This is a genomic window from Tenacibaculum skagerrakense (assembly GCF_004345825.1).
Lineage (GTDB): Bacteria > Bacteroidota > Bacteroidia > Flavobacteriales > Flavobacteriaceae > Polaribacter > Polaribacter skagerrakensis.
Genome location: NZ_SLXM01000003.1, coordinates 115,344 through 173,014, shown reverse-complemented (window position 1 = coordinate 173,014; position 57,671 = coordinate 115,344). Strand labels below are relative to the sequence as shown.

Below are 57,671 nucleotides of genomic sequence, written 5' to 3'. Positions count from 1 at the left end.
AAGCTGATTTTAAAGGCATTTCTCTTTCTACATCTATTAAAGAACATGTAGTAGTTGAATTTAAAGAAGATGAAATTATTGCTTATTTACAATAAGTGATTTTTTAATTTCATCAACTACTTCTTCTGCTTTGTAGTTATCTGAATAGATTTTAAGTGTTGCCTTTTCATAGAAATAACTTCTTTCAAAAAGATGCTTCGCTATAAATTCATGAAGTTCCTCTAGTGCAATTTTGGCTACTAACGGTCTTTGTTCTTTTTCAATTAATAACCTATTGTATATAGTATTAATAGATACTTTAATATATATGGATATAGTATTTTCAAATGTGCTTATTAAATCCATATTATTAGCATAGCAAGGAGTTCCTCCTCCTAAAGACAAAATGAAAGACTCAGTGTTCTTGAAAATTTCTTTGATTGCTTCATGTTCTTGCAATCTGAAAAAAATCTCACCTTCCTCTTTAAATATAGTACTTATTGTTTTTTCAAATTTTGCTTCAATGTAATTATCTAAGTCTATAAATGGTAATTTCAGTTCTTTTGCTAAAATTTTACCAATTGTTGACTTTCCACTGGCCATATATCCTAATAAAACTATCCTCATATTCAGAAATAAAGCAAATATCTGTAAAAAAATATTAAAAAAGATTTTTTCATTTAAATAGTCCATGTATATTTGCACTCGCTTTGAAAAAAGTTTAAGACCGGGTAGCTCAGTTGGTAGAGCATCTCCCTTTTAAGGAGAGGGTCCTGGGTTCGAGCCCCAGCCCGGTCACCAAAAAGTTAAGCAATCGCTTAACTTTTTTAGTTTAAGCGCATATGGCGGAATTGGTAGACGCGCTGCCTTGAGGGGGCAGTATTCTTTATGAATGTGGAAGTTCGAATCTTCTTATGCGCACGAAATCCCAAAAAAACAACAAACCATTAATAGTCAATCTATTAATGGTTTTTTAATTTTTAAAAATTATTTTTTCTTAAAGTAATCCTTAAAAACCTTGTTTATTCACAAGTTTATTTTGTACTTTTAGTGTAACAATTATCCTCCTTCCCTCGAGATCTCAACAGGAGATCAATAAGGCCTTTCATTTCTGAAAGGTCTTATGTTTTTATGGAATATTTTTTGAAATTACTTTTGCATATTATTAACTATAATCATAGTAAATATCCGTATTATTGCATATGCTTAAACGTATTTTTATAATCTCATTTATCTTTTGTTCCGTAACTATTTTAGCTCAAAATACATTAAAAGGACAAATTATCAACTCTACAAATAAGAAAGCATTGAGTGCGGCTCATATTCTTAATCTTAATTCTGTAGAGGGAACCATAACTAATGAAAATGGTCTTTTTGAATTAACTGCTAAAACAAATGATACGGTATTAGTTTCCTATTTAGGATTTGAATCTATTAAATTAAAAGTTACTAACGACTTATTAAAAGGTAATGAATTAGTTATTGCTTTAAATGAAAAACCTGAAGAAGTAAGAGAAGTTATTATCAATTCTACTAAACTTATTGGAATTTTAGAAGTTGATGTAAAACAAGTTCCGAAAGATCGATTTACAAGAATTCATCTAAATGGTTTACCTCAAACCTATGAAGTTGGTCGACCACAAAAAATCTCCTCTCCTATTGCAAAAATTCTAAATCCTGTTGATATGGTTTATGGACTCTTTGGTAAGAAACCTAAACAACTAAAAAAGTTGCAAAAACTTAAAAAAGAGGATGATTTACGAAAAATGCTAGCGGGTAAGTTTGATCGTGAAGTAATGATGGAGTACCTAGAAATGGATAAGCAACAATTGGCTAAATTACTTGGTGATTGTAATTACTCTGAATACTTCATAAAAAAAGCAAGTGACCTACAAATGATTGAGGCTGTTTTAAACTGCTATGAAAAGTATAAAGCTATTAAAAAAGGAAAAATTGACAGGGACAGGATTCCTGATAAAAATTAAGTCTAACAAGACATAACTCAATTTCTTTTATACAATCATTATACTTATATGATGAAAAAATTACTTTTTATTTTCATTAGCTATGTTGCTATAACATCAGCTATTGCGCAAGAAACTTATTACAACGATGTAAACTTAAATCTAACAGGTGTTGCTTTAAAAGATGCATTAGCTACAAAGATTATAAATACACACACAAATGCATTAGATTATACTCCGGGTATTTGGGAGGCTTCTAGAGCAACTGATGTGAATCCGGATAACAGTTCTGAAGTGCTCTTAATATATGGATACAGTGCTACAGGAACAACTTCTAGAACAAGAGGGATAAATGATAACGGAGGAAATAATGGCGATTGGAATCGTGAGCATGTATTTGCCAATTCATTAGGAAATCCTGACTTAGATGCAGGTGGAACCAATGGACCTCCTTATGCAGATGCACACAATTTAAGACCTTCAGATACTCAAATAAATTCTTCAAGAGGAAATAAAAGATTTGCGACTGGATCTGGAAATTCTGGATCAGTAACAGATGGTTGGTATCCAGGTGATGAATGGAAAGGTGATGTTGCTAGAATTGTAATGTATATGTATTTGAGGTACGGTGATCAATGTAAACCTACATTTGTTGGTGTTGGAGATTCTTCTCAAACGCCAGATGATATGATTGATTTATTCCTTCAATGGAATGCAGAAGACCCAGTTTCGGATGTTGAGAAACAACGAAATCCATTTCATGAAAACACAACAAATACTTATGCTCAAGGAAATAGAAATCCGTTTATCGACAATCCAAGATTAGCTACTAGAATTTGGGGTGGTCCTGATGCTGAAGATCTTTGGGGAATTTATTCCAATACAGATACAGAAGCTCCAACAGCACCTACAAATTTAATAGCTTCTAATATAACTACGTCTTCTATTGATCTTTCTTGGACAGCTGCTACAGATAATATTGCAGTTACAAATTATGATGTTTTTGTTGATGGAAATCTTACAAGTAACACAACTAATACAAGTGTTTCATTACTAAATTTAAATTCTAACACAACCTATTCAATAACTGTTTTAGCAAAAGATGCTGCAGATAATGAATCGCCATTAAGTAATGCTATAACACCTACTACTTTAGAAGATACTCAGGCGCCTTCTACTCCAACAAATATTGTGATTAGTAATGAAACCGACACTACTTTTGTAGTCACTTGGAATGCCTCTACTGATGATACAGCAGTTACAGAATATGAAATTTATATTGATAATGTTGTTAATGGTACGTCTACCACTACAACTTATACAGCAACTGGACTTAGTGCTTCTACAACATATAGTGTTCAAGTTTTAGCAAAAGATGCAGTCAATAATACTTCTGCTTTGAGTTCAGCTGTTAATGCAACCACAACCGATGGAGGTACAAGCAGTGCTAACGAATTATTTTTCTCGGAATACGTTGAAGGATCAAGTAATAACAAAGTACTTGAAATAGCCAATGTAACTTCCAATCCTATAGATTTAAGTGTTTACAGTATCAAAAGAAATGGAAATGGAGGGGCAACTTGGTCTGCTCCATTGAATTTATCTGGAACTATTGCTGCTGGTGATGTTTATGTAATTATTAACGGAAGTGCCTCTATTCAAAAATTAATTGATGAAGCTGATTATGTACATCCAAATACTACTAGTACAAATAATGGAGAACCAATAAATTTTAATGGTAATGATCCTGTTGGCTTATTTAAAAATGATGTATTAATTGACATTATTGGTGTTTTTAACGGTGGAACAGCCAATTTTGCAAAAGATGTTACATTAAGAAGAAAAAGTTCAGTTGTTAATCCAAATACAAACTTTGACCTTGTTAATGAATGGGATCAATTTTCAATTGATACTGTTGATAATATTGGAATTCATGATGCTGCTACAGCAAGTGTTTCTGATGAATTATTAGAAAAAATCAACATATATCCTAACCCTATTGCAAATAATACTATTTATATAACTAACAATTCTACTATTTTAATTGAAGAAATTGTTATTTATACCATTAATGGTAAAGAAGTGTATAGAACTTCTAAAGAAATTACTAATGAAGGACTAAAAGTCAAGAGTTTAAGTACCGGAACTTACTTTATTAAAATGAAGAGTAACCTCGGAAATATCACAAAAAAAATACTAGTTAATTAGAAATATAAAGCAGCAAATTTTGCTGCTTTTTTTACGTTCTTAATTCAACTTAAAAAAGTAAATTTGTAGCTTTTAACAACACAACCTAAATAACATATAATGATTCATTTCTTTGGAAACACAAACAGTAAAGTTTTTGCTGTTCAAACATCAAAAGAATTAACAACAGAAGATATTTCAAAACTTACTTGGTTATTTGCGAATAAACCTAAACTTGATATGGCGTCTATTGACGCCTTTTTTGTTGGGCCAAGAGCAGCTATGATTACTCCTTGGAGTACTAACGCTGTGGAGATTACGCAAAACATGGGAATTGAAGGAATCTTAAGAATTGAAGAGTTTGAAGCTGTAAACGATGATTTTACAGATTTTGACCCAATGATTTCTCAAAAATTCAACGGGCTTGACCAAGAAGTTTTTACCATTAATATTACTCCGGAACCAATTTTAGAAATTGAAGATATTAAGTCTTACAATGAACAAGAAGGATTGGCTTTAAGTGATGAAGAAATTGATTATTTAAATGAAGTTTCTGAAAGAATAGGAAGAAAATTAACTGATTCTGAAGTTTTTGGATTTTCTCAAGTAAACTCAGAACACTGTCGTCATAAAATATTTAACGGAACTTTTGTCATTGATGGTGAAGAGCAACCTACTTCCCTATTCAAAATGATTAAAGAAACGTCTAAGCAAAACCCTAATGATATTGTTTCTGCTTATAAAGATAATGTAGCGTTTATAAAAGGACCTAAAGTTGAGCAGTTTGCTCCAAAATCTGCTGATAAACCAGATTTTTATGAGACTAAAGAATTTGAATCTGTAATTTCATTAAAAGCAGAAACACATAACTTTCCTACTACAGTTGAGCCTTTTAACGGAGCGGCTACTGGTTCTGGTGGAGAAATTAGAGATCGTTTAGCAGGAGGAAAAGGTTCTATTCCTTTAGCTGGAACTGCTGTTTACATGACATCGTATTCTCGCTTAGAAGAAAATCGTCCATGGGAAAAAGGAATGAATGAGCGTGATTGGTTGTACCAAACTCCAATTGATATTTTAATCAAAGCTTCTAACGGAGCTTCTGATTTTGGGAATAAATTTGGACAACCATTAATTTGTGGTTCTGTACTAACTTTTGAACATGAAGAAGAAGCACGCAAATTAGGATTCGATAAAGTAATTATGCAAGCTGGCGGAATCGGGTATGGAAAAGCTGAACAAGCTTTAAAAGATACTCCGAAAGAAGGTGATAAAATTGTAATTCTTGGTGGAGAAAATTATAGAATTGGTATGGGAGGAGCTGCTGTTTCTTCTGCTGATACTGGTGAATTTTCTTCTGGAATTGAGTTAAATGCAGTGCAACGTTCAAATCCTGAAATGCAAAAACGTGCGGCTAATGCAGTTCGTGGAATGGTAGAAAGTGATGAAAACATGATTGTTTCAATTCATGATCATGGAGCTGGTGGGCATTTAAACTGTTTGTCTGAATTAGTTGAAGATACTGGAGGAAAAATCGATTTAGATAAATTACCAGTTGGGGATCCTACGTTATCTGACAAAGAAATTATCGGAAATGAATCTCAAGAAAGAATGGGATTAGTTATTTCAGAAAAAAATATTAATACATTAGAGAGAATCGCTGAAAGAGAACGATCTCCTATGTATACTGTTGGTGATGTAACGAACGATCATCGTTTCACATTTGAATCTCAAACCAAAGGAAACAAACCGATGGATTTGGCTTTAAATGATATGTTTGGTAGTTCACCAAAAACCATAATGAACGATGTTACAGTTTCTAGAAACTATAACGAAGTAACTTATACTAAAGAAAACTTCTACGACTACTTAAATCAAGTTCTTCAATTAGAAGCAGTTGCTTGTAAAGATTGGTTAACTAATAAGGTAGATCGTTGTGTTGGTGGAAAAGTTGCTAAACAACAATGTGTTGGTCAATTACAAATTCCGTTAAATAATCTTGGTGTAATGGCTTTAGATTTTAAAGGAAAAGAAGGAATTGCAACTTCTATTGGCCACTCTCCTATTTCTGGTTTAATTGATCCTACTGCAGGAAGTTTAAACTCTATAGGTGAAGCATTAACAAACATTATTTGGGCACCGTTAAAAGACGGTTTACAATCAGTTTCATTATCGGCAAACTGGATGTGGCCTTGTAAAAATGAAGGTGAAGATGCTAGATTATATAAAGCAGTAAAAGCAGTATCTGAATTTTCTATTGATTTAGGAATAAACGTTCCAACTGGAAAAGATTCTTTATCAATGAAACAAAAATATCCAAATGAAGATGTAATTTCTCCAGGTACTGTTGTTATTTCTGCTGCTGCAAATTGTAATGATATTACGAAAGTTGTAGAACCAGTTTTCCAACAAAACGCTGGAAGTATCTACTATATTAACTTATCTCAAGACAACTTCAAATTAGGAGGAAGTTCTTTCGGACAGGTAATTAATAAAATTGGGAATGAAGCCCCTACTATAAAAGATGCTTCATTCTTTAAGAAAGCATTCAATGTAATTCAACAATTAATCAAAGATGAGCAAATTGTTGCTGGTCATGATATTGCTTCTGGTGGTTTCATTACTACATTACTTGAATTATGCTTTGCTAATACAAATACTGGGGCGAATATTGACTTATCTGAATTAAATGAAAAAGATTCAATTAAATTATTATTCTCTGAAAATAATGGTATTATCATTCAATCTAAAGATGATACAATCGAATCTGTTTTAAATGAAAATTCAGTTGAGTTCTTTAAAATTGGTTCCGTTGTAGAAGCAGATAGACTTAACATAAAGAACAATAATGATTTATATTCATTGTCTGTTAGTGAATTAAGAGATACTTGGTATAAAACTTCTTATTTATTAGATCAAAAGCAAACTGCAAATAATTTAGCTACAGACAGATATAATAATTATAAGAATCAACCATTACAATATACGTTCCCTCAAAATTTTACTGGGAAACTACCTAAAATTGATAATTCGAAACCAAGACCAAAAGCTGCCATCATTAGAGAAAAAGGTTCTAATTCAGAAAGAGAAATGGCAAACGCTATGTATTTAGCAGGTTTTGATGTGAAGGATGTTCACATGACAGATTTAATTTCTGGAAGAGAAACTCTTGAAGATATTCAATTTATAGGAGCAGTTGGAGGATTTTCGAATTCAGACGTTTTAGGTTCTGCTAAAGGATGGGCTGGTGCATTTTTGTATAACGAAAAAGCAAATACTGCATTAAAGAACTTTTTCAACAGAGAGGATACTTTATCAGTTGGAATTTGTAATGGATGTCAATTATGGATGGAATTAGAATTGATTAATCCTGATCATGATGTACATGGAAAAATGGTACATAACAATTCACAAAAGCACGAGAGCTCATTTACATCTGTAAAAATTCAAAAGAACAATTCAATAATGTTATCTACTTTAGAAGGTAGTACATTAGGAGTTTGGATTTCTCATGGTGAAGGTAAATTTAGTTTACCTAAACCAGAATCAGAATATGACATTGTCGCTAAGTATGCTTATGAAGGATATCCACATAATCCAAATGGATCAGATTATAACACTGCCATGATGTGTGATAAGACAGGAAGACATTTAGTAACGATGCCACATATCGAAAGATCTACATTCCAATGGAACTGGCCATACTATCCAGAAAATAGAAAAGATGAAGTTTCTCCATGGTTAGAGGCATTTGTAAATGCTCGATTATGGATAGAAGATAAAAACATGTAATTTTAATAAGTTTACATTGTTAAACAAAAAGCACTCACCACAATGAGTGCTTTTTTATTTACATATAACTATTACAATTGTAAACATAGTTGGCTTTTATATTTAATATTCTGATTATAAGTGAAATACTGTTGACGGACATAATAGTTTATAAGTAATAGTAGTTAATGAAGTTTAATTATCTCTTGATACGGATTTAAGCAAATATATACCTTACATATAGTATTAAAAGCGATGATTTGAACTTAATCACGGTAAATAACATTGAATAATAGTTGTTTATATGTCATAATAGATTTTTATTTGTTATCTAACCTACTACCTGTTTACATTTGTAACCAACTCATGTTATAATATTTACTTTATTGGTATTAATATATAATTTTACAATTGTAAATAATTCAATTAGAGTATAATTATAAACTTTCTCTATATGTAAATGTTAAAATGCTCTTTTTTAGGTTTTTATGTACTATTATTTGAAGTTTTAATTTAGTGTTTTTTGTATATTTTTAGATAAATTATTAAAAAAACATATATTTTTCTTGTTTACAAACTTAAAATGAATTATGTTTACATCGTTAAACATTATTATTGTTTACATTTGTAACATGATTGAACGTTTAAAATTAATATTGGATTATTATGATTTGACTTCATCAAATTTTGCAGAAAAAATTGATGTTCCCCGATCAAGTATTTCTCACCTATTATCAGGTAGAAATAAACCGAGCTTGGATTTTATTTTAAAAGTTGACAAAACTTTTGAAGAAGTAAGTTTAGAATGGTTATTATATGGCAAAGGAACTTTTCCAAAAAGTAGTAATAAAGAAACATCTTCTCCCTCTTTATTTACAGAACTGCCGGATAATACTAGTAAAACTGAAGAAATTAAATCTAAGTTAACAACAAACGAACACAAAGTTCCTGTCAATGAATTAAAGAGGTTGATAAAAGTTATCCTTCTATATAGCGATGGAACTTTTGATGAATTTGAAAAATGATTTCTCGTGAATCATTATTTAATAATCCCCAAAGAGAAAATAAGTCTGTATGAAAATACAGACTTATTTATTTTATAGAATATATAAACATTTATCGAAAGTAATAATTTGAGCCTTTAAATTGAAAATTAATCAAAAAGTACTTGAAATTGACATTCGCTCAAAATCGTTTATACGGGAAAATGTACAGCTTAATTTTAAATATGCGATTCTCAGCGAGGCACTTGAAATTAGATTAAACTATTTGATTTTATTATTCTATAAGATATACTTATAAATAAGTAAATTCACATTTTCTGTAGTTTCATCAAATTCAATTAAAACATAGCAAAAAAAAATAAGTCTGTATTTTCATACAGACTTATTAACAAAAACCGATATAAAACAATCCCTATTATAGCACAATCGATTTAATGCTTCTTTTTAATTACAGTTTTTAAGAATCTTAAGGATACTTTGTTCATTATCAACAAAATGTATTTTATCCTCACTATCAAAAGTAACTGTATACTCATCAGTTAATTCAACTGGTAATGTTTGAGATGAAATTACCACTACTGTAGATTCATCTATAGTATTAACACTCCATTCTCCTTCGTAGTTTTGACCATTACCTTCAGCTACAAACGTACCATCTTCTTTAAAGTTGAAATACATCTCATAGCTTTGAGTAACATCATCTCCATTTAATTCAAAGTAATAAACAGACCAAGTACATTCTTTCATTGTGTTTCTTACACGGTCTGCTTGATTATCAGCAGTATCACACACTCTTTCTAACTTTAAAGTGTGTTCTTGCTCACCTTGTAAAATCATCTTGTGCTCGTTTAAATCAGCAAGCAAATAATAATCATTAATATCACCAGTTAACGTTGGAGATGATAATGTAATAGCAACACCACCTGTTGCAATTTCTTGAACAACCCAAGTTCCTTCATGTACATCTTGATCATTTCCTGTTGTCATGATAAATGTTCCATCTTCTCTAAACTCAAAGTGATAGTCATGATATTGAGCTGTTAAATCTTCACCATTTACTTTTAAGTAATACATATACCACTTACATTCTTTGATAAATTCTTTTACTTCAGCAATGTTTGTATTACTTGGACAGTCTTTAACAATTTTAATAAAGTTACCTGCTGCATCTAACATTTCATAGAAGTGATCTCCACATTCAACAATTTTCCAACTTCCATTAAAATCTTGATAATTAGAGTTTAATTTAATATACGTGAAATCACCTTCCTTTTCAACAGTCCAAACACCAGTTGCTTCTTCAACTCCATTAGGATTTGTAACTACAAAGCTAAAATCACTTTTAAATTTAATATGTAAGTTCGTAGTACCATTATCATTCTTGATTTCCCAAAAGCATTCTTTTAGGTTTTCTTTAATAGAAACTACATCACAATCTAAATCGTCATCACCATAATCGTAGTCATCATCCTCATCACAAGAATCTTTAGCTTGATTGATAGTACTAATTAATTCTTCATTATTATTTACTACCACAGTAGAGCCATCAGCTAAAACCATTGTAACTGGAAAGTTCAAACTAGCTAATGTATTATCGTCTAAATTTTCAAGGAAAATATATAATTCCTGATCGTTATTAATTGTCTTTGTATCGATTACATCGAAAGAAGTGTTAAATAGAGAGATAGAAATAGGATACTGAAAATCAATACACTCAATATCATCATCTGGTTCATTTTCACCAACACAAGACTTAATTAACTCTTCTAATTCAGCTTGATTATTGATAACAGTTTCAGTAAAATCACCTGATATAATTGTAATAGGAAATTGAATATCTAACTTATCAATATCGTCAGCAAATTGATCATAAATGTCTTCAATTAAATCATAATCTAATGCAGAATTAATTGTGATTTGGATATCATTAACAATAACTGTTACTGGTAATTTAACTTCTAAACAGTTAGCTTTATCAATAATATTATCAACTGAACCGTCATTAGTTGCAGTTTTAGCCATTAATTTACTTACTTCAGAAGTAGCAGTAAATGACTGGTTGTCATTTGGTTGAGAAATATCAATTGCTTCTTGTTGACATGAAATAATGCTTATCAGCACAAAAACCGATAACGCTAAAAATTTTAAGTGTTTTAAAGTTTTCATAAGTGTCATATATTTTTTTAGGTTTAAATTATTAAATGAGGCCTTCTTATATCTGAAACAATAATCATTTAAAAATTCCTACCCCTGTTTTCATTTTTTTTTAATTTTAGAAAAATTTTTAAAATTTTAATGAAAAAATCTACCGACAAAGATATTTGTAATGAATCACTTTTCGCTTCTTTCTTTACGAAGTACTCGAAAACGTTATTCAATTTTCTCTATTATAAGTTTGGTGAAAAACTCAATCCCGAAGATAAGGTACAAGAAGCATTTTTGAAAGTTTGGCAAAACTGTCATAAAATTACTCCAGATAAAGCCAAGAGTTATTTATACACCACTGCTAATAATTTAATGTTGAATCAAGCGAGTCATGAGAAGGTAAAATTAAAGTATGCAGAAACTCCACAAAAAAGTCATACCGATGAATCTCCAGAATATGTAATGGAAGAAAATCAATACATGGAGAAAATTCAAAAAGCACTTTCAAATCTTACAGAAGCACAACGTGTTGCGTTTATGATGAATCGAGTTGAAGGTAAACGATTTAAAGAAATTGCTGAGATTTTAGACATTTCTACAAAAGCTGTAGAAAAGCGTATTTACGGAGCTTTAAAAAAATTAAGAGAAGATATTGAAGGATTATAATAATGCAAGGGTAGGAATTTTAAAAACTAATCTGTTATATTTATGAGTATTAGTATGGAAAAAGCAACATTAATAAAAAAATGGTTAGACAATGACTTAAGTCCAGAAGAGCAAAAGCAATTTGAAGCTCTGGAGGATTATAATGAATTGATTCAACTTTCGGATAAACTACAACAATTTAAAGCTCCTGATTACACATCAGATGGAGTTTTAGAAAATATACTAGCTACTAAAAAATCTAAAAAAGGAAAATTAATTTCTTTTAATTTCATTAGTAAAGTTGCTGCCATTTTTGTTATTGGTTTTAGTTTATTTTACTTTTTAAGTAATACCAACACAACTGTTAACGCACTGGCAGCGAATAAAGTAAACACAAAACTTCCAGATAATTCAGAAGTTATAATAAATGCTTCTTCTTCAATTACTTTCAATAAGAAAAACTGGAAAACTAAACGAGAAGTTACCTTAAATGGTGAAGCTTATTTTAAAGTAGCTAAAGGTGAAAAATTTGATGTAGTAACGAAATCGGGTACTGTAACTATTTTAGGAACTGAGTTTAATGTTAAAAATAGAGGTAACGATTTTGAAGTTATATGTTTTGAAGGATCTGTATTAGTTACTTCAAATGGTACCTCAGAAAAATTAGCTCCGGGTGATTATTTTAAAACTGGCGTTATGATGAGAAGTACAATTAATAATACTAGTCCTGCTTGGATTCATAATGAAAGTACATTTATAAGTGAACCTTTTAGTAAAGTATTAGAAGAGTTTGAAAGACAATATGATATAAAAATAAAGACAGAAAAAGTAGACACGTCTCTACTTTTTACTGGAAAATTTATTCATGATGATATTGAAATGGCTTTAAAGACGTTAACTTTACCTTTCAACATTGTTGCTAAACAAAAAAACAACACTATTATTTTAACAGGTGAACGTACGAAATAGGTTATTTTTTTTACTATACCTACTGATTTTCAACCTCTTTCCTACTCTTTCTCAAAACACAACATCAGAGAAATTACCATTAAGAGAGGTCTTAGAAATTTTACAACAGCGCTATGAAGTAAGTTTTTCATTTGCTGATAAAACAATTGAAAATCAGTTTATAACACTTCCAGAAGAAGACATGCTTCTCTCGGAAGTTATTACTTTTTTGAAAAAAAGCACGAAACTTGAATTCGACGTTTTAAACACTTCTGTTATTGTAATAAGAACCCAAAAGAAAAAAACAAGAACAAGATCTAATTACGTTGAATTTGAACCGCTTGAGGAAGTTTTAGTTCAAGGCTATTTGACCTCTGGAATTAGTAAAAATTCTGATGGTTCTATTGATTTAGAAACCGATAAATTAGGTATACTCCCTGGTTTAATTGAACCGGATGTCTTACAAATAATAAATTCATTCCCAGGAGTTATCACTATAGATGAAAGTATCTCTAACATCAATATTCGTGGAGGAACGCATGACCAAAATTTAATCTTGTTCGATGGAATAAGAATGTATAAATCTGGACATTTTTTTGGTTTAATTTCAGCTTTTAATCCGTATTTAGATTATGATATTAATCTTTCCAAAAGTGGAAGTAGTGCTAAATATGGCGAAAGTATCTCTAGTGTAATTGATATGAAATTACCAGATAATGTTAGCGAAAAATCAACAACTCAGTTTGGAATTAATATGATTAATATTGATGTATTGACAAGAATTCCGCTTTCTCAAACTACAGAAATCCAGCTTGCAGCAAGAAGATCAATTACCGATTTTGCCAAATCTCCTACGTATAATCAATATTTTAAACGTGCTTTTCAAGATTCAGATTTAAGCGCTTTATTAAATAACAATAGTGTATTAGTAAAAGATGAAAACTTCAAATTTCATGATATTTACAGCAAGTTTATTTGGGATATTAGTCGTGATGATAAACTAAAAGTTGTATTTCTTAACATTGAAAATGATTTGTCTTATGATCAAAAACTTACAGGTTCTACAGGAGATTTAGAACTAAGTAGTGAATTAAATCAGCAAAGCTTTACAAGCGGAATTACTTATGAAAAACAACTACATGACGATTTTAAAATAAGTGCCCAAAAGTATTTTACACATTATGATTTATCTTCGAAAAATGCCGATATTTTAAACAATCAGAATTTAATCCAAGAAAACCTTGTTCAAGACAATGGATTGAAAATTGATGCCAACTATAATTTTAATACTACTGCTTCATTTTTATCGGGTTACCAATTTTCACAAGTGGCAATTAGTAATTTAGAAGATGTTGATAATCCTGAATTTAGGAGATACATTAAGCAAGTTTTACTCTCACATGCTGTGTATAGTCAATTCAATTACACAACTGACAGAATTCAATTAAAAGCTGGCGCTCGATTAACCTATTTCGATAAATTCAATCGCTTTTCAATTGAACCAAGAATAACCTATAACTATAAGTTTTTAAACAACTTCAGCTTACTAGCGACCGGAGAAATGAAAAGTCAGTCAGTATCACAAATTATTGATTTACAAGAAGATTTTTTAGGAATTGAAAAAAGACGCTGGGTTTTGGCCGACGAAAATACCATTCCTATAATAACAAGTAAACAAGCTAGTCTAGGTGTTTTTTATAAGAAAAATGATTTATTAATTAGCGGTGAATTCTATCTCAAAAATGTAAACGATATAAGTGCTAGAAGTCAAGGATTTCAAAATCAGTTTCAATTTGTAAATGATATTGGAAATTATACCGTAAAGGGTTTCGACTTTTTAATTAATAAAAGATTTCAAAACTTTAATACGTGGATTAGTTATAGCTATAATGTTAATAATTACGACTTTGCTAGTTTAAATAATGCAGAAACCTTTCCTAACAATGTGGATGTTAGAAGTGTTGTAAACATTGCTGCCAATTATACATATAATGATATAAAACTAGCACTTGGCTTAAATTGGCATACAGGAAGACCTTACACTAAACCTTTACAATCAGACAATACCATTATTAGAACTATCAATTTTGACAACCCAAATAGTGCTCGATTAGCAGATTATTTACGATTCGATGCTTCCCTCCAGTATCAGTTTAAAATAGGAAATACCGATGCTTCTTCAGGTATCTCAGTTTGGAGTGTTTTAGATAAAAGAAACATTTTAAATACCTATTTCGACCTTGAAAATAATAGGATTAATCAAGTAGAAAATACTTCATTACGAATTACACCAAATGTAAGTTTTAGAGTTTATTTTTAGTATAATTTTTAAAATTTTGCCGTAAAGAGATAAATATTGTATAATTTTAACATTATTTTCTTAAATAAATTAATAGTATTTAATTTTAAAAATTAGTAACCAAAACAAAATCACCCCGAAACCTAACTAAGCAAAATATTGTTTAGTATGCTCTAAATTCTAAGGAATTATATAATTCTATTTTTAATTACCACCAAAAATAATAATAGTTAAAGAACACCTCCCATTAAATAGTGTTCAAAAAGCCCACTACCTGATATTCCAATCTCATTTTTAATGAGACTGTTATATATATCAATTAATTATTAACCTAAAACCCTTCAAAATGAAAAACAAAAATTTCATTATTACTTATTTATTCATTTTAACACTATTCCTCTCGTTAAAAACTTTTGCACAGCAAAAAGAAGCCATGTTTTACGCGACCATGAAAACTCTAGACGCTAATGAACTCCAAAAAAATCATCCTAACGAAATAATTATTATCGAATCTATTGATGAATTTAGTGCGGTAATGCTTACCAATCATGCAGCAGAAGAATTGCATCATAAAGTTTTGGTTCACGGACCAGGTTTTGTATATGAATCTTCTCGTGAAAATGCTTTGAAATCTATAAAACGAACTAAAAAGTATAAGGCAAAAGCTTCGGCTCAAAGTCGAAATAATTTACAGCCTTTTTCTATTACTCAACAAACACTTGTAAACCAAAGTTTAAATTTAGTTGATAATATAAATATCGAAGCACAAATTTTAGAATTACAAGGATATGGAACTAGATATCATACAACTAACAGTGCTAGACAAGCAGTGTTGGATTTAAAAACAAAATGGGAAACTATGGCTTCTGGGCGAAATGATGTTTCAGTTAGAATTGTAAACCATTCATCCACCAATATGCCTTCGGTTGTTATGACTATAACAGGTTCAGAGTCACCAGATGAATATGTGATTATTGGCGGACATATAGATTCAACTGCCTCTGGAAACAACAATACTAATGCTCCTGGAGCAGATGACAATGCCTCTGGTATTGCTACATTTACGGAAGCTGCAAGAGTTTTATTTGAAATGAATTATCAACCAAAAAGAACTATCGAGTTTATGGCTTTTGCTGCGGAGGAAGTTGGTTTAAGAGGTTCACGAGAAATAGCTGAAGATTATCGAAACCGAAACGTAAATGTTATCAGTTATTTACAACTTGATATGACCAATTATAAAGGTTCTACTAATGATATTTATATTTCTACCGATTCTTATAATGATGATACGTTAAACAGCTTCTTAATTGAGCTTTTAAACTATTATAATGCTTCTGGAACTCATAAACTAACCTATGGAACTTCTAGTTGTAATTATGGTTGTTCAGACCATTATAGTTGGGCTCAAGAAGGTTACAATGTAGCATTTCCGTTTGAAGCTTCTTTTAGAGAAAGCAACCCTAATATTCATACAACAAGAGATACTTATGATAGATCTCCAACTCCAAATGCTACTCATGCTGCAAAATTTGCAAAACTAGCCTTAGAGTATTTGATAGAAATATCAAATGCACCAACTACTACGCCACCTGTTGATACTTGTTCTCAGACTATTTCAAGTTTTCCTTACACTGAAAGTTTTGAAAATTCTATTGGTGCTTGGAGTCAAGAAACCAACGATGATTTAGATTTTACAAGAGATTCTGGAGGAACTCCTTCTTCTAATACCGGTCCATCTGGTGGAGCTTCAGGGAATTATTACTTATATGTTGAAGCATCAGGTGATGGAAGTGGTTTTCCAAATAAAAAAGCCATTTTAAATTCTCCTTGTTTTAATGTAAGTAATTTAAGTTCTCCTAAATTTAAGTTTAGTTACCATATGTACGGGTCGGCTATTAACACTCTTGAAGTAGAAGTTCGAATAGAAGGAGATGCTACTTGGAGCTCTCTTTTCTCGGAAAGTGGCAACAAAGGAAATAGCTGGAATAATGCCACATTAGATTTAAGTAGTTATAAAAATCAGAATAACATTCAGTTTAGATTTATTGTTATCACTGGATCAGGAAGTTCTGGTTGGCAAAGTGATATAGCAATAGATGCTGTAAGTGTTGAAAATGAAGTATCAGATCCAGATCCTACTCCAACTTGTGAAACTTTAGATTTTTCTAATTACACTATTACTTCTTTCTCTAACCAAGACTCTGATGGTACCTATTCTGTAGGAAATACAGGGAACTCTTTAGCGTTAAGTAATAATACTTGGAAATATATAAACTATCCGTATACCGTAACTTCTCAAACGGTTATTGAATTCGATTTTTCTAGCACTAATCAAGGTGAAATTCATGGTGTAGGATTTGAAAACGATAATACGTTGACTTCTAATCGCTATTTTAAAGTACACGGAACGCAAAACTATGGAATTACCAATTATGATAATTACAATAGCGGAACTACTACTTACATAATTCCAGTTGGAAGTTTTTACACAGGAACTATGGATCGTTTAGTGTTTATAAATGACCATGATAGTGGTTCTGGCAATACTTCTGTTTTCAGTAATGTGAAAATATATGAAGGTTCTTGTGGTTCTTCAATTCAAAATAAAAGTGTTACAACTGTTGATGTAATAAATTTAGGTGATGAAGATGAAATTTCTCCATTTGAATTAATGGTTAGCCCAAACCCAAGTAATGATATATTTACCATTCGCATGCAACAAAAACCTAAGCAGCAAACTGAAATACTTATATTTACTATTGAAGGAAAAGAAATTATTCGAAAACAATTAGTTAATAATGAGTTACGTCTTTCTGCTAAACAACTTAAGTTAAGCTCTGGTATTTATATATTAAAGCTAAGGAACAATGAAAAAGAAGTAATTTCTAAGAAGATTATAATTAAATAAATAAGGAATTTTATCAGAGATTATTTGTATAATTAAACATCTCTATTATATATTTATATTGTTTTCCATTTAAGATTAATAAAAAAGTCTGTATTAAACAAATACAGACTTTTTTCTTTTCTATTATATTAGATTAAATATCAATATATAAATACTAATTATTTTCCAAAACCACCACTACCGGCATCACATGGATAAATAACCTTATTAATTGATTTAACACAACCATCCTGTGTATTAATAGTAGCTGTTAATGTAAAAGGGTTTAAACTAGCAGCAGCAACTTGTACTTCAGCTGCACCTGATTGTGCCATAATGGTTCCATAATTTACAGACCATGTCACATCATTATTATTTCCGCTATAATTTAAATGATACCTACCATATGGATGTGATGCAGGATAACAAGCTTCTATGTCTTCTATAATTGTCCCAGTAACTCCATCACATGGATTAGGAATTGGGCAATCACCTTGTCCGAAGGTTAGAACATCTCCACAATGCACACCTGTTGGATTACTAGATTCGTAGACATCTACTTCTAGCTCACCTCCTTGAAAGTTAGCTACATCAAAACTAACTACTACACTTTGACCTGTACTACTTCCTACAATATTCATTGTATTATTTATAGAAGTAACACTCCACTGAAATACAGGATTTGAATATCCAGAAATAGGAAGCGTGTATGTTACCTGATTTCCAGAAATAGATACTTCTTGGATTCCTCCACAACCAGCAAGCTTAACAAATTTTTCACTTGTTGAATTTGGTATTTCTTCATTCATAACATTTTCCTTTTCAGAACAAGACATTAATGCTAACACAAAAGAAAATGCTAACATTTTAATAAAGTTTTTCATAATAATTTAAATTTATAATTAATAAAGCTAAAGTAGTTTTTTAAAAAAAATAAAAGTATTATATATTGTTAATATTAAGTTAATCCCTTCATCTATTTATCAGATATTAGTTAATAAGGAATTTATAAAACATCTTGACATAATAATACAATAAATCCTAATAGCTTTTTTAGTTATAACGAATACAATTATAGGGTTAACATCTTTATTATTAACAAGTTAAGAAGCTTAAAGAACGATTATTATTAAATAAAAAAGAGGGCTTAAACGCCCTCTTTTTTAAATATATTATCTAAGAAAAATTAAACTTATTAAGTCAACATTCCTCCATCAACTGATAATGTTTGACCAGTGATATAAGCGCTCATATCAGAAGCTAAAAACACACAAGCATGTGCTATATCTTCAGGAGTTCCTCCACGTTTTAAAGGAATTTCATTTCTCCATCCTTCAACAACTTTCTCATCTAATTTCGCAGTCATTTCAGTTTCAATAAAACCAGGAGCCACCACATTACTACGAATGTTTCTAGAACCTAACTCTAATGCAACAGACTTAGAAAAACCTAAAATTCCAGCCTTAGAAGCAGCATAATTTGCTTGACCAGCATTTCCTTTTAAACCAACAACAGAGCTCATATTAATAATTGAACCTTTGCGTTGCTTCATCATTGGACGAATAACGGCCTTAGTTAAATTAAACACTGATTTTAAATTCACCTCAATAACTTTATCGAAATCATCTTCAGAGATTCTCATTAATAAGTTATCTTTTGTAATTCCTGCGTTATTTACTAAAATATCAATAGTTTCAAATTCCTCTAAAACATTTTTAGCTAATTCTTGTGCCGAATCAAAATCAGCTGCATTAGATTGATATCCTTTTGCGTTTACTCCAAGTTCTTTTAACTCATTTTCTAAAGCTACAGCTGCATCAACAGATGAACTGTATGTAAAAGCCACATTAGCTCCTTGCTTTGCAAATTCTAGAGCTATTCCTCTACCAATACCTCTGGTAGCACCAGTAATGATAGCTGTTTTGTTTTCTAAAAGTTTCATTCTATTTAATTAGTTGTTTGTAAATATAAAAAGAATTCCCGCTAAAAAACGGGAATTTATATTATCTAAGAATATTTAATGACTTATCCTAAAACCTTAGCAACCATTTCTCCAATTTTAGCTGGTGATTCAACAACGTGAACTCCATTTTCAGCTAAAATCTTCATTTTTGCTTGAGCAGTGTCATCAGCTCCACCAACAATTGCACCAGCGTGTCCCATTGTTCTACCTGCAGGTGCAGTTTGACCAGCGATAAAACCAACAACTGGCTTACGGTTACCGTCAGCTTTAATCCAACGAGCAGCTTCTGCTTCTAACTGACCACCAATCTCACCAATCATAACGATTGCTTCAGTTTCGTCATCATTCATTAACATCTCTACAGCTTCTTTAGTAGTAGTTCCAATAATTGGATCTCCACCAATACCGATAGCAGTTGTAATACCGTAACCTTGTTTTACAACTTGGTCAGCAGCTTCATATGTTAATGTTCCTGATTTAGAAACGATACCAACTTTACCTTTTTTGAAGATAAATCCTGGCATAATTCCAACTTTAGCTTCTTCTGGAGTAATTACTCCTGGACAGTTAGGCCCAACTAAAGTACAATCTTCTTTAGCATCAATATAAGATTTCACTTTTACCATATCTGCAGTAGGAATTCCTTCAGTAATACAAATAATTACTTTAATTCCAGCTTCAGCAGACTCCATAATAGCATCAGCAGCAAATGCTGGTGGTACAAAAATAATAGATGTATCTGCTCCTGCTTTTTGCACTGCTTCATCAACAGTATTAAATACAGGCTTCCCTAAGTGCTCTTGACCTCCTTTTCCTGGTGTTACACCACCAACAATGTTGGTACCGTATTCAATCATTTGACCAGCGTGGAAAGTTCCTTCACTTCCTGTGAAACCTTGTACAATAATTTTTGAATCTTTATTTACTAAAACGCTCATTGGTTTGTTTTTTATTTTTAGTGTAGCAAAAATAGTTTTTTAATTGGGTATAAGCAATTAAATTATCGTTACTTTTTTTCTTTCTTTACTTCGTTTTTAATGTGAACTATTTCACGCATTTTTTGACGGTATTCTTCTTGAGGAGTTCCAAAATACACACCTTTTTTAAGAGATTTCATAACTCCGGTTTGCGCCATTAGTACAGTGCCTTTTTCTATACGCAAACCACTAATAACACCTACTTGCCCCCATATAGTAACTTCGTCTTCGATAACTGTACAACCAGCAATTCCAGATTGAGCTGCAATCAAACATTTTTTTCCGATAATAGTATCGTGGCCAACATGTACTTGATTATCAATTTTTGTTCCTTCTCCGATAGTCGTATCACCAGTAACACCTCTATCGATAGTACAAGAAGCACCTAAATCAACATTATCTTCAATAATAACTCTTCCTCCTGATATCAATGGATCAAAACCTTCAGGTCTTTTCTTATAGTAAAATGCATTACTACCAAGAACTGTATTCGAATGTATTGTTACATTATCTCCAATAATACAATCATTATTTATAGAAACATTAGCATGTATAATACAATTTCTACCTATTGTAACATGTTCTCCAATAAATACATTCGGTTGAATTATGGTGTTCTCTCCTATTACAGCAGAGTCCGAAATACTACTTTTAGAAGCAATAAAAGGATTAAAATATTTAGTTAACTTATTAAAGTCTCTAAAAGGGTCATCTGAGATTAAAAGCGTTTTTCCCTCTGGACATTCAACTTCTTTGTTAATTAAAACAGTAGTAGCTGCCGAGTTTAAAGCTTTATCGTAATATTTAGAATGATCAACAAAAACTATTTCTCCCTCTTGTACCACATGGATTTCATTCAATCCGGTTATCTCAAAATCAGGGTGTCCTACGTAGCTCAAGCCTAATAAATTAGCTATTTTACTTAGCGTTTGTGTTTCTTTAAATTTCATACATAAAAAATCCCGCATTAGCGGGATAAAAATTATAAAAAGTTATTCCTTAATTCTTTCTGAATAAGCTCCTTTTTCAGTATCAATCTTAATTTTGTCTCCAACATTAATGAATAAAGGAACATTTACTCTTGCGCCTGTTTCAACCGTAGCTGGTTTAGTAGCATTGGTAGCTGTATTTCCTTTTACTCCTGGCTCTGCATGAGTAACTTCTAAAATAACATGTGAAGGCATTTCTACCGACAAAGGCATATTATCTTCTGTGTTTATAAGTATTGTAACCACCTCTCCTTCTTTCATGAATTCAGAACCGTCTACTACATCTCTATGAAGTGTAATTTGATTGTAATCTTCTGTATTCATAAAGTGTAAATCATCTCCTTCAGCATATAAATACTGAAATTTATGAGTTTCAACACGAACGTCTTCTATTTTATGACCAGCAGAAAACGTATTATCTATTACTTTACCTGTTGTTACACTTTTTAATTTAGTTCTTACAAAAGCAGGACCTTTTCCTGGTTTTACATGTAAAAACTCAATAACTTTAAAAATATCACTACTGTACTTTATACATAGTCCTTTCTTAATATCTGAAGTTGATGCCATTATATTTAATTAATTTGTATTGTAATATCCTTTCATAATACCTCTGTGAGAGTCTTTGATAAACTGTATAATTTCATCTCTCTCAGAAGTAGCTTCCATTTCGGCTTCGATAATCTCAATAGCTTGAGAATTGTTATAATTCTTTTGAAATAGAATTCTGTAAATATCTTGTATTTCTCTAATCTTTTCAGTTGTAAATCCTCTTCTTCTTAATCCAATAGAATTAATACCCACATAAGATAAAGGCTCTCTTGCTGCTTTTACAAATGGAGGAACATCTTTTCTAACTAATGAACCACCAGTTACGAATGCATGATTTCCTACTGATGCAAATTGATGAACAGCTACCATACCAGCCAAAACAACGTTATCTCCGATTGTTACGTGACCTGCTAATGTTGAATTATTTGAAAAAATACAATTCTTACCAACGATACAATCATGTGCTATATGACAATAAGCCATTATCAAACAATTATCACCGATAACAGTTCTATGCCTATCTGAAGTACCACGATTAATCGTTACACATTCTCTAATAGTAACATTATTACCAATTTCAACAGTTGTTTCCTCATCATTAAATTTTAAATCTTGAGGAATTGCAGAAACAACAGCACCTGGGAAAATTCTACAATTTTCACCAATTCTGGCACCTTCCATGATGGTTACATTAGAACCAATCCAAGTTCCAGAACCTATTTCTACGTTAGCATGAATTGTGGTAAATGGCTCAATTACTACATTTCTAGCAATTTTTGCTTGTGGGTGTACATACGCTAGAGGTTGATTCATATTATTTTACTTTACTTATTTGGGCCATTAATTCAGCTTCTGCAACAAGTCTACCGTTTGCATAAGCATAGGCCTGCATATGAGCAATACCTCTTCGAATTGGCGTTATTAATTCACTTTTAAATATTAACGTATCTCCAGGTAAAACTTTTTGTTTGAATTTTACCTTATCTATTTTCATAAAATACGTTAAGTAATTTTCTGGATCTGGCACCGATTTTAATACTAAAACCCCACCCGCTTGAGCCATTGCTTCAATTTGCAAAACACCAGGCATAACAGGAGCTCCAGGGAAATGTCCAACGAAAAAGTCTTCATTCATCGTTACATTTTTCATACCAACAACGTGCTTGTCAGAAAGTTCTATAATCCTATCTATTAACAAGAAAGGAGGACGGTGAGGTAATACATCCATAATTTGATGTATATCCATTAATGGTGGCTGATTTAAATCATAAGAAGGAACATTATTACGTTTCTCCATCTTTATGATTTTTGCTAATTTTTTAGCAAATGTTGTGTTTACTAAATGTCCTGGTTTATTAGCAATAACCTTTCCTCTAATTCTAGTTCCTACTAATGCTAAATCACCTACAACATCTAACAACTTATGTCTTGCAGCTTCGTTTGCCCAATGCAATTCTAGGTTATCTAAAATTCCATTCGGTTTAATCTTAATATTATCTTTATTGAATGCCTTTTTTAGTTTCTCTGTTGTTCCTTCAGACAATTCTTTATCAACATATACAATGGCATTGTTTAAATCACCACCTTTAATTAAGTTATGTTCTAACAACATTTCGATTTCGTGAAGGAAACTAAATGTTCTAGCAGAAGAAATTTCTTCTTTAAAATCTGAAATCCTTTCTAAAGTAGCATTTTGAGTACCTAATACTTTTGTACCAAAATCTACCATAGCAGTTACTTGGTATTTATCGGAAGGCATTAAGATGATTTCACTACCAGTAGTTTCATCCTTATAAGAAATGATATCCTTAACTATATATTCCTCAATTTCAGCATCTTGTTCCTCTATTCCTGCTTTTTCTAAAGCTTCAATAAAGAATTTAGAAGATCCATCCATAATTGGAGGCTCAGAAGCATTGATTTCAATTAGTAAATTATCAATATCAAGTCCAACAGCGGCAGCTAAAACATGTTCTGAAGTGTTAATTTGCACTCCATTTTTCTCCATATTTGTGCCTCGTTGTGTATCTGTTACATACTCTGCTTTAGCCTCAATAATTGGTTGTCCTTCCAAATCTACTCTTTTAAAAGCAAAACCATGATTCGGAGGAGCAGGTTTAAATGTCATTACAACTTCGTTACCAGTATGTAAGCCTACACCTGATAATGTAATTTCATTTTTAATGGTATTTTGTTTCTTACTCATTTCGGTTTTTAAGAGAATTAAATTCTTTCTCTATTTTATTTAGTGTTGTTATTGTTTTCGGTAAATTTTTAAAATGAACGTAGGATTTATTAAAATCTGAATAACCAATTGCAGGAGATCCTTGCACTACTTCACCATCTTTTAAATTTCTTCCAATACCAGACTGTGCCTGAATTTTAACGTTATTACCAATTGAAATATGACCTACAATTCCAACTTGTCCACCAATCATACAGTTTTCACCAACTTTTGTTGAACCTGCTATTCCGGTTTGAGAAGCTATTACAGTATTCTTACCTATTTCAACATTGTGAGCTATTTGAATTTGGTTATCTAACTTTACTCCTCTTCTGATAACTGTAGACCCTAATGTTGCTCTATCAATAGTTGAGTTAGAACCAATGTCTACGTTATCCTCTATAATAACATTACCTGTTTGAGGTACTGCCTTATATTCTCCATTTTCATCTGGCGCAAATCCAAATCCATCTGAGCCGATAATGCTTCCTGAATGAATTTTACAATTATTACCAATAACTGTTTCAGAATAAATTTTAACTCCTGCAAATATTATACAATTATCTCCAATAGTGACATTATCTCCTATGTAAGAATTAGGATAAATTTTCACATTACTACCTATACTAACATTTTCACCTATGTATGAAAACGCACCAATGTATTCATTCTCTCCAATACAAGCAGACTTAGAAATAAAATTAGGTTCTTCTCTACCCGTTTTATTATTCTTAACTTGATTGTAATACTCTAATAATGTTGAAAAAGATTTATAAGCGTCTTCTACTTTTATTAAAGTAGTTTCCAAATCTTTTTCTGGAATAAAGCTATTATTTACAATGGTTACAGAAGCTTTTGTAGTGTATATGTACGAATTGTATTTAGGGTTTGCTAAAAATGTTAAAGAACCTTTTTCACCCTCTTCTATCTTAGATAATTTAGATACTTCCTCGTCATGATTACCTACTACTTCTCCTTGTAAAATCTCGGCTATCTGTTTTGCTGTGAATTTCATTACCTGCAAAAGTAATTATTTTTTTTGTTTAAGGTTAATTTCGACTAGATCTCAACTAAAATTTCTTCGGATAACAACAATAGTATTTTACTACTGGTTTAGATAAACTCTTTAAGTTTAGATGGTCAGAAGCCTTTACGATATCTTTAATCTTCCCTTTTTTTGTAAGTATTTTTATTGGCTTTTCAGCGTTGTATGCATGATTAGAAGCCGTATCTAAAAAAATAAAATAATCAATATGTTCCTCAGGAATATTTAACGAGTTAATTAAATAACTTTTCAGTTTGTCTATTTTCTTTTCGGAAAAAGGCTCATCTTGAATTTCAATCCCGAATAACTTTCTTTGAATAATCATTTTGGATAGATTAGAAAGCACAAAATCAGGATGCGAGCACCATTGCTTAATGGAAGTAAACACGTCATAATCATCTAACCTTGAAAAAACTTCTAGTGCTGTATCATCAAAACTTTCACGCGTTACCGTATTGTAAAGAAAATATTTTAATGAGTCTGTTGTAAATAAATCTTCTCCGTTTTTTGCTAGTTCTTTCGCTCGTTGTAATACTTTAACTAGCAATGTTTCGGCTGACAAAGATGTTTTATGTAAATATACTTGCCAATACATTAAACGTCTTGCTATCAAAAACTTTTCTACAGAATAGATTCCTTTTTGTTCTATAACTAATTCATCATCTTTAACATTCATCATAGTTATTAATCGATCTGATGAAATATTTCCTTCGGTAACTCCAGTATAAAAACTATCTCTTTTTAAATAATCTAGCCTATCAACATCTAATTGACTCGAAATTAATTGACTGAAAAATTTTCTTTCATACTTTCCTTCAAAAATATCTATTGCTAAACTTAACTGTCCATTAAACTCTTCGTTTAGTTTTTTCATGAATAATAACGAAATCTCCTCATGAGTAATTCCATTTACTATACTGTATTCTAGCGCATGTGAAAAAGCTCCATGACCGATATCGTGTAATAAAATAGCAATACTTAATGCGGTTGCTTCATCTTCTGAAATAGCCACATTCTTGGTTCTTAAAATATGAACAGCTTTTTGCATTAAGTGCATACACCCGATTGCATGATGAAACCGTGTATGATTTGCTCCTGGATATACTAAATTAGTAAGCCCCATTTGAGTTACTCTTCGCAATCTTTGAAAGTAACGATGCTCTATAATATCAAAAATAAGAGAATTTGGTATCGAAATTAATCCATAAATAGGATCATTAAGTATTTTAAGTTTATTCGTTTTAGAAGTAGTCAATATGTATTGTTTATTATCTATTTACTTAACAAAAGTAACCAATTATTAAAGCTTTTTTAAATTATTAGGTTTATTTTAAAATAAAACATTGAGTAAAAACTAACTTTAGTAAAATCTTTAGAAATGAAAAGTAATTTTTTTGTTCTTTTACACTAAACGAATTTTTTGTTCGTTGATTTTTTGTAAAATACACTTATGAGAAAAATAGACATCCTTTGGGTTGATGATGAAATCGATTTACTTAAACCACATATACTCTTTTTAGAACAAAAAAATTACACTATACAAACATGTACTAATGGTGCAGACGCTGTTGATTTAGTTAAAGAAGAAAGCTTCGACATTGTTTTTTTAGATGAAAATATGCCAGGTATATCAGGGTTGGAAACACTTAATCAAATTAAGCAGCAACGACCTAACCTTCCTATAGTAATGATTACAAAAAGCGAAGAAGAATTTATAATGGAAGAAGCTATTGGTTCTAAAATTGCTGACTATTTAATAAAGCCTGTTAACCCAAATCAGATTCTTTTAAGTCTTAAAAAAAACTTAGACCACTCGCGCCTTATTTCTGAGAAAACAACTCATAATTACCAACAAGAATTCAGAAAAATAGCAATGGATTTATCGATGGTAAACACCTATGAAGAATGGGTTGATTTATATAAAAGGCTTGTTCACTGGGAACTAGAACTTGAAGACATAAACGATTCTGGGATGTTAGAAATTCTGGAAAGTCAAAAGTCCGAAGCCAACACTCATTTCTTTAAATTCATTAAAAACAATTATCAAGATTGGCTCACAAGCGATGACAAACCTACCATGTCTCATACTCTTTTTAAGGATTATGTTGTTCCTAATTTGGATAAAAACAATGGGACTCTATGGGTAATAATTGATAACTTACGATATGATCAGTTTAGAGTTCTAGAACCTTATATTAATGAACATTACAAATTAGAAGCAGAACACTCTTATTTTAGTATACTTCCAACAGCTACACAGTACGCTAGAAATGCTATTTTTTCTGGTTTAATGCCTTCTGAAATGGAAAAAAGACACCCAAACTATTGGAAGAATGATATTGATGAAGGTGGTAAAAACTTGTTTGAAGCAGAATTTTTAGCTGAGCAAATTAAACGACTTAACCTAAATCTTAAACACGAATACTACAAGATTACATCTTTAAAGAATGGAAAAGATTTAGAAGAAAACTACAACAGTACAAAACAAAACGATTTAACAGTAGTAGTTTATAACTTTGTTGATATGCTTTCTCACGCCAAAACTGAAATGGAAGTTATTAAAGAGTTGGTTGGAGATGATAAAGCATACAGATCATTAACGGTTAGTTGGTTTAAAAATTCACCTTTATTATCTATTATTCAAAAAGCTAAAGAATTAGGACAAAAATTAATCATTACTACAGATCACGGAACTATTAATTGTAACAATCCTACTAAAGTAATTGGAGATAAAAATATTAGCGCCAACTTACGATATAAAACAGGTCGAAGTTTGTCGTATGAAGAAAAAGATGTTTATGCCGTAAAAAATCCAAAAGATATTTTCTTACCTAGTATAACCATCAACAGTCCTTTTATTTTCGCTAAAGAAGACTTGTTTTTTGCCTATCCAAATAACTACAATCATTTTGTTAAATATTACAAAAATACTTACCAACATGGAGGTATTTCTTTAGAAGAAATTATCATACCTTGCGCTATTTATAATACTAAATAGTTTTGTTTTATGAATAAGGATTATTCTTTAAGTCAAATTAGAGAAATTGCTGAGGAAGTAATAAAAACTTCAAAGCATAAAATACTATTATTTAATGGTGAGATGGGGGTTGGAAAAACTACCTTAATAAAAGAAATTTGTGCTTCATTAGGAGTTCAAGACACTATTAGCTCTCCTACATTTTCATTAGTTAACGAATATATAACTTCTACTGGAGAAACTATTTATCACTTCGATTTCTACAGAATAAAAGATGAAGAAGAAGCTTTGGATATGGGAGTGGAAGATTATTTAGATAGTAATAATTGGTGTTTGATTGAATGGCCAGAAAATATTAAAAATTTAGTACCTTTAAATTCTGTTAATATTCATATTAAATTAACAGCCAACAACCTTAGAAATATTCAACTCAAATAAAATAAATGGGCTTATCTCCTTTTACCAAAGAACAATTACTTCCACAACCTGAAATGCTTGAAATTAAAAAGCAAAAAGGTGAATTATTTATAGGATTACCAAAAGAAACCTATTTTGAAGAAAAGAGAATAAGTCTAACACCAGATGCCGTAGCTGCCTTAGTAGCTCATGGCCACAGAGTTGTTGTGGAAACTTCTGCAGGAGAGGGCGCTCATTATTCAGATAGAGAATATTCTGAAGCCGGTGCAAAAATTTCATATGATGTAAAAGAAGTATATGGTTGTAACTTAATTGTAAAAGTAGAACCACCTTCATTAGATGAAATAAAACTAATGAATCCTCAAGCTTTTTTAATTTCTGCATTACAATTAAAAACACAAGACAAGCAATATTTCAAAGCTCTTGCTAAAAAAAGAATTACGGCTATTGCTTACGATTATATAAAAGATGAAGATGGGGTGTTTCCTATCTTAAAATCATTAAGTGAAATTGCAGGAGCGGCAGCTATGCATATTGCAGCGGAACATATGACCACAGTTGGTGGTGGTAACGGATTACTTTTAGGTAATATTAGTGGTGTACCTCCTACTGATGTAGTTATTTTAGGTGCTGGAACTGTAGGGAAATGTGCAGCAAAAGCAGCTATTGGTTTAGGAGCAAGAATCAAAGTTTTTGATAATTCAGTATCCAAATTACGTCATTTACAAGAAACAATTCCAGGTCAGATTTATACTTCTACATTACAGCCAAAATCTTTATTAAAAGCATTAATGCGTTGTGATGTTGCTATTGGTGCTATTCGTGGAATTGACAGATCGCCTATTGTAGTTACAGAAGTTATGATTGAAAAAATGAAGGCAGGAGCGGTTATTGTTGATGTTTGTATTGATCGTGGAGGTTGTTTTGAAACTTCTGAGGTTACCACACATAGTAAACCTACATTTTTAAAACACGATATTATTCATTATTGCGTTCCTAACATACCTTCTAGATATTCAAGAACTGCATCTGTATCTATAAGTAATATTTTAACTCCTTATTTACTAAATATCGCTGAAGAAGGAGGCTTTGAAAACGCTGCTCGTTTTGATAAAAGCTTACGTAATGGTATGTATTTTTATCATGGAGTTTTAACTAACAGGACTGTTGCTGATTGGTTTGACTTACCTTACAGAGATATTAACTTACTAATTTTATAATTATCTACTTTTTTAAGTATTTTTGAAGCAAAATTTAAACAATGCAATTACTTAAGAGAATAGGTTTTTATATGGTTGGTGTAGCATTAGGAACTTTAGCAGTTGCTTTTTTCTGGAAGAATAAAAAAGTTACTTTTGACTATGGAATGGATGCTCGTACTTTAAAAAGCATTCGTATTAAAAAACGTTTGTTCTCAGAAGAGGCTCAAAACACTATGCAACTTCACAAGATAGATACTGCTCAAATTTCTTATATCCTTAAAAAAGGAGATGTTTCGTTTGGAAAAAGCAAGCCACGTAAGCGACCTTGTGCCGAGTATTATGTAACTAGCGAAAAGTTAGATTTATATGTAATTCGTTGCGACAGTACAGCTACTATTGATAAAGTATTTGTTAAGTAGTTTATTATCTGTATTTATCGTGAAGTCCTATACCATTTTTAATCATAGGTATAATTTTTTGCAATCTACTTTCTTTTGTAGTTTCTCTTTTAGCTTCTGAGATATAATCAGTAAACTCACGCTTTTTAGTAAGCGTAAGTTCATTAAACTTTAAATATAAATCTTGATCTTTTTCAAAAGCATTTGCTAAATAAGATGGAATTTCTAATGGTTTTTTATTTCTAACAGGCTTAATTTCATTCCCGATCTCAACATTTTTCATTGCTTCTAATACATATTCCAATACTGTTGATTTATCTATCTCTTCAATTGAATTAAACCGCCATTGACGCATTGCTTTTGTTTTTCCTTCTTGAGCATTTAAAAGTAACTGCTTTTCATCCTTCAGAAAAACTCCTTGATGAAACCATAAACCAACATAATTTTTAAAAGCAGACATTCCAAGAATATTCTTCCCTTTATATAAATATGCTGGCATTCCCCATTTAATAGCCTCTTCTAGATTTAGTTCTAACAAAAAAGAACGCAAAAGTTGTAACTCTTGCGTCCATTTTTCTTGATTCACTATATATTCTGTGACTTTACTATTCATTAATACTATTAATTAGCTACATCACTAGTAAACTTAATTCTCATTAAACGTAATTCTTCATCATCATAATCTCCATCAAATTCATCTAACGCCTCCTGAATCTTATCTGTTTCTGCTTCCATAAAATACTCATAGATTTCCTCTTGCTGATCTTCATCTAATAAATCTTCAATTGCATAATCTATATTTAACTTTGTTCCTGAAAATACGATTGCTTCCATTTCTTTAATAAGCTCATTCATCTGTAATCCTTTTGAGCTAGCAATATCTTCCAATGGTAACTTTCTGTCTGTGTTCTGAATTATATACAGTTTCAATCCTGAATTAACTCCAGTGCTTTTAACTATTAAATCATCCGGTCTAATAATATCATTATCTTCTACATATTGTTCGATAACTTTTACAAAATCCTTACCGTATTTCTTTGCTTTTCCTTCTCCAACACCGTGAACTTTTGATAATTCATCTAGTGTTATTGGATATTTTAAAGCCATATCATTAATGGATGGATCTTGAAATACAGCGAACGGAGGTACGCCTAATTTTTTTCCAACTTGTTTTCTTAAGTCTTTAAGAATACTCACTAATTTTTGATCTGTACCTTCATTACTTGACTTTGCATTTGTAATGATAGATGCATCATCATCAGAACTATACTGATGATCTTCAGTCATCATAAATGATTGAGGTTCCTTCAAAAAAGCTTCTCCAACTTTTGTTATTTTGATAACCCCGTATTGTTCAATTTCTTTTCTAATTAAATCTGCTACCAAAATTTGACGGATTAATGCCATCCAGTAACTAGAAGTTTTACTTTTTCCAATTCCAAAGAACGGTTGTTCTGTTGTTTTGTGTGATTTTAAAAGCGCATTTTCTTTACCAATAAGTGTATTTACAATTTCTTTTGCTTTATACATCTCATTAGTTTCTGTAACTATTTTTAAAATAATTGCTACCTCCTCTTTAGCTTCGTGCTTTTTCTTTGGATTTCGCATATTATCGTCCATGTCTGCTCCTTCTCCATTTACTTCATCAAATTCTTCTCCGAAATAATGTAAAATATACTTTCTTCGATTCATAGAAGTTTCAGCATAACCAACTACCTCCTGTAATAATGCATGACCAACTTCTTGTTCGGCTACAGGCTTGTTAGCCATAAACTTTTCAAGCTTCTCAATATCTTTATATGCATAAAAGGTTAAACAGTGTCCTTCTCCTCCATCTCGTCCTGCTCTACCAGTTTCTTGATAGTAACTTTCTAAACTTTTTGGAATATCATGATGAATTACATAACGAACATCTGGTTTATCAATTCCCATTCCGAAAGCAATTGTAGCAACTACCACATCACAATCTTCCATCAGGAACATATCTTGATGTTTTGCTCTTGTTTTAGCATCGAAACCAGCATGATATGGTAACGCATTGATTCCATTAACCTGCAAAACTTGCGCTATCTCTTCAACCTTCTTTCTGCTTAGGCAATAAATAATACCCGATTGCCCTTCTCTTTGCTTGATAAAACGAATGATATCTTTTTCTACCTCCTTGGTCTTAGGACGTACTTCATAAAATAAATTCGGTCTGTTAAATGATGCTTTAAAAACGTTGGCATCAGTCATACCCAGCGTTTTTAAAATATCTTCCTGAACTTTTTCTGTAGCAGTAGCCGTTAAACCTATTACAGGAACATTATCAATTTGCTTGATAATATTTCGTAAGTTTCTATATTCAGGTCTAAAATCATGTCCCCATTCAGAAATACAATGCGCTTCATCAATAGCAACAAAAGAAATATTCTGTTGCTTTAAAAAATCAACATATTCTTCTTTTATTAGTGATTCAGGAGCTACGTACAAAAGCTTTGTAACTCCACTAGAAATATCACTCATCACCTGATTAATCTCTGACTTATTTAATGAAGAGTTTAAAACATGCGCTATTCCATGAGTTTCAGAGATACCTCTAATAGCATCAACTTGGTTCTTCATTAAAGCAATTAATGGAGAAACCACAATTGCTGTTCCTTCTTTCATTAGTGCAGGTAATTGGTAACATAGAGACTTACCTCCCCCAGTTGGCATTATAACGAATGTATTTTGATCGTCTAATATACTCTTTACCACATCCTCTTGCAGTCCTTTGAATTGATTAAAACCAAAGAACTTTTTTAAAGCATCGTATAAATTCATTTTCATATTGTTCCCAGAAAGTCAAAATTAAAAATTCAATCTAACACACAAAAATATTTACATTAAAGTTACGTATAAGTTTCTTAAAAAATGAAAGTTTTAGTAGCTAAATTATTCCTATTTTTACATCTTCAAATTAAACCTTGTTTACTTGAAAAATTCAGACTTAATAATAGCCAGAGCAAAAGAAACCATTATTCTTCAAAGTAATAGTATAGCTAATTTAACTAATTTTTTGGACAATTCGTTTGCTGAAGCAGTTAACTTCATATTAAATTCTAACGGAAGAGTTATTGTAACCGGAATAGGTAAAAGCGCAAATATTGCAACTAAAATTGTTGCTACCTTAAATTCTACTGGAACTCCTGCTGTTTTTATGCATGCAGCGGATGCAATTCATGGTGATTTAGGTAACATCCAAGAAAATGATGTAGTTATTTGCATTTCTAAAAGTGGAAATACACCTGAAATTAAAGTACTTGTCCCACTTATTAGAAATTCTAAAAATAAAATTATAGCCATTACAGGTAATCCAGAATCTTTCTTAGGAAAAAATGCAGATTTTGTTTTAAATTCTTACGTAGAAAGAGAAGCTGACCCAAACAATTTAGCACCAACAAATAGTACGACAGCACAATTGGTTTTAGGTGATGCTTTAGCGGTTTGTTTATTGGATTTACGCGGATTTACTAATAACGATTTTGCGAAATACCATCCAGGAGGAGCATTAGGAAAACGTTTATACTTAAGGGTTTCTGACTTGATTAAAAACAATCAGTTACCAAAAGTGTTAGCTACAGATAAAATTACGGAGGTTATTGTTGAAATTTCTGAAAAAAGATTGGGTGTTACAGCTGTAACTGATGATAATAATAAAATATTGGGTATTATAACTGATGGAGATATCAGGAGAATGCTAAGCAAAACTATAGCTATTGAAAGTTTAACTGCTGCTGATATTATGAGTTCTAATCCAAAAACTATTCATGTAGACGCTATGGCTATCGACGCTTTAGAAAGATTAGAAGCAAGTAATATCACCCAAATATTAGTTACTGATGATACAGATAACTATGTTGGTGTAGTTCATTTACATGATTTAATAAAAGAAGGAATTTTTTAGATATGGCAGAAAAGGAAATGTCTTTCTTAGAACATCTTGAAGAGTTAAGGTGGCATGTAATACGAAGTTTTTCTGCGATTTTTATCGTTGCAATTTTCATGTTTGTATACATAAAAACAGTTTTTGATCAAGTATTATTAGCACATTTAAAACCTGACTTTGCTACTTACAAATTCTTTTGTAAAGTTTTTTCTGGAATGGGAATTGATAGTAGTTTTTGTAATATTCAATTCAAACAAACATTACAAGCTTTAAATCCAACACAGCAATTAATGACTGCAATATGGTCATCTTTAATTTTAGGGTTTATAGTAGCTTTTCCTTACGTTTTATGGGAAGTATGGCGATTTATTTCACCTGGTTTGTTAGAAAGTGAACGAAAAAAATCAAGAGGTTTTATATTTTGGACTTCTTTTTTATTTTTCCTAGGAATTTTATTCAGTTACTACGTAATAATACCAATGTCGGTATATTTCTTTTATAATTTTTCTATTGGTGATGCCGTGGTTAACAACTTTAAGTTAGATGCCTACATAGGTTTAGTTACTAATACTTTAATAGGAGTTGCTGTTTTTTTTGAATTGCCTATAGTAATTTTCTTTTTATCTAAAATAGGCTTAATAACACCTGATTTCTTAAGGAAGTATAGAAAACATGCTTTGGTAGTAGTTTTGGTTTTAGCAGCAATAATTACACCTCCAGACATTGCTAGCCAAATTATTGTAGCGGTCCCTATTATGATATTATATGAAATAAGTATTTATATATCCAAATTTGTCATTAAAAAAGAACAACAAAAAAATGTCGAAAAAAGTCCAAGAGTTCAATGATTATCGTTCTAAAATGAACGAAAAAATATTAGCTTCAGATAATAAAGTTATTAAGCGAATTTTTAACTTAGATACAAATGCTTATGCTGAAGGTCATTTATCTGTAAAAACCAAAGAACTATTAGGTTTAGTAGCTTCAGCTGTATTACGCTGTGATGATTGTATTGCGTATCATCTAGAAACAGCCTATAAAAATGGCGTTACCAAAGAAGAAATGATGGAAACAATGTCTATTGCTACTCTAGTAGGTGGAACTATTGTAATTCCTCATTTAAGAAGAGCTGTTGAATTTTGGGAAGCATTAGAAGAAGAAGTTTAATATCTTTTTAAGAAGCTGATTCGTAAATTTTAAGCACTTTTAGCAAAAAAATAAAGCATACATCCAACAATCATGAAATTAAGAGCCGACAATATCCAAAAAATATATGGTAGCCGTAAAGTAGTAAAAGGAATTTCTCTTGAAGTAGAACAAGGTGAAATTATTGGACTTTTAGGACCAAACGGTGCTGGTAAAACTACTTCTTTTTACATGATTGTTGGTATGGTAAAACCAAATTTTGGTAAAATCTATTTAGAAAATGATGAAATTACTGAAGATGCGATGTATAGAAGAGCTCAAAAAGGAATTGGATATTTAGCGCAAGAAGCTTCTGTTTTTAGAAAACTCTCTGTTGAAGATAATATTTTATCGGTTTTAGAATTTACAAATCGTACAAAGGAAGAAAGAAAACAACGACTAGAAGAATTAATTGAAGAGTTTAGTTTAGGGCATGTTCGAAAAAACCGTGGAGATTTACTTTCTGGAGGAGAACGTAGAAGAACAGAAATTGCACGATGTTTAGCTTCTGATCCTAAATTTATCTTATTAGATGAACCTTTTGCAGGTGTTGATCCAATTGCTGTTGAAGATATTCAAAGCATTGTAGCACACTTAAAAAACAAAAACATTGGTATTCTTATTACTGATCACAACGTACAAGAAACTCTAGCTATTACAGACAGAACATACTTAATGTATAACGGTAGCATTCTTAAAGAAGGAACTCCAGAAGAGTTGGCTGCAGACGAAACGGTTCGTAAAGTTTATTTAGGAAAAGACTTCGAATTAAAGAAAAAGAAATTCAATTAATTACTGACTTCTTTTTTCATATTTTTCAGTACAGACATTACTACATACAATGTAATTATCAAAGGTATTGCTACAAACTTTAATGTAGCTAGAAGTACTATTGATAAAAGTAAAAATGTATATTTCACACTATTATCTTTAAATGAATAATTCTTAAACTTTAAAGAAAACAATTTCACTTCAGAAACCATTAATAAACTCAATAAGATAGTCACAACAATTAAAACATACTTATTGTGAATAATATTTTGAATAGTTGGGTTTGTAGTGTATTCTGATATTAATGGTAATGACAGCACAAATAAATTCATAGCTGGTGTTGGTAAACCAATAAAGCTATCCGATTGTCTTTCGTCTATATTAAACTTTGCCAGTCGATATCCTGCAAAAAGAGTCAATAACAACCCTACAGATTCATACGAAAACCAATTGTCAATATTTAACCCCATATCAAGAGCAGCATCCCAAGAAGAAATTCCTAATTCACCATAAAGAGAGCTATTTACCATATACTGAACCATAACAATTCCAGGTACTACTCCACTGGTAACCATATCTGCTAAACTATCTAATTGTTTACCAAATTCTCCTTGAACTTGTAACAATCTAGCAACAAAACCGTCAAAGAAATCAAAGGCTATTCCAATTCCAACTAAAATTGCTGTGGTATAAAAATCACCTCTTACTGCGTAAATTGCTGCTATGGTACCACATAGTAAATTACCTAAAGTGATTATATTTGGAATGTGCTTTTTAATATTCATGTTTTTTATAGATTTTCGACTAAAATATGAAATAGATTTTTTTAAACAATTAATTCAACCAATAAGATTTAAAATGCCAATACTCAAAAGTCAACTAACCACTAAGTTTCCTTTTAGAAATCCGCACGTTAACACACTTTATAAGTTTTTTACAAATAAAGAAAAACCTACATACCAAAGAAAAAGAATAACGACTTGGGATAATGATTTTATTGATTTAGACTTTTTAACTTCTGATTCATTCTCTGCTGTCTTATTAATCCATGGACTTGAAGGTAGTTCTGAATCTAGTTACATATGTTCTACTGCAAACTATTTAAGAGACCAAGGTTATGATGTAATCGCTATGAATTTAAGAAGTTGTAGTGGTGAAGATAATAATATTTTAAAAACATATCATGCAGGTAAAACAGACGATGTAAATTTTATTGTTAATTACTTGATTGATAATTATAATTATACTGATATTGTTTTATGCGGTTTTAGTTTAGGTGGAAATTTAATTCTCAAATATTTAGGTGAATATAACCAAACAGTACCATCAAACATAAAAGGAGGAATTGCAGTTTCTGTTCCTATCGATTTAACAAGCGCACAAGCTGAATTAAGTAAGTTAAAGAATAAGATTTACATGAAGGAATTCCTTAGAACTTTAAAATCTAAAGTTATTTTGAAGTCTCAAAAATTCCCTGATTATAATCCTGATAAAAAATTAATTGCAAAAGCCTCAACTTTTAGAGATTTTGAAGAAATATATACTGCTCCTGTTTTTGGTTTTGACGGACCAGAGGATTATTGGGCTAAAGCAAGTAGTAAACCTTATTTATCTAGCATTAATCACAAAACATTGTTGATTAATGCTAAAGACGATTCTTTCTTATCTATAGATTGTTATCCGTATGAAATTGCTGAAAGCTCAGAAAACTTTTATTTAATGACACCTAAATATGGTGGACATGTTGGATTTGTTTCTACTTTTAATGATGAAGTATTTTGGATTGAAAATCAAATTGTAAGCTTTATCCAGAATCAATTAAATACCTATTCATAATACAATAAGTAGTTAAATTATCAGTTATTTCACAAGGAATTAAGATATTTGCTTTTTTATAAATTGAGATCTTGAAAATCAAATTACTATATTTTTTATTACTAACAACTACCCTTTCCTTTAGTCAGTTTAGAAATTATTCCAATGAATTTTTAAATATTGGTGTAGATGCAGCTGCTTTGGGAATGAGTAAAGCTGTAGTTGCTACTTCTAATGATGTAAATTCAACCTATTGGAATCCTGCTGGATTAGTTGGTTTAGAAGATTATCAAGGTTCTTTAATGCATGCTTCTTATTTCTCTGGAATTGCCACTTATAATTTTGCAGGTTTTGCAATGCCTATCAATAAAGAAAGCTCTGTGGGACTTTCCTTAATAAGATTTGGAGTTGATGATATTTTAAATACCACAGAATTAATCGATAGTCAAGGAAATATTGATTTTAATCGTATTAATTTATTCTCCGCAGCAGATTATGCTATTACTGTTAGTTATGCACGTAAAATGCCTCTAGATGGCTTTAGTATTGGTGGTAATGCTAAAATTATTAGAAGGATTATTGGTGATTTCGCAACTTCTTGGGGTTTTGGTTTTGATGTAGGAATTCAATTTCAAAGAAACAATTGGATGTTTGGTATTATGGCTAGGGATATTACAACTACCTTTAATACTTGGGCTATTAATGAAGAAGAATTTGAAAAAATTAGAAATGCAATACCAGGACAGAATCAAGAGTTGCCTGAAACTACTGAAATAACTAAACCAAAATTACAAATTGGAATGGCAAGGAATTTTTCAATTGGGAGAGATTTCCATTTACTTACTGAAGTAGATTTAAATATGCGATTTGCAGAAACCAATGATATTATATCAACCTCTATTGTAAGTATTGATCCTGCTTTTGGTTTTCAACTAGATTATGATAACCTAGTTTACTTGAGAGTCGGTGCTGGTAATTTTCAAAATATAAAAGAATTTGACAATAGTGAATCTTTATCTGTACAACCAAATTTTGGATTAGGATTTAAATATAGAGGAATTCAAATTGATTATGCTTTAACCAATATTGGTAGTGTTGGAAATGCATTGTTTTCAAATATCTTTTCTATCAAATTAGATTATAGCTTTTACCGTTAATTTATGTTGAAAAAAGTCTTTATACTACTGGTATTTATTACTCAATTTAGTTTTTCTCAAAACGTACAACTTTCTGCTTTTTCAGAAATAAGCATCATAACTTCTGGTCCAGGTGATAATTTATACGAAAAATTTGGTCATACAGCTATACGAGTTAAAGATCCTGTTTTAAATATCGATTTACTTTATAATTATGGAATCTTTGATTTTAACGATCCTAACTTCTATACAAACTTCGTAAGAGGTTTTATGAAATATAAATTAGCAAGATATCCTTTTCATTACGCATTACAATCAGCTCAAGAAGATAAAAGATGGGTAAAACAACAAGTATTAAATCTAACGCAACAAGAAAGAACTAGTTTCTTTTATTTCTTACAAAAAAATGCTTTACCAGAAAATGCTAGCTATTTTTACGATCCTTTTTTTGACAATTGTGCGACAAGACCTAGAGATATTGTAAAAAACATCTTAAAAGAAAAATTAATTTTAAATGAAGAATTCGTAACATCTCCTAAATCGATTCGAACTTTGATGAATGAAAAAATTCATCCAAATTCTTGGGGTAGTTTTGGAATTAATATTGCACTTGGAAGCAAGCTAGATAAAATTGCATCTGCTGATGAATATTTGTACTTACCAGAGTACCTTATGGAAGCTTACGATATTTCAAAGATTAACACATCAAAAGGGGAAGAGAATTTAGTAAAAAAAACAACTGTTTTACTAGATTTTAAAACTAAAAAAGCTATTCCAGACTTTCCTAGCCCTTTTTTAGTTTTTACAGTTTTATTACTAGCAGTGCTTTTTATTACTTATCAAGATTTTAAACGTAAAAAACGAACTAAAGCTCTTGATTTTTTATTGTTTTTCTCTACAGGATTAATTGGAATGTTGATTGTTTTCCTGTGGTTTTTCACAAACCACTCTACAGCTCCAAATAATTTTAATTTATTATGGGGGTTTGCTCCTAACCTATTTGTTTCCTTTTATTTATTAAAGAAAGAGCTCCCGAAATGGTTAGCAAAATACCTGTTAATAATCTTACTTTTCTTGATAATAATTCCGATTACTCACATAGTAGGAATTCAAAAGTTTACCTGTCCTATTATTCCGGTACTTTTCCTATTATTTTGTAGATATTTATTTCTCTATAAAATATCAACTAAAATTAAATAAAACTTTGAATAGCTAGCACATAGCTATTTAATCCAAACCCGCTGATTACGCCTTTTGCATTACCCGCAATATAACTCACGTGTCTAAAATCTTCTCTTGAATGTACATTAGATATATGCACTTCCACAACGGGAGTAGAAATTCCTTTAACAGCATCTCCAATACCCACCGAAGTATGCGTATACGCGGCGGCATTTAAAATAATACCATCATAACTAAACCCAACCTCATGTAACTTATTTATGATTTCACCTTCAATATTAGATTGAAAATAGTCAAGTTGTATGGTAGAAAACTTTTGTTTTAATTCACCAAAGTATTCTTCAAATGTTGTAGAACCATAAATTTCTGGTTCTCTTTTACCTAATAAATTAAGATTTGGCCCGTTAATTATAATTAGCTTCATAGCTTAAAATCTTATAAACTGTAATAACTACTTCCACCAAAAACATTAAACACTATACCCACACCTATATAACCATAGGTTGGAGCTCTTTTTTTAATTCCAGAATAAAAAAGATTTACATTAAAATTTTGATTTATATTATATCCTACCATTGGTTTCATAAAAATACCTCCATTATCTCCTTCTGGTGAAATTCCTATAGCATAACCAGCATCTAAAGCCACATAAAAATCATCTCCATCACTATGAAATTTAATAGAACCACCGACAGGCATATAAATAAAAGCATCGGGTTTAATTCCATTGGCTTCTTGAGTAGCGAAATAGATAAAATTAACAGATGGACCTAATTTAACTCCCTCAAATACGTTAAATAAATAGTTAGCATCCAACCCAAAAGCCGCTTTGGATACTCCTTCAATATTACCAATTGTTACTCCTCCATTAACGCCAATATTAAACTCATTTTCTTGAGCTAATAATACATTATTAACTACTAATGTGAAAAAACAAATTGCAAATACTTTTCTCATAATATCTATTTTAAAATGCTAATATAAATTATATAAAACAAAAAACCTTTGAATATATATTCAAAGGTTAATTATAAATTTAATACAGTTATCAACTTTTAGATAACTCTATTAAAATTTTTATTTACTACCAAGCATATCCTAAAGAAACACCTAATCTTGGTAAAAATCCATCAATACTAACAGAAGAGCCTCCTTTAGCAGATGCAGATACATACTGAGCTCCAAAGTTTAAGTCTAAAGCAAAACCTGAATCTCCACCTCCAAATACCCATTGGTATCCAGCTAAAGCACCACCTGAAAATGCAGAGAAACCTACATCATCTCCTCCATTGTTTTCAGCAGAAGCAGAAGCATAACTTACAAATGGAGCAGCATACCAACCTCTTGGAGCATCTTTATCAGAAGAAAAATAGAATTTAAATTTACCTTCAGCACCAATAGCACTAGCGCTAATTTTTTCTGAACCAGAAGTTACATCTGCTCCAGCATAAGATAATCCGATTTCAAAAGAACTTTTATCAGATACAGCTCTTTCATAAGATAAATCTGCAACTCCAAATGCTAACCCTAATGGATTTGCTTTAATTACATTTTTTTGAGCGTTAGCAGCAAATCCTATAGCTACAACAGCTATTGTTAAAAGAAATTTTTTCATAATTTTTAATTTTATTCTAATTTAAATATTACTTTTTTAAGTAAAAAAAAAAAAGAACAGTTTATAATACTGTTCTTTTAATATATTTAGATATCTGCTTAGAAATATAAAGCAAATCCAATTAAACCTTGGAATGTTCCTGGCACACCATCTTCTATAGCAACGTTGTATCTTACTGTTGGCTTAACGCTTACATTTTCAGCTAAGAAGTAAGCATAACCAGCTTGTAATCCAATCCAGTTTACACTAGCACCATCAGATGAAGATCCTGTAAAATCAACTCCTACTGGAAACTGACCATCAATGTAATACTCAGCTCCAATTTTATAGTTGAAAAGGCTAGTACCATTTAAATCAACATAACCTAAACCTGCCTTAACAGCTAAATCATCCATAAAAAAGTATCCACCATCTAAACCAAGAGAAAAACTAGTTACTCCATCAGTAGATGAAAATGAAAAAGCAGTACTACCTGTACTTAAAGAACCAGTATTTGCTTCAATTACAAATTTACCTTTTGAAGTTTGTCCTGAATCATCTTGTGCATTAGCAGCAAATCCAAAAGCTACCATAGCAATTGTTAAAAGAAATTTTTTCATAATTTTTAATTTTATAATTATAAGTTTGCTCAGCAAATGTAACTTTATTTTTCAAATAACAAAGTTTTTTTAACGATTTTACATGGGATGGAAAGCTAAGATTACTGATTACAAGAACTATCTAAAAATTGAAAGAGCATTATCTGAAAATTCAATTGATAGTTACGTTAGAGACTTACTTAAATTAGTTAATTATATAGAAACTTATTCTGAAGATAGTACTCCAAACAAAATTAATAAAACACAGATTCAACAGTTTATTTATGAGGTATCAAAAGTTATTAGTCCAAGAACACAAGCTAGAATTATATCTGGTTTAAGAAGCTTCTTTGATTATTTAGTTTTTGAAGGTTATAGAGAAGACAATCCTTTAGATTTAATACAATCGCCAAAAATAGGTAGAAAACTTCCCGATGTATTGTCTAATGATGAAATTACTGAAATTATAAAATCAATAGATTTAAGTCACCCTCAGGGCGAAAGAAACAAAACCATCTTAGAAACTATTTATGGTTGTGGATTACGTGTAAGCGAATTAATTAATTTAAAGATTTCTGATTTATTTTTTGAAGAAGGCTTTATAAAAGTTACTGGAAAAGGAGATAAAGTTCGCTTTGTTCCTGTTCACCCTTATACACAAAAACTTATTTCTTCCTACATTTCACATATAAGAAGTCATATTACACCGAGTAAAGAAGACTCAGATATTGTTTTCTTAAATAGAAGAGGAAAAAAATTAACCAGACAAATGATCTTTATTATATTAAAGGATTTATGCGCAAAGGTAAACATTCAAAAAAATGTAAGTCCACATACACTAAGACATTCATTTGCTACCTACTTATTAAAGGAAGGGGTTGATTTAAGAGCTATTCAGCAACTTCTAGGTCATGAAAGTATTACAACCACAGAAATTTATGTGCATTTAGATAATTCTTATTTACAAAATGTTGTTGAAAAATTTCATCCTAGAAGAGAAATATAAAATAGATGAAATAAAAAAAGGCAAGCTATCTACATCACACCGCTACGACCTAATACCCTTGCTGCGTTCCCGCCCTGGGGGATTCAAAGGGAGCTGGTTGTGTAGGACTTGCCTCTGCAAATTTACAATCATTTTTTTAATCATTAACAATAAATTTACATGAAATTTCCTGAAAATTTTTGTAACATTTTTAAAACATTGAATACTAACAAGATGTTTACACATATTTTTTAATAATTTAACTAATCAAATCAACAACGAATGGAAAATCAAACAAACAGTAAGAGTATAATTCTTAATTATGGACTTATTTTCGGAGGGGGATCAATATTTATTGCCTTAATAAAATATGCTTCAGGCTATCAATATCAACAAGAATGGTATAGCGGTCTAGCTGGATTAATATTAATGATTGTAGCTATAATCCTAGGTATAAAGCAATTTAAAAATGTAAATAATGGTTTTATTTCTTTTGGTCAATCATTGAAAGTTGGATTAGGAGTTACTATGATAGGAGTTGCAATTACTGTGGTTTACTATCTGTTATTTATGAATGTTATTGAACCTGATTTTTTGAATAATACCATTGAAACTCAAAAAACTGTATGGATTGAGCAATTTGGCTTTACAGATGAGCAGGTTGAGCAAGCAGAACAACGTACTAGAGATTATTTCCATTTATCTTTATTTGGAGGGATGTTAATAATTAATCTTTTCCTAGGATTTGTAATTTCTGCAATTACCGGCGCTATTATGCAAAAAAAGAATGAAGATACTTTTTAAAAGCAATAATATTGTAACTTTACTGCTCAATAATTAGCAGTAAAAATAATTATGGATATATCGGTAGTAATACCACTTTTAAACGAAGAAGAATCTTTACAAGAATTATATGATTGGATTGCAAAAGTTATGCAATCCAATCAGTTTTTATATGAAGTCGTTTTTATTGATGATGGAAGCACAGATAAATCTTGGGATATTATACAAGAACTATCTAAAAAACATAACGAAGTTAAAGCAATACGATTTCAAAGAAATTACGGTAAGTCACAAGCTTTAGATGCTGGTTTTCATGTAGCTTCAGGAAATGTAGTGATAACAATGGATGCTGATTTACAAGACAATCCAGAAGAAATCCCTGAATTATACAATTTAATTATAAAAGAAGATTACGATTTAATCTCAGGATGGAAAAAGAAACGATACGATAACGTAATCACTAAAAACATTCCATCTAAATTATTCAATTGGGCTGCTAGAAAAACCTCAGGATTACAATTAAATGACTTTAATTGTGGATTAAAAGCTTATAAAAATGAAGTAGTTAAAGCAGTAAAAGTAAGTGGTGAAATGCATCGTTATATTCCTGTTTTAGCTAAAAATGAAGGCTTTACAAAAATTGGCGAAAAAATAGTACAACACCAAGCTAGAAAATATGGAGTTACTAAATTTGGTATAGATCGATTTGTAAATGGATTTTTAGATTTAATTACTATCTCATTTTTATCTAAATTTGGAAAAAGACCTATGCACTTTTTTGGCTTATGGGGTACTTTAATGTTTATTTCTGGTACAACCATGGCTTTTTATGTAGGAATTGTTAAACTTTATAGAGTATTTAACAATATTCCATCTATTTTAGTTACTCAAAATCCTTGGTTTTATATTGCTTTAACATCAATGATTCTGGGTACTTTACTTTTTTTAGCAGGGTTTTTAGGTGAATTAATTATTAAAAGTAATTCCCAGCAAAAACATTATAAAATCAAAGAAAAACAAAATTTATAACCACTACCAATACAATTTACAATGGAAGATATTCTTAATAAAGCAAAACTTTGGTTGTCTCCTACTTTCGATAAAGAAACACAAGATGAAATTAATCATTTAATAACATCAGATTCAAATGATTTAGCGGATCGTTTTTATAAAGATGCTGAATTTGGTACCGGAGGTATGCGAGGTATTATGGGTGCTGGTACTAACAGAATTAATAAATATACGCTTGGAAAAGCTACACAAGGATTAAGTAATTATTTACACGTAAGTTATCCTAATCAAGATATAAAAGTAGCTATCGCTTATGATTGTAGACATAACAGTAAAAAGTTCGCCACATTAGTTGCTGAAATTTTATCTGCAAACAATATAAAATCTTTTGTATTTGAAGATTTAAGACCAACTCCAGAGTTGTCATTCACAGTTAATCATCTTAATTGCCATGCAGGTATTGTATTAACAGCTTCTCACAATCCACCTGAATATAATGGTTATAAAGTGTATTGGACTGATGGTGGACAAATTGTTCCTCCACAAGATCAAGCTATTATTTCAGAAGTTAATTCACTTGATTATAAAGATATTAAGTTCACCAAAAATGAAAAATTAATCTCATACATCGGTAGCGAATTAGATGAGGCTTTTTGGAATGCTTCAATTGCAAATGGAACTTTTAATGTTCAAGGTAGAGAAGATTTAAAAATTGTATTTACTTCTTTGCACGGAACTTCAATTAAATTGATTCCAGAAGTATTGAAAAGAGCTGGATACACCAATGTTCATGTTGTTGAAGAACAAGCGGAACCAAATGGTGATTTCCCTACCGTTGACTCACCTAATCCAGAAGAGCCTGCTGCGCTAGCTATGGCAATGGAATATGCAGAAAAAATGAATGCTGATATTGTTATCGGAACAGATCCTGATAGCGATAGATTAGGTATTGCTGTAAGAGATTTAAATGGCGATATTAAATTGTTAAACGGAAATCAAACCATGAGTGTTATGACTGATTTCTTAATTAAACAATGGAAAAAACAGGGTAAATTAAACGGTAAACAGTTTGTAGGTTCAACTATTGTATCCACTAATTTAGTAAATGATATTGCTGCCAGTTATGATGTTGAAACTAAAGTCGGATTAACTGGTTTTAAATGGATTGCCAAAATGATTAAAGATCATCCTGAATTAGATTTTATTGGTGGTGGTGAAGAAAGCTTTGGTTTTATGGTAGGTGATTTTGTTAGAGATAAAGATGCGGTTACTTCTACCCTACTTGCTTGTGAAATTGCTGCGGATGCTAAAAGTAATGGAAGTTCTTTTTATAAAGAATTACTTAATATTTATGTGAATAATCGTTTTTACAAAGAGCATTTAGTTTCATTAGTAAAAAAAGGAATGGACGGAGCTGCTGAAATTAAGCAAATGATGATTGATTTAAGAAACAACCCGCTTGCTGAAATAGATGGTGAAAAAGTAACTTTTGTAAACGATTATAAAACTTCTGTTCGTAAAAACATAATTACTGGAGAGGAATCTACAATTGATATTCCAAAATCAAATGTATTAGTGTACGAAACAGAAAAAGGAACAAAAGTAGCTTGTAGACCAAGTGGAACTGAACCTAAAATTAAGTTCTACATTAGTGTTCAAGATGATTTAGATAGCATTGAAAACACAGATAAAGTTGAAAAGCTTTTAGATGAACGAATTTCAAGAATACAAACACAATTAGAAGTTTAATGGAATACTTCAAGAAAATTTTAAAATACGCGAATCCCTACAAGAGATTCGCTTTTTTAAACATCTTTTTTAACATTCTTTATGCATTATTTTCTGCACTTTCTTTTATAGTTATTATGCCACTATTAAAGGTGCTTTTCGGAGATGAAAAGAAAACTGAAAAAATTGCAAAACCTATATATCAAGGTTTTACTGATATAAATAGCTATGTTAATCAAAGTTTAAGTTATTACACAAACCAAATAGTTCAAGAGGATGCGTCTAGCGCTCTTATTTTGGTTATATCTTTAATTGTCATAACATTTATTCTAAAAAATATATTCAGTTATTTAGCTTTCTATTACATCACTTTTTTAAAAAATGGTGTTTTAAAAGATTTGCGTAATGATTTATATCAAAAAACAGTCTCTTTACCTATTTCTTATTTTTCTGAGAAAAGAAAAGGTGATATTATGGCACGTATTGGAAATGATGTAATTGAAGTACACTATTCTTTTCTTTCAATATTAGAGTTAATATTTAGAGATCCTTTAATGATCATCATATCAATTTCTATGATGCTTGTTTTTAGTGTTAAACTAACTATTTTCATATTTATATTTATACCGGTCGCTGGTTTTATTATCAATGTTATTGGTAAAAATTTAAAAAAGACTTCAGATAAAGTTCAGTACGAACAAGGTATTTTCTTGTCTATACTCGATGAAACCTTACAAGGTTTAAAAGTTATTAAAGGGTTTACAGCTGAAAAAATATTTAACAAAAAGTTTCAATATTCTACCAGTCGTTTTGAAAAATTAATGAATAAATTAATGATTAAGACTCAATTAGCAGGGCCAGTAAGTGAAATATTGGGCGTTACTGTTTTTTGTATTTTGATTTGGTATGGAGGAAGAATTGTTTTGATAGATAAAACTATTGGAGGAGAAACATTATTAGGTTTTTTAGGATTGGCATACAATATCATTACACCTGCAAAGTCTATCTCTAAAGCAAGCTTTACTATAAAAAAAGGAAATGCCGCAGCTGATAGAATTCTTCAAATTTTAGAAACAGATGATGAGTTAAAGGATGCTCCTAATGCAAAGAGTAAGTTAACTTTTGATCATGATATTGAGTTTAAAAATGTTTGGTTTAAATATCAAGATGATTATGTTTTAGAAGATTTTTCTTTAAAAATACCGAAAGGAAAATCCGTTGCTTTAGTTGGTCAATCTGGAAGTGGAAAATCTACACTTGCCAACCTTATTACTCGCTTTTATGATGTTACCAAAGGTGAAATTTTAATTGATGGTGTAAACATTAAAACTCTCAGTAAGAAATCATTATTAAACTTAATGGGAATTGTAACTCAAGATTCAATCTTATTTAATGATTCTATCAAAGAAAATATAAAAATTGGTGATCAAAATGCAACTGATGAAGAAGTTTTAAAAGCTGCTAAAATTGCCAATGCATATGAGTTTATTAAAGATCAACCCAAGCAATTTGAAACGAATATAGGAGATAGCGGGAATAAATTATCAGGCGGACAAAAACAGCGTCTATCTATTGCGAGAGCTGTCTTAAAGAATCCTCCAATTATGATTTTAGATGAAGCTACTTCTGCCCTAGATACTGAATCTGAAAAACTGGTACAATCTGCTTTAGAAAACATGATGCAAAACAGAACTTCTATGGTAATTGCTCACCGTTTATCTACTATTCAAAATGCTGATAATATCGTTGTGTTACATAAAGGAGAAATTGTAGAACAAGGAAAACATGATGAGCTCTTAACTAAAAAGGGAGAATACTTCAAACTAGTTACGATGCAAAATATTGATTCTTAATCATGAAAGAATATTTAATATTCAATATTATATATAAATGGAAATATTTATTAGCCATTTTAAAATCTAAATTTATTAAGATTGAAAAGAAAACAACAATTGATAAATTAGTGTATGTGGCTAGAGAAGCTGATAAAAATTGGATTTTCGGAACAAAAGTTCGCAGACTTTCACAGCACTCAGATTTAAATGCTTCTCCCTACTTTCATGCTAAACTCAGAAATTTACCAGATGCAGACGGATATTATTTTATCTATCCTCATTACTTCTGTAGAGCCATGCGTCATAATCCTCAAATTTTGAGGAAGAAAAATATAGTCATGTTTACACATGCACATTACACAACTTCGTACTCCAAAACGCATATTGCCTGGTGTTTAAATTTAGCAGATAAAGTAATTTGTCTAAACTCTCAAGTAAAGCAAGATTTAATCGGAATTGGAATTAAACCTGAGAAACTAGAAGTTATACACATTGCATCAGATCCTGAATTTTTCTATTCACATGAGCGAAATGCAGGCGATGTTGGTTTTTGTTCAAATTTTGGAGAACGTAAAAATCCGGAATTAGTTTATCAAATTATAAAAAATATGCCGGAGAAGGATTTTCATATTTTCGGAAAAAACTGGGAGAATTTCGATAAATTTCATGAATTAGAGCAATTAGATAACTTTACCTATCACAACAATCGAGATTATTCAGAATTTCCTGATTTATATGCGAAGATTGACACCTTTGTTTCTCCTTCTTTATTAGAAGGCGGACCAGTTCCTGTTTTAGAAGCTATGCTTTCTAATTGTGTTCCTGTAGCGTCAAAAACTGGTTTTTGTCCTGATGTTATAGAACACGGTAAAAATGGTTTCTTATTTGAATTAGACGCTACTTATGAGGATGTAATTCCTTTAATTAAAAAGGCTGACGAACTAGCAACAAACATTAGAGAAACTGCTTTAGCTTATTCGTGGGAAAACTGTTCTAAAAAGATTGATGAATTGTTTATAAATGCATAAAAGGCTTTTTAACATAAAGAAACTAGTTATAAAACATAAAGCCAGTATTTATTCTTTATTAATTATTATTGTTTTCTTTTCTATTGCAAACTACGACTACACCAAAGGATATTTAACAGAAGATGTAAAACTAATAAAACAAAATTTAGGAAACACTAATATCTTGATAGGAGTTATTTTCTTTTTAATTACACTATTTCTTGTTCGAAGAAAATATGAATCAAGAAAAATTGAAAAAAGCAAATTATATTCTCTTTCATTTTACAATATTCTATTTACCTTCTCCATTTTTTTTAGCATAAATGAAATAATTTGTAATACTGCTTTAGTATTGAATAATTTCTACACTTCTGAAAAGACTATTCAACGTACTATTAAAATAGGGTATTACGATCATGAGGAAGAAGAAATAATATTGCTAGCAAATGATTTTTATAAAGTTCCATTAGAAAAATCTAAATATGAAAGGATTCAAAACCAAACTCATATTGATGTAAAGTTGCATCTCGGTTTATTCAACATTCCCAAAAACCCTATAGTGGTCTTAAACTAAAAATAAAATTTTCAATTTAATGAAAACTCTAATTTTTAACTTTATAAACTTACTTGTAAGCCTAAACTCTCAGCTTTTTTAAGCATAAAGTTATAGGAAGCTTCATATTCGTTTGGTATTTCCCCTTCTAAAATTGCTTCTTTTATTGCCTCTTTTATTTGTCCGATTTCACGACAAGGTTTTAAGTTAAAAGTCTTCATAATTTCCTCTCCTGTTATTGGTGGTTGGAAATTACGAACACGATCGCGCTCTTCTACTTCTTTGATTTTTTCTCGAACAATTTCAAAGTTTTTATGATAACGCTTAAACTTTTTTGGATTCTTTGTAGTGATATCAGCTTCACAAAGTGTCATTAAACTATCAATATCATCACCAGTATCAAAAATTAATCTTCGAACAGCAGAGTCTGTTACTTCAGAAGCCAAAACAATTGGTCTAGAGCTTAACAATACCATTTTCTGAACGAATTTCATCTTATTATTCAAAGGCATTTTTAATCGCTTAAAAAGCTTATAAACCATTTTAGAACCAACAAACTCGTGAGAATGGAATGTCCATCCTACTTTTTTACTAAACTTCTTTGTGGGTGCTTTTCCTATATCATGTAATAAAGCAGCCCAACGTAGCCAAACATCTTCTGTGTTCTGAGAAATATTATCTACTACTTCTAATGTATGATAAAAGTTATCTTTATGCTTCTGTCCTTCTACTTCCTCCACTCCTTTTAAAGCTATTAATTCTGGAATAAGTCGTTTTAATAACCCCGTTTTTTCAAGCAATAAAAAACCAACAGAAGGCACTGGTGAAGCAATAATTTTATTGAGTTCATCTACAATACGCTCTCTAGTAATAATATCAATACGCTCTACGTTATTGGTAATCGCCTCTAATGAACTTTTCTCTATCGTAAAATTTAATTGTGAAGCAAATCGAACAGCACGCATCATGCGTAAAGGATCATCAGAATAGGTAATATCTGGATCTAATGGAGTTCTGATAATTTTATTTTCCAAATCAGAAATCCCATCAAACGGATCTAGTAATTTTCCAAATGATTCTTTATTCAGACTTAATGCTAGGGCATTGATTGTAAAGTCTCGACGATTTTGATCATCTTGTAAAGTTCCTTCTGAAACTTCTGGGTTTCTGCTGTCTTCGTTGTAAGACTCTTTTCGTGCCCCTACAAATTCAACTTCAATATCTTGGTAACGCAACATTGCTGTTCCGTAGGTTTTAAAAACCTGTACTTTAGGTGTATTTGGCAATAAACTTGCTACTTTTTGAGCTAACTCAATACCACTACCAACGGTAACAACATCAATATCCTTTGCGTTACCTCTTTGTAATATAAAATCACGCACAAAACCACCAATTACATAACTCTCTAATTGTAATTCTTCTGTGGCTTGTGTAATGTATTCAAATATTTTATTCGAAATTGCTTCTTTGTAATACTTCTCTGGCATAAATTCTATTCTCGAATCACTATAATTTCTTCTCCTTCAATTTTTAAAATAGTCGATGACTTTTCAGAAACTTTATCTTGCTGCAAATTTACTATATAATCTACGCTATCCAAAATTGCTCTTTCTATTTCAGAAAATGACTTTGGTGTTGGGTTTCCACTAACGTTTGCTGAAGTCGAAACAATTGGTTTTCCGAACTTATCAATTAACTCTTTACAAAAATCATTTTGAACAATACGAATTGCTAACGTATTATCCTCTTTATTAACGATATTTGAAGCTATTCCATTCGGATTACTATAAATAATTGTTGTCGGTTTTGTGGTGTTCTCTAAAATTTGAACCGCTTTTTCTGGAACCGTAACATACTTTTTAAGCATCTCTAAAGAACTTACTAAAACAATTAAACTCTTGCTTTCTTCACGGTTTTTAATTTTATAAATTTCCTTAACAGCTTCGCTATTAGTCGCGTCACAACCTAATCCCCATACCGTATCAGTAGGGTATAAAATAGTATTTCCGTTTACTAAATGTTCAAGTGTTTCTTCAATCATTTTTCTTTAAATTTAATTCAAAAAAATTGCGGAGCAAATTTACGCATATCCAATGGAATTTTCTATTTAAAACTAAAAACTGCAAGTTTGAAAACTAATTTCTACAATTCACAAAGTCAGACCTACTGAAATGAGTAAATTCCTTATGTTTGTGTATATAAATTCCAAAAATGCATAAACACCAAATCAGTGCTGCTTTAATTACTTTTAATGAAGAAAGTAATATTGCGCGTACACTTGAAAAACTGACTTGGTGTGATGAAATTGTTGTTATTGATTCTAACAGTACTGATAAAACAAAAGAAATTTGTGCTTCCTTCGGAGCTAAAGTTTACTCTAAAGAATTTAAAGGTTATGGAGAACAAAAACGGTTTCTAGTTGAAAAATGTAGTTTTGATTGGGTTTTATCTGTTGATGCTGACGAAGTATTGACAAATGAACTTATCAATGAAATTCAAACTGAATTTTCTAAACAAAAACTTACTTATAAAGCTTATCTATTGAATAGAAAGCATGTATATTTAGGAAAAGTATTCAAATACGGTTATTTAAAAAACACTCCAATTCTCCGATTATTTAATAAGAACTATGCGAATTTTTCAGATAAAAAAGTGCACGAAACAGTGGAGTATAAAGGTAAAAAAGGACGATTTAAGAATGTGTTTTACCATTACACAGCCAGTACTGTTGAACAAATAAATTATAAGAAAAACCGATATGCAACCTTAGTTTCTGAAGAGTATTTTAAAAAGAGAAAAAGAGTTAATCTGTTAATTTTACTTTTTAAATATCCTTTAGCTTTTATTAAAGAATACTTTATCCGTGGAAATATTTTAAATGGGTATGAAGGTTATGTTTGGAGCACATATATTGCTGAATATAGCGTATTAAAATATTTGAAGCTTAGAGAAAGAAATAAAAACGCTAAGTCTTAAGACTCTAAAAACGTTTTAACTTTATTTTGAATTAAAGCACTATTGAATTCATTTTCGATTTTCTTTCGACCATTTTTTCCCATTTCTTCTATTTTGTTTTTATGATCTGAAAACCATTCAATTTTATTACAAAAAGCATTCACGTTTTCAAACGGAACTAAAAAACCATTAGTTTCATTTTCAACTATTTGAGAATTACTACTAATTTCAAAAGCAACACAAGGCTTTTCACATAACATAGCTTCAGCCAAAACGTATCCAAAACCTTCCCACCTTGATGGTAGTAAAAAGACATCGATACTATTCATAAAGCTTTTAGGATTCTCTATGAAACCTAAAAACTTAATTTCTTTATCTAAGTTTTCTTGAACAACTCTATCTTTTAATTCTTTTTCTAATTTACCACTACCTCCAATCAGGATTTTAAAATCAATATTTCTCTTTTTTAATTCTACGGCTACTTCTATTAAGAATTTTTGATTTTTCTGAAAAACCATTCTGCCTAAATTCCCTAATACTAATTCGTTTCCTTCCTTTTTATATAAACACTCAAAAGGTAGGTTATCAAATTTATCGACATCAATTCCATTAGGAATTACTGTAATGTTATTTTCAGGAAATAATACTGGATTCTTAGCATTGATAGTTTTTTTGGTAGCTTCTGAATTTGCTAAGACTTCAGTTAAAACATTCTGGAAAAAATAACGATTTACAAATGAATTCTTAATCGGAATTGCGCTTCCTCTTCTATAAATAATACGTTGTAAACCTGCTTTTTTAGCAGCCATTCCTCCTATCTTCATATCTTCAGAAGAATTCATAACAACAGTAGTAACGTTATGCTTCTTATAAAATTGAACAACTTTATTGACTTTAGAAAAATTAACGTAGCTAAAATTAGAAACTTTAATTTCCTCCGTAGGAACTCCTTTTTCCTTTAGCTTTTTACTTAATTCACTGTTCGGAGAGACAATTACCAAAACCTTTACACCTTGAGAATGTAAAAAAGCAGCCATTTCAAAATGCCACTTCTCTCCTCCTCCCCAAGTTTTTGTGGAATTAAAAAAACAGATGGTTTTAGTTTCGCTCATTTAAAATCGATCTATAAAGTTGCATGATATTATTTGCTATAACATCATCATTAAATTTTTGCACAAAGGTAAAACCTCTGTCAGCCATTTCAGTACGCTTTTGTTTATTATTAAGTAGATTCTCAATTGCCTTTGAAAACTCTTCGGTATTACTTGGGTCTACATAGCATGTATCTGGTCCACCTGCTTCAGGGAAAACGCCCCCTTTTGATGTAATTACAGGTGTTTTAGAATACAATGCTTCAATAATAGGAATTCCGAATCCTTCAAAAATGCTAGGATACACAAATACATAGGCCATTTGATAAATAGTTGCCAACTCTTTTAAATCTACACCTTCTAAAAAATGAACTCTATTACTTAACCGATTATCATCAATATATTTCAATACTGTTTGATAATAAGTTGTTTTTCGTCCAATAACAACTAAGTGGGTTTTTAATTCTTTAATAGATTTTACGATACTTAGTAAATTCTTTCTTTCCTCAATCGTTCCTACATTCAAAATAAAGTTTTCTGGAAGATTAAATTTCTTTTTTACTTCAGACTTATCTTGAATTGAAACTTCTTCCTTAAAAACAGCATGACAACCTTGATAAATAACTTCAATTTTAGAAGCTTCAATTCCTAAAAACGTTATGATATCATTCTTAGTTTGTTCACTTATTGCAATTACTTTATCTGCCTTTTCTGAAGCATATTTAAACTTATTAAAGTGAATTTTTCTATCAAAAAAAGAATATAATTCCGGATAGCGAACAAAAATTAAATCGTGTATAGTAACAACTGAAGGAATTCCAGACTTTTTAATTCCTCTTGGAATTTCTCCTGATAATCCATGATACAATTGTATTTGATCTTTTTTTAATTGACTTAAAATCGGACCTTGTCTCCAAATAGAAGAGAACTTTTTCCAAAAAGCAACAACAGGTAATTTTTCAATTATATTGTTAAAACTGCTGAGTCTATCAATTTTTTTAGGTTTTGTATTATATACGTAGTATTCGTCATCAGAAAAATGAGTAGCTAAAATTTTAAGCAAATCTCTACTATAATTTCCCAATCCTGTTGCATTATGAAATGCTCTTTTACCATCAAAACCTATTCGCATATACTATTGAATAAAGTTTATATATTTAGTTTTCTGATATTTATACGTCCATTTTTCATCATCATAACGATTACTATCATCAAATGAAAGTTCATTAAGAATAGAAATAAATGAATGCTCATCGTACAAAATTCCATTTTTCTTTATATCAGAAATAATTGCTAATTCTTGATTACAAATCATGCTTTTTTTAAACCCAAAAGCCATATTAAATGTGCCTGTAATTTTACTTTTTAGATAACTTTTATCATTCAAGTTTAATAAAGGTAAAATGTAATCTGACTTTTCCAAATAACTGTAATATGTTGAATTCGAAATAAATTCTTTGAATATTATAAAAGAATGCACTAATTCATACTTCTTTAATTCTTCTAAAAAATGTAATCCATCTTTAGAATTAATATTACCAAGAATAACAAATTTAATATTCTTATTAATTTGATGCTTTTGTAACTGCTCAATTAAGAATTTATAATTGCGGCGACTGTAATGCAATCTTCCAGGAATTGTTATCCAAATGTCATTTACATCCTTTGTTATTTCTTCTTTATCTGTTTTTGGAAAAAAAATTGGATAAAAACTTTCAAGCTTAGAAGCTCTTATATTTTTATAATTTTCTTTGATAAAATCATTTAGCACAAAGTACTTTTTAATCTTTATTGAAAACAAACGTTGCGTAAAACTCTTTTCCAAACGTTTTGCATCATGAAGAACACCAATTACATCAACTTTATAAAACGTAAGAAATAATGCAATATTCCTTAATTTTTTTGAAGAAGAAGCTGTGTTAAAAATTACGCTATCAAATTTAGCCAGTTGCTTTGTTAACTTCATTTGAAGTGAGAATGATTTTAAGAAAGAAAGCGTATTAAAATCAACTTCCTGAATTGTATCAAACAAATGAATGTATGAATTAGCTTGTTTGATGATATCTAGATGACCAAATAACGTAACCGAAAATCCAGCATCTTTCAAGAAAGAAACTTGCGTATAAATACACTCTTCATGAGATTCTGATATTTCAACAATAGCTATTTTCATACAAAAAGAGACCAAATATAAAACTATATTCGGTCTCTTTGGAAATATATTTAACTATGAATCTTTTAAACGGCTACGTCGTATTCTCTTAACGCATCGTTTAACGATGTTTTCTTATTTGTACTTTCTTTACGTTTACCAATAATTAAGGCACATGGTACATTGTACTCTCCTGCAGCAAATTTCTTTGTATAACTTCCAGGAATCACCACAGAACGAGCAGGAACTATTCCTTTCATTTCAACTGGTTCATCACCTGTAACATCAATAATTTTTGTAGAAGCTGTTAACACTACGTTTGCACCTAAAACTGCTTCCTTTTCTACTTTAACACCTTCTACTACAATACAACGTGATCCAATGAAAGCATTGTCTTCAATAATTACAGGAGCAGCTTGTAAAGGCTCTAAAACTCCACCAATACCAACACCTCCTGATAAGTGAACATTTTTTCCAATTTGTGCACAAGAACCTACTGTTGCCCATGTATCAACCATTGTTCCTTCATCAACATAAGCACCGATGTTTACATAACTTGGCATTAAAATCGTTCCAGCAGAAATATATGCTCCATGACGTGCTACTGCATTTGGTACAACTCTAATTCCTTTTTCTTGATAGTTTCTTTTTAAAGGGATTTTATCGTGATATTCAAAGATTCCTGCTTCCAACGTTTCCATTTTTTGAATTGGAAAGTATAAAACAACGGCTTTCTTTACCCATTCATTCACTTGCCATCCGTCAGCTGTTGGCTCTGCTACTCGTAATTCTCCTAAATCTAACAAGTC

The 57,671-nt window shown here is 30.6% G+C and carries 52 protein-coding genes, 2 tRNA genes and 1 other RNA gene (2 of these 55 cut by a window edge); 30 read left to right on the top strand and 25 right to left on the bottom strand.

Annotated elements, in window-relative coordinates:
- On the top strand, positions 1–95 hold the final stretch of the coding sequence (locus EV195_RS06875; protein WP_132794193.1) for a phosphoribosyltransferase family protein. 409 nt of this gene lie to the left of the window's left edge; 95 of the gene's 504 nt are visible here — the last part of the coding sequence; its start codon lies off the left edge, out of view; its stop codon occupies positions 93–95.
- Here the strand turns inward: EV195_RS06875 and EV195_RS06870 are convergent.
- The gene (locus tag EV195_RS06870; RefSeq protein ID WP_132794192.1) at positions 76–606 is read right to left on the bottom strand and encodes a shikimate kinase; all 531 of its coding nucleotides are present in this window, start codon (positions 604–606) and stop codon (positions 76–78) included. The genes EV195_RS06875 and EV195_RS06870 overlap by 20 nt on opposite strands.
- Positions 607–704: 98 nt before the next feature.
- On the opposite strand from EV195_RS06870, the gene EV195_RS06865 reads away from it, so the two are divergent.
- The 6 genes from EV195_RS06865 to EV195_RS06840 all read left to right on the top strand — a co-directional run bounded on the left by EV195_RS06865 (position 705) and on the right by EV195_RS06840 (position 8,923).
- Positions 705–780 (top strand) — tRNA-Lys (locus tag EV195_RS06865).
- 35 nt (positions 781–815) lie between these two features.
- Positions 816–900, top strand: a tRNA-Leu gene (locus EV195_RS06860).
- A gap of 281 nt (positions 901–1,181) precedes the next feature.
- Complete coding sequence (locus tag EV195_RS06855; RefSeq protein ID WP_132794191.1) at positions 1,182–1,964, top strand: carboxypeptidase-like regulatory domain-containing protein; 783 nt, start codon at positions 1,182–1,184, stop codon at positions 1,962–1,964.
- 48 nt (positions 1,965–2,012) lie between these two features.
- On the top strand, positions 2,013–4,151 hold the full coding sequence (locus EV195_RS06850) for an endonuclease (RefSeq protein WP_132794190.1): 2,139 nt from the start codon (positions 2,013–2,015) through the stop codon (positions 4,149–4,151).
- A 99-nt stretch (positions 4,152–4,250) separates the two neighbouring features.
- Positions 4,251–7,919 (top strand): phosphoribosylformylglycinamidine synthase, encoded by a 3,669-nt coding sequence (gene purL / locus EV195_RS06845; protein ID WP_132794189.1) that lies wholly within the window; start codon positions 4,251–4,253, stop codon positions 7,917–7,919.
- Between the two features lie 569 nt (positions 7,920–8,488).
- A complete protein-coding gene (locus EV195_RS06840) occupies positions 8,489–8,923 on the top strand; it encodes a helix-turn-helix transcriptional regulator (RefSeq protein WP_132794188.1) in 435 nt (144 codons plus the stop codon).
- Between the two features lie 423 nt (positions 8,924–9,346).
- Here the strand turns inward: EV195_RS06840 and EV195_RS06835 are convergent, their stop codons facing one another.
- The gene (locus EV195_RS06835; RefSeq protein ID WP_132794187.1) at positions 9,347–11,068 is read right to left on the bottom strand and encodes a hypothetical protein; all 1,722 of its coding nucleotides are present in this window, start codon (positions 11,066–11,068) and stop codon (positions 9,347–9,349) included.
- A 129-nt stretch (positions 11,069–11,197) separates the two neighbouring features.
- Here EV195_RS06835 and EV195_RS06830 point away from each other — a divergent pair, with 129 nt between their 5' ends.
- The 4 genes from EV195_RS06830 to EV195_RS06815 all read left to right on the top strand — a co-directional run bounded on the left by EV195_RS06830 (position 11,198) and on the right by EV195_RS06815 (position 17,847).
- Complete coding sequence (locus EV195_RS06830; RefSeq protein ID WP_132794186.1) at positions 11,198–11,713, top strand: RNA polymerase sigma factor; 516 nt, start codon at positions 11,198–11,200, stop codon at positions 11,711–11,713.
- A gap of 42 nt (positions 11,714–11,755) precedes the next feature.
- A complete protein-coding gene (locus EV195_RS06825; RefSeq protein ID WP_243693084.1) occupies positions 11,756–12,661 on the top strand; it encodes a FecR family protein in 906 nt (301 codons plus the stop codon).
- The gene (locus EV195_RS06820; RefSeq protein WP_243693083.1) at positions 12,645–14,960 is read left to right on the top strand and encodes a TonB-dependent receptor plug domain-containing protein; all 2,316 of its coding nucleotides are present in this window, start codon (positions 12,645–12,647) and stop codon (positions 14,958–14,960) included. The genes EV195_RS06825 and EV195_RS06820 overlap by 17 nt, the downstream gene beginning before the upstream one ends.
- A gap of 325 nt (positions 14,961–15,285) precedes the next feature.
- Positions 15,286–17,847, top strand: a complete 2,562-nt coding sequence (locus tag EV195_RS06815) for a M20/M25/M40 family metallo-hydrolase (RefSeq protein WP_132794185.1) — start codon at positions 15,286–15,288, stop codon at positions 17,845–17,847.
- A 158-nt stretch (positions 17,848–18,005) separates the two neighbouring features.
- Here EV195_RS06815 and EV195_RS06810 read toward each other — a convergent pair whose 3' ends face one another.
- From EV195_RS06810 to EV195_RS06770, 9 genes are all read right to left on the bottom strand, one after another.
- Complete coding sequence (locus tag EV195_RS06810) at positions 18,006–18,710, bottom strand: hypothetical protein (protein WP_132794184.1); 705 nt, start codon at positions 18,708–18,710, stop codon at positions 18,006–18,008.
- Positions 18,711–19,021: 311 nt separating this feature from the next.
- Entirely contained in the window at positions 19,022–19,768 is a 747-nt protein-coding gene (gene fabG, locus EV195_RS06805) for a 3-oxoacyl-[acyl-carrier-protein] reductase (RefSeq protein ID WP_132794183.1), read from the bottom strand.
- Positions 19,769–19,851: 83 nt separating this feature from the next.
- Positions 19,852–20,727 (bottom strand): succinate--CoA ligase subunit alpha, encoded by an 876-nt coding sequence (sucD, locus tag EV195_RS06800; protein ID WP_132794182.1) that lies wholly within the window; start codon positions 20,725–20,727, stop codon positions 19,852–19,854.
- Positions 20,728–20,795: 68 nt separating this feature from the next.
- Complete coding sequence (locus EV195_RS06795; protein ID WP_132794181.1) at positions 20,796–21,716, bottom strand: UDP-3-O-(3-hydroxymyristoyl)glucosamine N-acyltransferase; 921 nt, start codon at positions 21,714–21,716, stop codon at positions 20,796–20,798.
- A 42-nt stretch (positions 21,717–21,758) separates the two neighbouring features.
- On the bottom strand, positions 21,759–22,325 hold the full coding sequence (efp, locus tag EV195_RS06790) for an elongation factor P (RefSeq protein ID WP_132794180.1): 567 nt from the start codon (positions 22,323–22,325) through the stop codon (positions 21,759–21,761).
- Positions 22,326–22,334: 9 nt separating this feature from the next.
- The gene (gene lpxA / locus EV195_RS06785; RefSeq protein ID WP_132794179.1) at positions 22,335–23,120 is read right to left on the bottom strand and encodes an acyl-ACP--UDP-N-acetylglucosamine O-acyltransferase; all 786 of its coding nucleotides are present in this window, start codon (positions 23,118–23,120) and stop codon (positions 22,335–22,337) included.
- Between the two features lies 1 nt (position 23,121).
- Positions 23,122–24,513, bottom strand: coding sequence for a bifunctional UDP-3-O-[3-hydroxymyristoyl] N-acetylglucosamine deacetylase/3-hydroxyacyl-ACP dehydratase (locus EV195_RS06780; RefSeq protein ID WP_132794178.1), 1,392 nt, complete (start codon positions 24,511–24,513; stop codon positions 23,122–23,124).
- Positions 24,506–25,546, bottom strand: coding sequence for a UDP-3-O-(3-hydroxymyristoyl)glucosamine N-acyltransferase (lpxD, locus tag EV195_RS06775; RefSeq protein WP_132794177.1), 1,041 nt, complete (start codon positions 25,544–25,546; stop codon positions 24,506–24,508). Before lpxD ends, EV195_RS06780 begins: the two co-directional genes overlap by 8 nt.
- Positions 25,547–25,601: 55 nt before the next feature.
- A complete protein-coding gene (locus tag EV195_RS06770; protein ID WP_243693082.1) occupies positions 25,602–26,831 on the bottom strand; it encodes an HD domain-containing protein in 1,230 nt (409 codons plus the stop codon).
- Between the two features lie 195 nt (positions 26,832–27,026).
- On the opposite strand from EV195_RS06770, the gene porX reads away from it, so the two are divergent.
- The 4 genes from porX to EV195_RS06750 are packed head-to-tail and all read left to right on the top strand — an operon-like array spanning position 27,027 to position 30,591.
- Positions 27,027–28,574: a T9SS response regulator signal transducer PorX gene (porX, locus tag EV195_RS06765; RefSeq protein WP_132794175.1), complete on the top strand. Its 1,548-nt coding sequence runs from the start codon at positions 27,027–27,029 to the stop codon at positions 28,572–28,574.
- Positions 28,575–28,583: 9 nt separating this feature from the next.
- Positions 28,584–28,991 carry a tRNA (adenosine(37)-N6)-threonylcarbamoyltransferase complex ATPase subunit type 1 TsaE gene (tsaE, locus tag EV195_RS06760; protein WP_132794174.1) on the top strand — a complete coding sequence of 136 codons (408 nt, stop codon included), beginning with the start codon at positions 28,584–28,586 and terminating at the stop codon, positions 28,989–28,991.
- 5 nt (positions 28,992–28,996) lie between these two features.
- On the top strand, positions 28,997–30,190 hold the full coding sequence (locus EV195_RS06755; protein WP_132794173.1) for an alanine dehydrogenase: 1,194 nt from the start codon (positions 28,997–28,999) through the stop codon (positions 30,188–30,190).
- 41 nt (positions 30,191–30,231) lie between these two features.
- Positions 30,232–30,591 (top strand): DUF4258 domain-containing protein, encoded by a 360-nt coding sequence (locus EV195_RS06750; protein ID WP_132794172.1) that lies wholly within the window; start codon positions 30,232–30,234, stop codon positions 30,589–30,591.
- Positions 30,592–30,595: 4 nt separating this feature from the next.
- On the opposite strand, the gene EV195_RS06745 is transcribed toward EV195_RS06750, so the two are convergent.
- Both EV195_RS06745 and recQ read right to left on the bottom strand, forming a co-directional pair.
- Positions 30,596–31,183 carry a YdeI/OmpD-associated family protein gene (locus tag EV195_RS06745; protein WP_132794171.1) on the bottom strand — a complete coding sequence of 196 codons (588 nt, stop codon included), beginning with the start codon at positions 31,181–31,183 and terminating at the stop codon, positions 30,596–30,598.
- An 8-nt stretch (positions 31,184–31,191) separates the two neighbouring features.
- Positions 31,192–33,375: a DNA helicase RecQ gene (gene recQ / locus EV195_RS06740; RefSeq protein WP_132794170.1), complete on the bottom strand. Its 2,184-nt coding sequence runs from the start codon at positions 33,373–33,375 to the stop codon at positions 31,192–31,194.
- A gap of 151 nt (positions 33,376–33,526) precedes the next feature.
- Here recQ and EV195_RS06735 point away from each other — a divergent pair, with 151 nt between their 5' ends.
- From EV195_RS06735 to lptB, 4 genes are all read left to right on the top strand, one after another.
- Positions 33,527–34,498: a KpsF/GutQ family sugar-phosphate isomerase gene (locus EV195_RS06735; RefSeq protein WP_132794169.1), complete on the top strand. Its 972-nt coding sequence runs from the start codon at positions 33,527–33,529 to the stop codon at positions 34,496–34,498.
- Between the two features lie 2 nt (positions 34,499–34,500).
- The gene (gene tatC, locus EV195_RS06730) at positions 34,501–35,328 is read left to right on the top strand and encodes a twin-arginine translocase subunit TatC (RefSeq protein WP_132794168.1); all 828 of its coding nucleotides are present in this window, start codon (positions 34,501–34,503) and stop codon (positions 35,326–35,328) included.
- Complete coding sequence (locus tag EV195_RS06725) at positions 35,300–35,647, top strand: carboxymuconolactone decarboxylase family protein (RefSeq protein WP_132794167.1); 348 nt, start codon at positions 35,300–35,302, stop codon at positions 35,645–35,647. Before tatC ends, EV195_RS06725 begins: the two co-directional genes overlap by 29 nt.
- A 72-nt stretch (positions 35,648–35,719) precedes the next feature.
- Complete coding sequence (gene lptB, locus EV195_RS06720; protein ID WP_132794166.1) at positions 35,720–36,457, top strand: LPS export ABC transporter ATP-binding protein; 738 nt, start codon at positions 35,720–35,722, stop codon at positions 36,455–36,457.
- Here the strand turns inward: lptB and EV195_RS06715 are convergent.
- Positions 36,454–37,221 (bottom strand): CDP-alcohol phosphatidyltransferase family protein, encoded by a 768-nt coding sequence (locus EV195_RS06715; RefSeq protein WP_207899775.1) that lies wholly within the window; start codon positions 37,219–37,221, stop codon positions 36,454–36,456. The two genes, lptB and EV195_RS06715, sit on opposite strands and share 4 nt — an antisense overlap.
- A gap of 73 nt (positions 37,222–37,294) precedes the next feature.
- On the opposite strand from EV195_RS06715, the gene EV195_RS06710 reads away from it, so the two are divergent.
- From EV195_RS06710 to EV195_RS06700, 3 genes are all read left to right on the top strand, one after another.
- Positions 37,295–38,272, top strand: a complete 978-nt coding sequence (locus EV195_RS06710; protein WP_132794165.1) for a YheT family hydrolase — start codon at positions 37,295–37,297, stop codon at positions 38,270–38,272.
- A gap of 71 nt (positions 38,273–38,343) precedes the next feature.
- Positions 38,344–39,408: a putative type IX sorting system protein PorV2 gene (locus EV195_RS06705; RefSeq protein WP_132794164.1), complete on the top strand. Its 1,065-nt coding sequence runs from the start codon at positions 38,344–38,346 to the stop codon at positions 39,406–39,408.
- Between the two features lie 3 nt (positions 39,409–39,411).
- The gene (locus EV195_RS06700) at positions 39,412–40,587 is read left to right on the top strand and encodes an Lnb N-terminal periplasmic domain-containing protein (RefSeq protein WP_132794163.1); all 1,176 of its coding nucleotides are present in this window, start codon (positions 39,412–39,414) and stop codon (positions 40,585–40,587) included.
- On the opposite strand, the gene aroQ is transcribed toward EV195_RS06700, so the two are convergent.
- The 4 genes from aroQ to EV195_RS06680 all read right to left on the bottom strand — a co-directional run bounded on the left by aroQ (position 40,580) and on the right by EV195_RS06680 (position 42,783).
- Positions 40,580–40,993, bottom strand: a complete 414-nt coding sequence (gene aroQ, locus EV195_RS06695) for a type II 3-dehydroquinate dehydratase (protein WP_132794162.1) — start codon at positions 40,991–40,993, stop codon at positions 40,580–40,582. The genes EV195_RS06700 and aroQ overlap by 8 nt on opposite strands.
- Before the next feature lie 11 nt (positions 40,994–41,004).
- Entirely contained in the window at positions 41,005–41,526 is a 522-nt protein-coding gene (locus tag EV195_RS06690) for a hypothetical protein (RefSeq protein WP_132794161.1), read from the bottom strand.
- A gap of 127 nt (positions 41,527–41,653) precedes the next feature.
- Positions 41,654–42,184 (bottom strand): DUF3575 domain-containing protein, encoded by a 531-nt coding sequence (locus EV195_RS06685; protein ID WP_132794160.1) that lies wholly within the window; start codon positions 42,182–42,184, stop codon positions 41,654–41,656.
- Between the two features lie 98 nt (positions 42,185–42,282).
- Entirely contained in the window at positions 42,283–42,783 is a 501-nt protein-coding gene (locus EV195_RS06680; RefSeq protein ID WP_132794159.1) for a hypothetical protein, read from the bottom strand.
- Between the two features lie 82 nt (positions 42,784–42,865).
- Here EV195_RS06680 and xerA point away from each other — a divergent pair, with 82 nt between their 5' ends.
- Complete coding sequence (gene xerA, locus EV195_RS06675) at positions 42,866–43,768, top strand: site-specific tyrosine recombinase/integron integrase (RefSeq protein WP_132794158.1); 903 nt, start codon at positions 42,866–42,868, stop codon at positions 43,766–43,768.
- 15 nt (positions 43,769–43,783) lie between these two features.
- Here xerA and ffs read toward each other — a convergent pair.
- Positions 43,784–43,882, bottom strand: an RNA gene (ffs, locus tag EV195_RS06670) — signal recognition particle sRNA small type.
- Between the two features lie 147 nt (positions 43,883–44,029).
- On the opposite strand from ffs, the gene EV195_RS06665 reads away from it, so the two are divergent.
- The 6 genes from EV195_RS06665 to EV195_RS06640 are packed head-to-tail and all read left to right on the top strand — an operon-like array spanning position 44,030 to position 50,685.
- A complete protein-coding gene (locus EV195_RS06665) occupies positions 44,030–44,551 on the top strand; it encodes a DUF4199 domain-containing protein (RefSeq protein WP_132794157.1) in 522 nt (173 codons plus the stop codon).
- Positions 44,552–44,602: 51 nt separating this feature from the next.
- A complete protein-coding gene (locus EV195_RS06660; protein WP_132794156.1) occupies positions 44,603–45,559 on the top strand; it encodes a glycosyltransferase family 2 protein in 957 nt (318 codons plus the stop codon).
- A 21-nt stretch (positions 45,560–45,580) separates the two neighbouring features.
- The gene (locus tag EV195_RS06655) at positions 45,581–47,290 is read left to right on the top strand and encodes a phospho-sugar mutase (RefSeq protein ID WP_132794155.1); all 1,710 of its coding nucleotides are present in this window, start codon (positions 45,581–45,583) and stop codon (positions 47,288–47,290) included.
- Positions 47,290–49,122, top strand: coding sequence for an ABC transporter ATP-binding protein (locus tag EV195_RS06650; protein WP_132794154.1), 1,833 nt, complete (start codon positions 47,290–47,292; stop codon positions 49,120–49,122). Before EV195_RS06655 ends, EV195_RS06650 begins: the two co-directional genes overlap by 1 nt.
- Positions 49,123–49,124: 2 nt before the next feature.
- Positions 49,125–50,132: a glycosyltransferase family 4 protein gene (locus EV195_RS06645; protein WP_132794153.1), complete on the top strand. Its 1,008-nt coding sequence runs from the start codon at positions 49,125–49,127 to the stop codon at positions 50,130–50,132.
- On the top strand, positions 50,125–50,685 hold the full coding sequence (locus EV195_RS06640) for a hypothetical protein (RefSeq protein WP_132794152.1): 561 nt from the start codon (positions 50,125–50,127) through the stop codon (positions 50,683–50,685). Before EV195_RS06645 ends, EV195_RS06640 begins: the two co-directional genes overlap by 8 nt.
- 41 nt (positions 50,686–50,726) lie before the next feature.
- On the opposite strand, the gene EV195_RS06635 is transcribed toward EV195_RS06640, so the two are convergent.
- Together EV195_RS06635 and EV195_RS06630 are read right to left on the bottom strand one after the other, a co-directional pair.
- Positions 50,727–52,151 carry a CCA tRNA nucleotidyltransferase gene (locus EV195_RS06635; protein ID WP_132794151.1) on the bottom strand — a complete coding sequence of 475 codons (1,425 nt, stop codon included), beginning with the start codon at positions 52,149–52,151 and terminating at the stop codon, positions 50,727–50,729.
- A gap of 5 nt (positions 52,152–52,156) precedes the next feature.
- Positions 52,157–52,705, bottom strand: coding sequence for an L-threonylcarbamoyladenylate synthase (locus EV195_RS06630; RefSeq protein ID WP_132794150.1), 549 nt, complete (start codon positions 52,703–52,705; stop codon positions 52,157–52,159).
- Between the two features lie 170 nt (positions 52,706–52,875).
- Here EV195_RS06630 and EV195_RS06625 point away from each other — a divergent pair, with 170 nt between their 5' ends.
- Positions 52,876–53,640, top strand: a complete 765-nt coding sequence (locus EV195_RS06625; protein ID WP_132794149.1) for a glycosyltransferase family 2 protein — start codon at positions 52,876–52,878, stop codon at positions 53,638–53,640.
- On the opposite strand, the gene EV195_RS06620 is transcribed toward EV195_RS06625, so the two are convergent.
- The 4 genes from EV195_RS06620 to EV195_RS06605 all read right to left on the bottom strand — a co-directional run.
- Complete coding sequence (locus EV195_RS06620) at positions 53,637–54,731, bottom strand: glycosyltransferase (RefSeq protein WP_132794148.1); 1,095 nt, start codon at positions 54,729–54,731, stop codon at positions 53,637–53,639. The genes EV195_RS06625 and EV195_RS06620 overlap by 4 nt on opposite strands.
- Positions 54,718–55,842, bottom strand: coding sequence for a glycosyltransferase family 4 protein (locus EV195_RS06615; protein WP_132794147.1), 1,125 nt, complete (start codon positions 55,840–55,842; stop codon positions 54,718–54,720). Before EV195_RS06615 ends, EV195_RS06620 begins: the two co-directional genes overlap by 14 nt.
- A gap of 3 nt (positions 55,843–55,845) precedes the next feature.
- A complete protein-coding gene (locus EV195_RS06610) occupies positions 55,846–56,883 on the bottom strand; it encodes a glycosyltransferase family protein (RefSeq protein WP_132794146.1) in 1,038 nt (345 codons plus the stop codon).
- A 65-nt stretch (positions 56,884–56,948) separates the two neighbouring features.
- A protein-coding gene (locus EV195_RS06605; protein WP_132794145.1) for a 2,3,4,5-tetrahydropyridine-2,6-dicarboxylate N-succinyltransferase crosses the window boundary here: on the bottom strand, positions 56,949–57,671 show its 3' portion. Its footprint extends 93 nt past the window's final position; 723 of the gene's 816 nt are visible here — the last part of the coding sequence; its start codon lies off the right edge, out of view; the stop codon is at positions 56,949–56,951.

What these genes read in the sequence shown, in the direction of transcription:
- EV195_RS06870 (WP_132794192.1), bottom strand. Translation starts at nt 606, where the DNA reads ATGAGGATAGTTTTATTAGGATATATGGCCAGTGGAAAGTCAACAATT.
- EV195_RS06855 (WP_132794191.1), top strand. Translation starts at nt 1,182, where the DNA reads ATGCTTAAACGTATTTTTATAATCTCATTTATCTTTTGTTCCGTAACT.
- EV195_RS06850 (WP_132794190.1), top strand. Translation starts at nt 2,013, where the DNA reads ATGATGAAAAAATTACTTTTTATTTTCATTAGCTATGTTGCTATAACA.
- purL (WP_132794189.1), top strand. Translation starts at nt 4,251, where the DNA reads ATGATTCATTTCTTTGGAAACACAAACAGTAAAGTTTTTGCTGTTCAA.
- EV195_RS06840 (WP_132794188.1), top strand. Translation starts at nt 8,489, where the DNA reads ATGTTTACATCGTTAAACATTATTATTGTTTACATTTGTAACATGATT.
- EV195_RS06835 (WP_132794187.1), bottom strand. Translation starts at nt 11,068, where the DNA reads ATGAAAACTTTAAAACACTTAAAATTTTTAGCGTTATCGGTTTTTGTG.
- EV195_RS06830 (WP_132794186.1), top strand. Translation starts at nt 11,198, where the DNA reads ATGAAAAAATCTACCGACAAAGATATTTGTAATGAATCACTTTTCGCT.
- EV195_RS06825 (WP_243693084.1), top strand. Translation starts at nt 11,756, where the DNA reads ATGAGTATTAGTATGGAAAAAGCAACATTAATAAAAAAATGGTTAGAC.
- EV195_RS06815 (WP_132794185.1), top strand. Translation starts at nt 15,286, where the DNA reads ATGAAAAACAAAAATTTCATTATTACTTATTTATTCATTTTAACACTA.
- EV195_RS06810 (WP_132794184.1), bottom strand. Translation starts at nt 18,710, where the DNA reads ATGAAAAACTTTATTAAAATGTTAGCATTTTCTTTTGTGTTAGCATTA.
- fabG (WP_132794183.1), bottom strand. Translation starts at nt 19,768, where the DNA reads ATGAAACTTTTAGAAAACAAAACAGCTATCATTACTGGTGCTACCAGA.
- sucD (WP_132794182.1), bottom strand. Translation starts at nt 20,727, where the DNA reads ATGAGCGTTTTAGTAAATAAAGATTCAAAAATTATTGTACAAGGTTTC.
- EV195_RS06795 (WP_132794181.1), bottom strand. Translation starts at nt 21,716, where the DNA reads ATGAAATTTAAAGAAACACAAACGCTAAGTAAAATAGCTAATTTATTA.
- efp (WP_132794180.1), bottom strand. Translation starts at nt 22,325, where the DNA reads ATGGCATCAACTTCAGATATTAAGAAAGGACTATGTATAAAGTACAGT.
- lpxA (WP_132794179.1), bottom strand. Translation starts at nt 23,120, where the DNA reads ATGAATCAACCTCTAGCGTATGTACACCCACAAGCAAAAATTGCTAGA.
- EV195_RS06780 (WP_132794178.1), bottom strand. Translation starts at nt 24,513, where the DNA reads ATGAGTAAGAAACAAAATACCATTAAAAATGAAATTACATTATCAGGT.
- lpxD (WP_132794177.1), bottom strand. Translation starts at nt 25,546, where the DNA reads ATGAAATTCACAGCAAAACAGATAGCCGAGATTTTACAAGGAGAAGTA.
- porX (WP_132794175.1), top strand. Translation starts at nt 27,027, where the DNA reads ATGAGAAAAATAGACATCCTTTGGGTTGATGATGAAATCGATTTACTT.
- tsaE (WP_132794174.1), top strand. Translation starts at nt 28,584, where the DNA reads ATGAATAAGGATTATTCTTTAAGTCAAATTAGAGAAATTGCTGAGGAA.
- EV195_RS06755 (WP_132794173.1), top strand. Translation starts at nt 28,997, where the DNA reads ATGGGCTTATCTCCTTTTACCAAAGAACAATTACTTCCACAACCTGAA.
- EV195_RS06750 (WP_132794172.1), top strand. Translation starts at nt 30,232, where the DNA reads ATGCAATTACTTAAGAGAATAGGTTTTTATATGGTTGGTGTAGCATTA.
- EV195_RS06745 (WP_132794171.1), bottom strand. Translation starts at nt 31,183, where the DNA reads ATGAATAGTAAAGTCACAGAATATATAGTGAATCAAGAAAAATGGACG.
- recQ (WP_132794170.1), bottom strand. Translation starts at nt 33,375, where the DNA reads ATGAATTTATACGATGCTTTAAAAAAGTTCTTTGGTTTTAATCAATTC.
- tatC (WP_132794168.1), top strand. Translation starts at nt 34,501, where the DNA reads ATGGCAGAAAAGGAAATGTCTTTCTTAGAACATCTTGAAGAGTTAAGG.
- EV195_RS06725 (WP_132794167.1), top strand. Translation starts at nt 35,300, where the DNA reads ATGTCGAAAAAAGTCCAAGAGTTCAATGATTATCGTTCTAAAATGAAC.
- lptB (WP_132794166.1), top strand. Translation starts at nt 35,720, where the DNA reads ATGAAATTAAGAGCCGACAATATCCAAAAAATATATGGTAGCCGTAAA.
- EV195_RS06715 (WP_207899775.1), bottom strand. Translation starts at nt 37,221, where the DNA reads ATGAATATTAAAAAGCACATTCCAAATATAATCACTTTAGGTAATTTA.
- EV195_RS06710 (WP_132794165.1), top strand. Translation starts at nt 37,295, where the DNA reads ATGCCAATACTCAAAAGTCAACTAACCACTAAGTTTCCTTTTAGAAAT.
- EV195_RS06700 (WP_132794163.1), top strand. Translation starts at nt 39,412, where the DNA reads ATGTTGAAAAAAGTCTTTATACTACTGGTATTTATTACTCAATTTAGT.
- aroQ (WP_132794162.1), bottom strand. Translation starts at nt 40,993, where the DNA reads ATGAAGCTAATTATAATTAACGGGCCAAATCTTAATTTATTAGGTAAA.
- EV195_RS06690 (WP_132794161.1), bottom strand. Translation starts at nt 41,526, where the DNA reads ATGAGAAAAGTATTTGCAATTTGTTTTTTCACATTAGTAGTTAATAAT.
- EV195_RS06685 (WP_132794160.1), bottom strand. Translation starts at nt 42,184, where the DNA reads ATGAAAAAATTTCTTTTAACAATAGCTGTTGTAGCTATAGGATTTGCT.
- EV195_RS06680 (WP_132794159.1), bottom strand. Translation starts at nt 42,783, where the DNA reads ATGAAAAAATTTCTTTTAACAATTGCTATGGTAGCTTTTGGATTTGCT.
- xerA (WP_132794158.1), top strand. Translation starts at nt 42,866, where the DNA reads ATGGGATGGAAAGCTAAGATTACTGATTACAAGAACTATCTAAAAATT.
- EV195_RS06665 (WP_132794157.1), top strand. Translation starts at nt 44,030, where the DNA reads ATGGAAAATCAAACAAACAGTAAGAGTATAATTCTTAATTATGGACTT.
- EV195_RS06660 (WP_132794156.1), top strand. Translation starts at nt 44,603, where the DNA reads ATGGATATATCGGTAGTAATACCACTTTTAAACGAAGAAGAATCTTTA.
- EV195_RS06655 (WP_132794155.1), top strand. Translation starts at nt 45,581, where the DNA reads ATGGAAGATATTCTTAATAAAGCAAAACTTTGGTTGTCTCCTACTTTC.
- EV195_RS06650 (WP_132794154.1), top strand. Translation starts at nt 47,290, where the DNA reads ATGGAATACTTCAAGAAAATTTTAAAATACGCGAATCCCTACAAGAGA.
- EV195_RS06645 (WP_132794153.1), top strand. Translation starts at nt 49,125, where the DNA reads ATGAAAGAATATTTAATATTCAATATTATATATAAATGGAAATATTTA.
- EV195_RS06640 (WP_132794152.1), top strand. Translation starts at nt 50,125, where the DNA reads ATGCATAAAAGGCTTTTTAACATAAAGAAACTAGTTATAAAACATAAA.
- EV195_RS06635 (WP_132794151.1), bottom strand. Translation starts at nt 52,151, where the DNA reads ATGCCAGAGAAGTATTACAAAGAAGCAATTTCGAATAAAATATTTGAA.
- EV195_RS06630 (WP_132794150.1), bottom strand. Translation starts at nt 52,705, where the DNA reads ATGATTGAAGAAACACTTGAACATTTAGTAAACGGAAATACTATTTTA.
- EV195_RS06625 (WP_132794149.1), top strand. Translation starts at nt 52,876, where the DNA reads ATGCATAAACACCAAATCAGTGCTGCTTTAATTACTTTTAATGAAGAA.
- EV195_RS06620 (WP_132794148.1), bottom strand. Translation starts at nt 54,731, where the DNA reads ATGAGCGAAACTAAAACCATCTGTTTTTTTAATTCCACAAAAACTTGG.
- EV195_RS06615 (WP_132794147.1), bottom strand. Translation starts at nt 55,842, where the DNA reads ATGCGAATAGGTTTTGATGGTAAAAGAGCATTTCATAATGCAACAGGA.
- EV195_RS06610 (WP_132794146.1), bottom strand. Translation starts at nt 56,883, where the DNA reads ATGAAAATAGCTATTGTTGAAATATCAGAATCTCATGAAGAGTGTATT.